Source organism: Azospirillum brasilense (assembly GCF_007827815.1).
GTDB lineage: Bacteria > Pseudomonadota > Alphaproteobacteria > Azospirillales > Azospirillaceae > Azospirillum > Azospirillum brasilense_C.
The window spans coordinates 55257-109903 of record NZ_VITH01000008.1 but is presented as its reverse complement, the minus strand read 5'-3'; the positions used below and the strand labels follow the sequence as shown (position 1 = coordinate 109903).

56 protein-coding genes and 2 tRNA genes (1 of these 58 only partly in view) are annotated in these 54647 nt (G+C 67.6%); 30 read left to right on the top strand and 28 right to left on the bottom strand.

The window, feature by feature from the left end:
* Positions 1 to 21: 21 nt before the first annotated feature.
* Both FBZ83_RS17660 and FBZ83_RS17655 read right to left on the bottom strand, forming a co-directional pair.
* Entirely contained in the window at positions 22 to 249 is a 228-nt protein-coding gene (locus tag FBZ83_RS17660; RefSeq protein WP_145686354.1) for a hypothetical protein, read from the bottom strand.
* 263 nt (positions 250 to 512) lie between these two features.
* The gene (locus FBZ83_RS17655) at positions 513 to 2489 is read right to left on the bottom strand and encodes a lytic transglycosylase domain-containing protein (protein ID WP_145686352.1); all 1977 of its coding nucleotides are present in this window, start codon (positions 2487 to 2489) and stop codon (positions 513 to 515) included.
* Positions 2490 to 2567: 78 nt separating this feature from the next.
* Here FBZ83_RS17655 and dapA point away from each other — a divergent pair, with 78 nt between their 5' ends.
* The 3 genes from dapA to FBZ83_RS17640 all read left to right on the top strand — a co-directional run bounded on the left by dapA (position 2568) and on the right by FBZ83_RS17640 (position 5014).
* Positions 2568 to 3443: a 4-hydroxy-tetrahydrodipicolinate synthase gene (gene dapA, locus FBZ83_RS17650; RefSeq protein WP_145686349.1), complete on the top strand. Its 876-nt coding sequence runs from the start codon at positions 2568 to 2570 to the stop codon at positions 3441 to 3443.
* 66 nt (positions 3444 to 3509) lie between these two features.
* Positions 3510 to 3956: an SsrA-binding protein SmpB gene (gene smpB / locus FBZ83_RS17645; RefSeq protein WP_145686347.1), complete on the top strand. Its 447-nt coding sequence runs from the start codon at positions 3510 to 3512 to the stop codon at positions 3954 to 3956.
* A gap of 29 nt (positions 3957 to 3985) precedes the next feature.
* Positions 3986 to 5014 carry a methyltransferase gene (locus FBZ83_RS17640; protein ID WP_145686344.1) on the top strand — a complete coding sequence of 343 codons (1029 nt, stop codon included), beginning with the start codon at positions 3986 to 3988 and terminating at the stop codon, positions 5012 to 5014.
* A gap of 48 nt (positions 5015 to 5062) precedes the next feature.
* On the opposite strand, the gene hemB is transcribed toward FBZ83_RS17640, so the two are convergent.
* From hemB to FBZ83_RS17625, 3 genes are all read right to left on the bottom strand, one after another.
* Entirely contained in the window at positions 5063 to 6076 is a 1014-nt protein-coding gene (gene hemB, locus FBZ83_RS17635) for a porphobilinogen synthase (protein WP_145686342.1), read from the bottom strand.
* 63 nt (positions 6077 to 6139) lie between these two features.
* Entirely contained in the window at positions 6140 to 6988 is an 849-nt protein-coding gene (locus FBZ83_RS17630) for a metallophosphoesterase family protein (RefSeq protein WP_145686340.1), read from the bottom strand.
* Positions 6989 to 7013: 25 nt separating this feature from the next.
* A complete protein-coding gene (locus tag FBZ83_RS17625; RefSeq protein WP_247888345.1) occupies positions 7014 to 7979 on the bottom strand; it encodes a diacylglycerol/lipid kinase family protein in 966 nt (321 codons plus the stop codon).
* A 170-nt stretch (positions 7980 to 8149) separates the two neighbouring features.
* On the opposite strand from FBZ83_RS17625, the gene FBZ83_RS17620 reads away from it, so the two are divergent.
* The 8 genes from FBZ83_RS17620 to FBZ83_RS17585 all read left to right on the top strand — a co-directional run bounded on the left by FBZ83_RS17620 (position 8150) and on the right by FBZ83_RS17585 (position 15859).
* Entirely contained in the window at positions 8150 to 9226 is a 1077-nt protein-coding gene (locus FBZ83_RS17620) for an enoyl-CoA hydratase/isomerase family protein (protein ID WP_145686336.1), read from the top strand.
* 392 nt (positions 9227 to 9618) lie between these two features.
* On the top strand, positions 9619 to 10092 hold the full coding sequence (locus FBZ83_RS17615; RefSeq protein ID WP_014240398.1) for a MarR family winged helix-turn-helix transcriptional regulator: 474 nt from the start codon (positions 9619 to 9621) through the stop codon (positions 10090 to 10092).
* A 333-nt stretch (positions 10093 to 10425) separates the two neighbouring features.
* Positions 10426 to 11181 (top strand): ABC transporter ATP-binding protein, encoded by a 756-nt coding sequence (locus FBZ83_RS17610; RefSeq protein WP_145686334.1) that lies wholly within the window; start codon positions 10426 to 10428, stop codon positions 11179 to 11181.
* Complete coding sequence (locus FBZ83_RS17605; protein WP_145686332.1) at positions 11174 to 11896, top strand: ABC transporter ATP-binding protein; 723 nt, start codon at positions 11174 to 11176, stop codon at positions 11894 to 11896. The genes FBZ83_RS17610 and FBZ83_RS17605 overlap by 8 nt, the downstream gene beginning before the upstream one ends.
* 43 nt (positions 11897 to 11939) lie before the next feature.
* A complete protein-coding gene (locus tag FBZ83_RS17600; RefSeq protein WP_145686330.1) occupies positions 11940 to 13154 on the top strand; it encodes an ABC transporter substrate-binding protein in 1215 nt (404 codons plus the stop codon).
* Positions 13155 to 13260: 106 nt separating this feature from the next.
* Positions 13261 to 14148: a branched-chain amino acid ABC transporter permease gene (locus FBZ83_RS17595; RefSeq protein ID WP_038527753.1), complete on the top strand. Its 888-nt coding sequence runs from the start codon at positions 13261 to 13263 to the stop codon at positions 14146 to 14148.
* A gap of 3 nt (positions 14149 to 14151) precedes the next feature.
* Positions 14152 to 15135, top strand: coding sequence for a branched-chain amino acid ABC transporter permease (locus tag FBZ83_RS17590; protein ID WP_145686328.1), 984 nt, complete (start codon positions 14152 to 14154; stop codon positions 15133 to 15135).
* A 46-nt stretch (positions 15136 to 15181) separates the two neighbouring features.
* A complete protein-coding gene (locus FBZ83_RS17585) occupies positions 15182 to 15859 on the top strand; it encodes an L-2-amino-thiazoline-4-carboxylic acid hydrolase (RefSeq protein ID WP_145686326.1) in 678 nt (225 codons plus the stop codon).
* Positions 15860 to 15909: 50 nt separating this feature from the next.
* Here the strand turns inward: FBZ83_RS17585 and ald are convergent, their stop codons facing one another.
* Positions 15910 to 17028, bottom strand: a complete 1119-nt coding sequence (gene ald / locus FBZ83_RS17580; protein WP_145686324.1) for an alanine dehydrogenase — start codon at positions 17026 to 17028, stop codon at positions 15910 to 15912.
* 366 nt (positions 17029 to 17394) lie between these two features.
* Here ald and FBZ83_RS17575 point away from each other — a divergent pair, with 366 nt between their 5' ends.
* Entirely contained in the window at positions 17395 to 17961 is a 567-nt protein-coding gene (locus FBZ83_RS17575) for a phasin family protein (protein WP_145676519.1), read from the top strand.
* Between the two features lie 78 nt (positions 17962 to 18039).
* On the opposite strand, the gene FBZ83_RS17570 is transcribed toward FBZ83_RS17575, so the two are convergent.
* A complete protein-coding gene (locus FBZ83_RS17570; protein WP_145686322.1) occupies positions 18040 to 19575 on the bottom strand; it encodes a bifunctional metallophosphatase/5'-nucleotidase in 1536 nt (511 codons plus the stop codon).
* Positions 19576 to 19729: 154 nt separating this feature from the next.
* Here FBZ83_RS17570 and FBZ83_RS17565 point away from each other — a divergent pair, with 154 nt between their 5' ends.
* Positions 19730 to 20443: a type 1 glutamine amidotransferase gene (locus tag FBZ83_RS17565; RefSeq protein WP_145686320.1), complete on the top strand. Its 714-nt coding sequence runs from the start codon at positions 19730 to 19732 to the stop codon at positions 20441 to 20443.
* A gap of 3 nt (positions 20444 to 20446) precedes the next feature.
* Here FBZ83_RS17565 and FBZ83_RS17560 read toward each other — a convergent pair whose 3' ends face one another.
* The 8 genes from FBZ83_RS17560 to FBZ83_RS17525 all read right to left on the bottom strand — a co-directional run bounded on the left by FBZ83_RS17560 (position 20447) and on the right by FBZ83_RS17525 (position 29133).
* On the bottom strand, positions 20447 to 22057 hold the full coding sequence (locus FBZ83_RS17560) for an NTP transferase domain-containing protein (protein ID WP_145686318.1): 1611 nt from the start codon (positions 22055 to 22057) through the stop codon (positions 20447 to 20449).
* 15 nt (positions 22058 to 22072) lie between these two features.
* Positions 22073 to 22792: an XdhC family protein gene (locus tag FBZ83_RS17555; RefSeq protein ID WP_145686316.1), complete on the bottom strand. Its 720-nt coding sequence runs from the start codon at positions 22790 to 22792 to the stop codon at positions 22073 to 22075.
* On the bottom strand, positions 22789 to 23103 hold the full coding sequence (locus FBZ83_RS17550; protein WP_114859690.1) for an XdhC family protein: 315 nt from the start codon (positions 23101 to 23103) through the stop codon (positions 22789 to 22791). The genes FBZ83_RS17555 and FBZ83_RS17550 overlap by 4 nt, the downstream gene beginning before the upstream one ends.
* The gene (locus FBZ83_RS17545; protein ID WP_145686314.1) at positions 23100 to 24299 is read right to left on the bottom strand and encodes a vWA domain-containing protein; all 1200 of its coding nucleotides are present in this window, start codon (positions 24297 to 24299) and stop codon (positions 23100 to 23102) included. The genes FBZ83_RS17550 and FBZ83_RS17545 overlap by 4 nt, the downstream gene beginning before the upstream one ends.
* Positions 24300 to 24305: 6 nt before the next feature.
* Entirely contained in the window at positions 24306 to 25229 is a 924-nt protein-coding gene (locus FBZ83_RS17540; RefSeq protein ID WP_145686312.1) for an AAA family ATPase, read from the bottom strand.
* Positions 25230 to 25397: 168 nt separating this feature from the next.
* Entirely contained in the window at positions 25398 to 26192 is a 795-nt protein-coding gene (locus tag FBZ83_RS17535) for an FAD binding domain-containing protein (protein WP_145686310.1), read from the bottom strand.
* 15 nt (positions 26193 to 26207) lie between these two features.
* Complete coding sequence (locus FBZ83_RS17530) at positions 26208 to 28598, bottom strand: xanthine dehydrogenase family protein molybdopterin-binding subunit (protein WP_145686308.1); 2391 nt, start codon at positions 28596 to 28598, stop codon at positions 26208 to 26210.
* 37 nt (positions 28599 to 28635) lie between these two features.
* A complete protein-coding gene (locus FBZ83_RS17525; RefSeq protein WP_145686306.1) occupies positions 28636 to 29133 on the bottom strand; it encodes a (2Fe-2S)-binding protein in 498 nt (165 codons plus the stop codon).
* Positions 29134 to 29452: 319 nt separating this feature from the next.
* On the opposite strand from FBZ83_RS17525, the gene FBZ83_RS17520 reads away from it, so the two are divergent.
* From FBZ83_RS17520 to FBZ83_RS17505, 4 genes are all read left to right on the top strand, one after another.
* Positions 29453 to 30391 carry a TAXI family TRAP transporter solute-binding subunit gene (locus tag FBZ83_RS17520; RefSeq protein WP_137114513.1) on the top strand — a complete coding sequence of 313 codons (939 nt, stop codon included), beginning with the start codon at positions 29453 to 29455 and terminating at the stop codon, positions 30389 to 30391.
* 31 nt (positions 30392 to 30422) lie between these two features.
* Positions 30423 to 32519, top strand: a complete 2097-nt coding sequence (locus FBZ83_RS17515) for a TRAP transporter permease (RefSeq protein WP_145686305.1) — start codon at positions 30423 to 30425, stop codon at positions 32517 to 32519.
* Positions 32520 to 32529: 10 nt separating this feature from the next.
* The gene (locus FBZ83_RS17510; protein WP_145686303.1) at positions 32530 to 32910 is read left to right on the top strand and encodes a DUF1850 domain-containing protein; all 381 of its coding nucleotides are present in this window, start codon (positions 32530 to 32532) and stop codon (positions 32908 to 32910) included.
* Between the two features lie 114 nt (positions 32911 to 33024).
* Complete coding sequence (locus FBZ83_RS17505) at positions 33025 to 34488, top strand: sodium:proton antiporter (RefSeq protein ID WP_145686297.1); 1464 nt, start codon at positions 33025 to 33027, stop codon at positions 34486 to 34488.
* A 54-nt stretch (positions 34489 to 34542) separates the two neighbouring features.
* Here the strand turns inward: FBZ83_RS17505 and FBZ83_RS17500 are convergent, their stop codons facing one another.
* Positions 34543 to 35367 carry a universal stress protein gene (locus FBZ83_RS17500; protein ID WP_145686292.1) on the bottom strand — a complete coding sequence of 275 codons (825 nt, stop codon included), beginning with the start codon at positions 35365 to 35367 and terminating at the stop codon, positions 34543 to 34545.
* A gap of 93 nt (positions 35368 to 35460) precedes the next feature.
* Positions 35461 to 36219 carry a DUF1194 domain-containing protein gene (locus FBZ83_RS17495; RefSeq protein WP_145686286.1) on the bottom strand — a complete coding sequence of 253 codons (759 nt, stop codon included), beginning with the start codon at positions 36217 to 36219 and terminating at the stop codon, positions 35461 to 35463.
* Positions 36220 to 36346: 127 nt separating this feature from the next.
* Between FBZ83_RS17495 and FBZ83_RS17490 the strand changes: the two genes are divergently transcribed.
* The 4 genes from FBZ83_RS17490 to FBZ83_RS17475 all read left to right on the top strand — a co-directional run bounded on the left by FBZ83_RS17490 (position 36347) and on the right by FBZ83_RS17475 (position 39347).
* Positions 36347 to 37510 carry an acetoin utilization protein AcuC gene (locus tag FBZ83_RS17490; RefSeq protein WP_145686278.1) on the top strand — a complete coding sequence of 388 codons (1164 nt, stop codon included), beginning with the start codon at positions 36347 to 36349 and terminating at the stop codon, positions 37508 to 37510.
* A 160-nt stretch (positions 37511 to 37670) separates the two neighbouring features.
* Positions 37671 to 38228: a hypothetical protein gene (locus tag FBZ83_RS17485; protein WP_145686272.1), complete on the top strand. Its 558-nt coding sequence runs from the start codon at positions 37671 to 37673 to the stop codon at positions 38226 to 38228.
* Positions 38225 to 38779: a hypothetical protein gene (locus tag FBZ83_RS17480; protein ID WP_145686264.1), complete on the top strand. Its 555-nt coding sequence runs from the start codon at positions 38225 to 38227 to the stop codon at positions 38777 to 38779. The genes FBZ83_RS17485 and FBZ83_RS17480 overlap by 4 nt, the downstream gene beginning before the upstream one ends.
* A gap of 127 nt (positions 38780 to 38906) precedes the next feature.
* Positions 38907 to 39347 (top strand): DUF192 domain-containing protein, encoded by a 441-nt coding sequence (locus FBZ83_RS17475; protein ID WP_247888344.1) that lies wholly within the window; start codon positions 38907 to 38909, stop codon positions 39345 to 39347.
* A gap of 10 nt (positions 39348 to 39357) precedes the next feature.
* Here FBZ83_RS17475 and FBZ83_RS17470 read toward each other — a convergent pair whose 3' ends face one another.
* Positions 39358 to 39873 carry a hypothetical protein gene (locus FBZ83_RS17470; protein ID WP_145686256.1) on the bottom strand — a complete coding sequence of 172 codons (516 nt, stop codon included), beginning with the start codon at positions 39871 to 39873 and terminating at the stop codon, positions 39358 to 39360.
* 116 nt (positions 39874 to 39989) lie between these two features.
* Between FBZ83_RS17470 and FBZ83_RS17465 the strand changes: the two genes are divergently transcribed.
* The 4 genes from FBZ83_RS17465 to FBZ83_RS17450 all read left to right on the top strand — a co-directional run bounded on the left by FBZ83_RS17465 (position 39990) and on the right by FBZ83_RS17450 (position 41188).
* Positions 39990 to 40067 (top strand) — tRNA-Pro (locus FBZ83_RS17465).
* 49 nt (positions 40068 to 40116) lie between these two features.
* Complete coding sequence (locus FBZ83_RS17460) at positions 40117 to 40413, top strand: ETC complex I subunit (protein WP_014240426.1); 297 nt, start codon at positions 40117 to 40119, stop codon at positions 40411 to 40413.
* A 10-nt stretch (positions 40414 to 40423) separates the two neighbouring features.
* Positions 40424 to 40500 (top strand) — tRNA-Arg (locus FBZ83_RS17455).
* Positions 40501 to 40942: 442 nt separating this feature from the next.
* Positions 40943 to 41188 carry a DUF6460 domain-containing protein gene (locus FBZ83_RS17450; RefSeq protein ID WP_145676475.1) on the top strand — a complete coding sequence of 82 codons (246 nt, stop codon included), beginning with the start codon at positions 40943 to 40945 and terminating at the stop codon, positions 41186 to 41188.
* Between the two features lie 346 nt (positions 41189 to 41534).
* Here the strand turns inward: FBZ83_RS17450 and hisI are convergent, their stop codons facing one another.
* Positions 41535 to 41972, bottom strand: a complete 438-nt coding sequence (gene hisI / locus FBZ83_RS17445; RefSeq protein ID WP_145686254.1) for a phosphoribosyl-AMP cyclohydrolase — start codon at positions 41970 to 41972, stop codon at positions 41535 to 41537.
* A 30-nt stretch (positions 41973 to 42002) separates the two neighbouring features.
* Complete coding sequence (gene metC, locus FBZ83_RS17440) at positions 42003 to 43181, bottom strand: cystathionine beta-lyase (RefSeq protein WP_145686252.1); 1179 nt, start codon at positions 43179 to 43181, stop codon at positions 42003 to 42005.
* 241 nt (positions 43182 to 43422) lie between these two features.
* Between metC and FBZ83_RS17435 the strand changes: the two genes are divergently transcribed.
* From FBZ83_RS17435 to FBZ83_RS17415, 5 genes are all read left to right on the top strand, one after another.
* On the top strand, positions 43423 to 44445 hold the full coding sequence (locus tag FBZ83_RS17435; RefSeq protein ID WP_014240430.1) for an amino acid ABC transporter substrate-binding protein: 1023 nt from the start codon (positions 43423 to 43425) through the stop codon (positions 44443 to 44445).
* Between the two features lie 199 nt (positions 44446 to 44644).
* On the top strand, positions 44645 to 45844 hold the full coding sequence (locus FBZ83_RS17430) for an amino acid ABC transporter permease (RefSeq protein WP_145686250.1): 1200 nt from the start codon (positions 44645 to 44647) through the stop codon (positions 45842 to 45844).
* A 5-nt stretch (positions 45845 to 45849) separates the two neighbouring features.
* Positions 45850 to 46968, top strand: a complete 1119-nt coding sequence (locus FBZ83_RS17425) for an amino acid ABC transporter permease (RefSeq protein WP_145686248.1) — start codon at positions 45850 to 45852, stop codon at positions 46966 to 46968.
* A gap of 22 nt (positions 46969 to 46990) precedes the next feature.
* Positions 46991 to 47767 (top strand): amino acid ABC transporter ATP-binding protein, encoded by a 777-nt coding sequence (locus FBZ83_RS17420; RefSeq protein WP_119508431.1) that lies wholly within the window; start codon positions 46991 to 46993, stop codon positions 47765 to 47767.
* Between the two features lie 141 nt (positions 47768 to 47908).
* On the top strand, positions 47909 to 48994 hold the full coding sequence (locus FBZ83_RS17415) for a pyridoxal phosphate-dependent aminotransferase (RefSeq protein ID WP_145686246.1): 1086 nt from the start codon (positions 47909 to 47911) through the stop codon (positions 48992 to 48994).
* Here the strand turns inward: FBZ83_RS17415 and FBZ83_RS17410 are convergent.
* From FBZ83_RS17410 to FBZ83_RS17375, 8 genes are all read right to left on the bottom strand, one after another.
* Positions 48930 to 49883 (bottom strand): EamA family transporter, encoded by a 954-nt coding sequence (locus tag FBZ83_RS17410; RefSeq protein ID WP_145686245.1) that lies wholly within the window; start codon positions 49881 to 49883, stop codon positions 48930 to 48932. The two genes, FBZ83_RS17415 and FBZ83_RS17410, sit on opposite strands and share 65 nt — an antisense overlap.
* 66 nt (positions 49884 to 49949) lie before the next feature.
* Positions 49950 to 50591 (bottom strand): GNAT family N-acetyltransferase, encoded by a 642-nt coding sequence (locus tag FBZ83_RS17405; RefSeq protein WP_145686243.1) that lies wholly within the window; start codon positions 50589 to 50591, stop codon positions 49950 to 49952.
* Positions 50567 to 51001, bottom strand: coding sequence for a GNAT family acetyltransferase (locus FBZ83_RS17400; RefSeq protein ID WP_145686241.1), 435 nt, complete (start codon positions 50999 to 51001; stop codon positions 50567 to 50569). Before FBZ83_RS17400 ends, FBZ83_RS17405 begins: the two co-directional genes overlap by 25 nt.
* Positions 50998 to 51885: a 3-mercaptopyruvate sulfurtransferase gene (gene sseA / locus FBZ83_RS17395; RefSeq protein ID WP_145686240.1), complete on the bottom strand. Its 888-nt coding sequence runs from the start codon at positions 51883 to 51885 to the stop codon at positions 50998 to 51000. The genes FBZ83_RS17400 and sseA overlap by 4 nt, the downstream gene beginning before the upstream one ends.
* A gap of 16 nt (positions 51886 to 51901) precedes the next feature.
* Complete coding sequence (locus tag FBZ83_RS17390; protein WP_145686238.1) at positions 51902 to 52609, bottom strand: alanyl-tRNA editing protein; 708 nt, start codon at positions 52607 to 52609, stop codon at positions 51902 to 51904.
* A gap of 16 nt (positions 52610 to 52625) precedes the next feature.
* Positions 52626 to 53630, bottom strand: coding sequence for a cysteine synthase A (locus tag FBZ83_RS17385; RefSeq protein ID WP_145686236.1), 1005 nt, complete (start codon positions 53628 to 53630; stop codon positions 52626 to 52628).
* Between the two features lie 111 nt (positions 53631 to 53741).
* Positions 53742 to 54350, bottom strand: coding sequence for an NUDIX domain-containing protein (locus tag FBZ83_RS17380; protein WP_145686234.1), 609 nt, complete (start codon positions 54348 to 54350; stop codon positions 53742 to 53744).
* An 86-nt stretch (positions 54351 to 54436) separates the two neighbouring features.
* Positions 54437 to 54647: the end of a S1C family serine protease gene (locus FBZ83_RS17375; protein WP_145686232.1), read on the bottom strand. The gene runs 812 nt beyond the window's last position; only the last 211 of its 1023 coding nucleotides appear in the window; the start codon falls outside the window, past its right edge — the gene reads right to left on this strand; its stop codon occupies positions 54437 to 54439.

The window sequence follows — 54647 nt, the reverse complement described above, 5'->3', positions numbered from 1 at the left end:
GCCTGAACGCAGCGCCGCGGGTCAGGCGGCGTTCGACGCCACCACGTCCAGGGCGACGACACCGCCCAGGGCGCCGTAGCTCTTGCGGGCGGCGCGCATCTTCTCCAGCGATTCCATGAGGCTTTCCTCGGCGAAGCCAGGGGCAAGCTGCGTCAGCTCCTGCTCCGTCAAGGCGATGAAGGCGTCTAAAAGGCGCGCGTGAATGCGGCACGCCTGGCGGACTTCATCGGCGACCATCGGTGCTGGCATGGTAGGCTCCCAATCACGGAATAAAGAGAAACACGGTCCGTCCGTGCATGGGAATTCTCTCGTCTTGTGGTTAATAGAGCATTAAATGCAATTCACCTTCCGGACAGGAAGAAGAGTTACCACTTCAGACAAAAAGAGCGAAAATTGGACGATTTCGATTTTGGTATGTGACAGAGTTAAGCCGGCTTTTGTGACTTTCGAATATTCGTTGTTGAGCGATGCGGCGGTCCCTCGTCCGGTGGAGACGAAGGACCGCCGGGAGATCAGCGACGAATTTCCTTGTCCAGGTTCAGCTCCGCCTTGGCGCCCTGGATGCGCGCCCGGTAGACCAGCATGGCCTCCATGACCCGCTGCACGTAGTTGCGGGTTTCGTAGATCGGGATCAGCTCCAGCCAGTCCACGGCGTCGATGGCTTCGCCGCGCGGGTCGCCGTAGGTGTCGATCCATTGGCGCACACGGGTCGGGCCGGCGTTGTAGGCGGCGATGGCCATGATGTAGGAGCCGTTGAAGCGGTCGATCATGTCCGCCAGATAGGTCGAGCCGAGCCGCACGTTGTAGTCTGGGTCGCTGATCAGCTTGGCGGTGTCGTGCTTGACGCCCAGCTTGCCGGCGACCAGCTGCGCCGTTCCGGGCATCAGCTGCATCAGGCCGCGCGCCCCGGCCGAGGACACCACGCGGGTGTTGAAGGTGCTTTCCTGCCGGATGATGGCGTGCACCAGGGCGATTTCCGGAGCGGCCGGCCGGCTCTCGATCATCGGGTAGCCGGCCTCCACCAGGAACACGTCGTTCTGCGCGGCGTCCTTGGCGGCGGCGACGGCGAGGTCGCGGCGTCCGACCTCGCGGGCCAGCTTGGCGGCCAGCACGTAATCCGCCGGCTCCTTGGCGTCGAGGCTGATGCGGCGCAGGAAGGCGGTCACCCGCTCGTCGGTGTTGCCCTCGATCTCGGCCAGCAGCTTGGTCACGCGCACCACCTCCCGCCGCTCGAAGGCGGTAGCGTCGGCGTTGGACACGCGCGGTTCGGCGGGCAGGGCGATGCGTCCGTTCCCGGCGTGGCGGGCGGCGAGCTGACCATAGAAGGTCGTCCCGTACTGGGCGGCCTTGGCGTACCAGTCCTTGGCCTGCGCCGTCTGGCCCAGCGCCTCCGCCGCGCGCCCGCACCAGTAGGCGCCGCGCGCCTTGCTGATCGGCGCGCCGACCGAGCGGTAGAGCTTGTGGAAGTGGTTGAAGGCGCTCGACGGATCGTCGAGGAAGCGCAGCGCCAGGAAGCCGGCGAGGAACTCCGCCTCCGCGGCACCGCTGCCCTCGGTCTGTCCATGCGCGGTCACCAGACGGTAGGCGAGGTTGTGGTCGCCGTTCACCATGGCGCGGCGGGCCAGGATGTGGCGCTCCGTCCACCAAGCCTGCGGACGGCCCATGTCCTTGGGCGCCTGGGCGATGATCTCCAGCGCCCCTGCGTCGTCGCCCTTGCGGCGGCGGTAGCGGGCGCGGTCGAACAGCAGGCCGGGGTCGGTGCGCAGGGAGGCTGGGACGCGGGCCAACGCGGCGTCGGCGTTCTTGGCGTCGCTGTCCAGCGCGATCCGCGCCTCGATCAGCAGGTCGTAGGCTTCGTCGAAGAAGGGCAGCATGCGGCGCACCGCGGCTTCCTGGCGCTCCCACAGCAGCCGGTCGATGCGCGCCTTGTGCTCCTGCGGACGCAGGTGCGAGCGGTAGCGGACCAGGAACTGCTCCTCGTCCGCGGAGGTGAAGTTCGCCTCCACCCAGCGGTCGCGCACCATCCGCACGGCCCGCTCGGCGTTGCCGGTCGCCAGCAGCGTGTCGGCGTGGCGCATGAAGCCTTCGTTGGACAGGGGCGGGTACTGCTTGAACCAGGCGAGCACCCGGTCCTCGTCCAGGTCGATGGGCATCGCCTTTTCCGCCTGACGGCGGAGCTGCGCCTGGTTGGGCCAGTCGCCGTTCTCGCGGATGAAGGCGGCAATCTCGTCAAAGCTGCCGCCGCCGGGAGTCGCCAGGGCCATCCAGCGGATCACCTTGGCCGGCAGCTTGTTGGACGCCTGGGCGGCGATGCGCAGCGCCTCGTCGTGGCGGTCGTTGTCGGCCGCCTTGAAGGCCTGCCGGTAGACGGCGAGGTCCTGCGCCGTCAGGCTGGCCGCTCCGGCGGGCTGGGACAGCACGATCAGCCCCAGCAGGGCGGCGGCAATGGCGGAACGGGTGGCGGAACGGGTGGCATGTCGGATGATCATCCGGGCGCTCTTGCTCGGGGGAACGGGTGCGGCTAAGGTGCGCGACACTTTTCTTGAAGTCCGTCGGAGGTGGCAGGCATGTTGTACGGTTCCATCGTCGCTCTTTTGACCCCGTTTAAAAACGGGAAAGTGGACGAGGCCGCCTTCCAGTCCTTCGTCGAGTGGCAGGTTGCGCAGGGCACCCACGGTCTCGTTCCGTGCGGCACCACGGGTGAGTCGCCCACCCTCTCCCACGAGGAGCACAACCGGGTCGTCGAGCTGTGCATCGAGGCCGCGGGCGGGAAGGTTCCGGTCGTCGCCGGCACCGGGTCGAACTCCACCGAGGAGGCGATCTCGCTGACCCAGCACGCCAAGAAGGCCGGCGCTACCGCGGCGCTGGTCGTCACGCCCTATTACAACAAGCCGACGCAAGAAGGTCTGTACCAGCATTTCAAAGCGATCCATGACGCGGCGGATTTGCCGATCGTTATCTACAACATTCCCGGCCGCAGTGTCGTGGATATGTCGGTGGCAACGATGGCCCGCCTCGCCAAGCTGCCGAACATCATCGGCGTGAAGGACGCCACGGCGGATCTGGCCCGCCCGGTCCGCCTGCTGCAGGAGGTCGGCCCCGACTTCATCCAGCTCTCGGGCGAGGATGCGACGGCGCTGGCCTTCAACGCGCAGGGCGGCGTCGGCTGCATCTCGGTGACGGGGAACATCGCGCCGGCCCAATGCGCCGCGATGCAGGACGCCTGGCGGAAGGGCGATCTCGCCACCGCCTACAAGTACCGCGACCTGCTGACCCCGCTGCACGATTCCATGTTCGTGGAGACGAGCCCGGCCCCGGTGAAATACGCCGCCAGCCTGCTCGGCAAGTCCTCGGACGAGGTTCGTCTGCCGCTGGTCGCCGCGTCGGAAAGCACGCGGACCACGGTACGCGACGCGATGAAGAAGGCCGGGCTGCTGTCCTAAGGGACGGCAGCACCCCGCCCCAGGGAAGGAGGATCCGTGGCCGCCCGCGAGCCCGAACCAAGGCGCATGGCGGCACAGAACCGCCGCGCACGCTTCGACTATTTCATCGAAGACACCATGGAGGCCGGTCTGATCCTGACCGGCACCGAGGTGAAGTCGTTGCGCGGCGGCCGTGCCAGCATCAATGAGGCGTACGCCGGCCTCAAGAACGGGGAACTGTACCTGTTCAACGCCTACATCCCGGAGTACGGGCAGGCGGGACGCTGGCTTCAGCACGAGACCAAGCGCCCGCGCAAGATGCTGGTGCACCGCCGCGAGCTGAGCAAGCTCATGGGCGCCATCAAGCAGAAGGGGATCACGCTGATCCCGATGACCGTCTACTTCAACGACCGCGGCATCGCCAAGGTCGAGGTCGGTCTCGCCACTGGCAAGAAGAAGCACGACAAGCGCGAGTCCGAGAAGGAACGGTCGTGGCAGCGCGACAAGGCGCGCCTGATGCGCGACAAGGGTTGAGGAACCAGGGGATAAAGGGAAAAGAGCCTGTGAGCCGATTGTCCAACCGCGCGACCGACCGCGATTCCACCGTGGCCGGCGTCGCCGCGGAGGCCCTGGCCGACCGCCGCCCGCAGGGCCGCATCCTGGTGGCCGGCGACACCGACGGCGCCATGGAAGAGGCCCTGACCGAGGGCGGGGCGGAGGTCGTTTCCTGGCACCGCCTGGGGCTGGACGGCAAGCCGGCCACGCCCTGGCCGGCGGACGGCGCCTTCGACGGCGCGGTCCTGCGCCTGCCGCGCGGCTGGGCCGCCTTCGAGATGGCGCTGCACGCCCTGGCCGCACGCCTGCCGGCGGGAGCGCCGCTGTGGATCGCCGGCAGCAACGACGAGGGCATCACCTCCGCGCCGAAGCGATTCGACGGGCTGGCGGAAGGCGTGGAGACGCTGACCATCAAGCGCCGCGCCCGCCTGCTGGAAACCCGCCGGACCAGCGATTCGGCCAAGGGCAATCTGGAGGATTGGCGGGAGACCGTCGCCTTGCCGCTGCCGGGGCGTGACGGGGCGCTCGATCTGGTGTCCTACCCCGGCCTGTTCGCCCATGGCCGTCTCGACACCGGTACGGAATGCCTGCTCCAGGTCCTGCCGGAGATCGCGGCGGGCACCGCCGTCCTGGACTTCGGCTGCGGCGCCGGGGTGATCGCCCGGGCGGTGCGGGAGCGCACGCCGGACGCCCGGCTGACCCTGCTGGACATCGACGCGGTGGCTCTGCACGCCGCCCGCCAGAACGTGCCGGACGCGGAATGCGTGCTCAGCGACGGGCTGGCCGGCCTCGGCGCGCGCGAGCGCTTCGGGCTGATCGTCTCGAACCCGCCGCTCCACCGCGGCAAGGACGAGGATTTCGGGATGCTGGAGGCTCTGGTCGCCGGCACCAAGCAGTATCTGAAGCTGCGCGGCTCGCTGGTCGCGGTGACCCAGCGGACGGCGGGTGTGGGCAAGCTGTTCAAGACGGCCTTCGGCCACGCTGATCTGCTGCTGGAAACGCCGCAGTTCCAGGTGTGGAAGGGCACGCCGAAGTAACGGAAGAGCGAGCGGGGCCGTGCCGCAGCGCGGCCCCGCGGGGAAGGGTCAGCCTTCCTGCAGACGCCGCGCCGCATCCACGGCGCCATAAGTCAAAATCGCGTCGCAGCCGGCGCGCTTGAAGCCGGTCAGGGTCTCCAGCAGCGCCTTGTCGTAATCCAGCCAGCCGTTCTGCGCGGCGGCGCGCAGCATCGCGTATTCGCCGGAGACGTGATAGGCGAAGGTCGGAACGGCGAAGGTGTCCTTCACCCGGCGGATGACGTCCAGATAGGGCAGGCCGGGCTTCACCATCACCATGTCCGCACCCTCCTGGAGGTCGAGGGCGACCTCGTGCAGGGCCTCGTCGGTGTTGGCGGGGTTCATCTGGTAGGTCTTCTTGTCGCCCTTCAGGAAACCGCCGGAATTCACCGCGTCGCGGAAGGGACCGTAGAAGGCCGAGGCGTATTTGGCGGCGTAGGAGCACAGCCGCACCAATTCATGCCCATGATTGTCCAGCCGGTCGCGGATCAGGCCGATGCGCCCGTCCATCATGTCCGACGGGGCGACGATATCCACGCCGGCGTCGGCCTGCGACAGCGCTTGCCGGGCCAGCACCTCGACCGTCTCGTCGTTCTGGATGTAGCCGTCGCGCATCAGCCCGTCGTGGCCGTGGCTGGTGTAGGGGTCGAGCGCCACGTCGCCCAGGATGCCGACATGGGGCACGGCGGCCTTCAGCGCGCGGATGGCGCGGTTCATCAGGTTGTCGGGGCGGTAGGCCTCGGCCGCGTCCTCCGACTTGCCCTCGGCGCCGACGACCGGGAACAGGGCGACGCAGGGGATGCCGAGGTCGCCGGCCGCGGCCACCGCCTCGGTCAGCAGGTCGATGGTCAGACGCTCCACGCCGGGCATGGAGGCCACGGGCACCCGCTGGTTCTGCCCCTCGATGACGAAGACCGGCCAGATCAGGTCGTCCACGGTCAGGCGGTTCTCGGCGACGAGGCGGCGGGTCCAGGCGTCGGCGCGGTTGCGGCGAAGCCGGGTGCGCGGGAAGGACGCCGGGGACCGGAAATGCGAAGCGGACATGCGGGGGACCTGATGTGCTCTTATAACTTGCGGCGCGATCCTACGCCGCATGGCCGCCGCGACTCAAGCCGCACCGCTCACAGGTCTGAATCCCGAGTCCTGCATCTCCATGACCCAGCGGTGGCCGTCCTTGCGCCATTGCGAGACGAGGCCGCCGGTGAAGGCCGCCCCTTCCCACGACCGCACCTCGAAGGTGACGCGCGGCGGTTCGATGGCGATGAGGTTGTAGGCGTTGGCCTCGTTGCGCAGCCGCGTGGAGGTCGCGGTGGAGGCCTGGGCGACCAGGATGGAGCGGGCAACCTGGGTGTGGTGGGTCATGATGTCGCCGGAATAGGCGCGGTGCAGGTGCCCGGCCAACAGAAGGTCCACCCCGCAGCTTTCCAGCGCCGGCAGGGCCAGCTTGTGCCGCCCGACCAGCTTCGTCTTCGGCGCGTCGGGCGGCGGCAGGAAGGGGTGGTGGGTGAACAGCACCTTGAAGACGGTGTCGGGCACCTCGCAGAACACCTCGCGCACGCGCTTGATCTGCGCCTTGTTCATGCGCCCTTCGGAAAAATCCGCGATGACCGAGCGCGCCGTGTTGATCCCCAGCACGGCGATTTCCGAATCGATGTGGAAGGGGCTGAGGTCACTGGTGATGTAGCGCTTGTAATTGCCGAACGGGTCGAGGAAACGGCGCACCACGTTGTAGACCGGAATGTCGTGGTTGCCCGGCACGACCAGATAAGGGAAGGGCAGCTTCTCCAGGAAGGCCCGCGCCTCCAGGAAATGGCGGGCCTTGGCGCGCTGGACCAGATCGCCCGAGATGACGATCAGGTCGGGCCGCGACGCCGTCAGGTCGGCCAGCAGGCCGTCGACCACCAGCGGGTCGATCCGCCCGAAATGCAGGTCCGAGATGTGGGCGAGCTTCTTCACGACACCTCCCCGGCAGTCATTCCCGTCACGCGCCGTCGCCTTCCGGCACCGCCTTGGGCAGCAGGACCTTCAGCGCCTTATGACGGATGCGGTAGTTCAGCGGCGGCTCCATCTGCAGGATTTCGCCGTCGTTGACCATCTTCAGCCGCCGCCGCCGGCTGTGCACCGTCAGTTGCGTGGCCGTCAGCGTTTCCAACTCCTCATCCTGCTGCCAAGTTCCGAGCACGGTTCGCCCCATCAGCCGCAACAGCCCCCACGGGTCGCGCTGCCGCGCCACATAGACGCCGAGCTTGCCGGAATCGAGCGTGTTGCGGCGCAGGAGCATGCTGCCCGCCTCGCCGTCGAAGGGGTTGTTGGACACCACGAGGATCGGTGTGCGCACGCGGCGCGGTCCTTCGCCCCAGTCGATCCGCACGTCAAGAAGAGGCAGGCGACGGAAGGTGCGAACCATGGCCAGCGCCATCGCCGGCCATTTCAGCAGGCGGTGCCGCTTGCGCTTCTCCTCGCGCTCCTGAACCACCTGGGGGTAGAAGCCGAGGACGGAGCTGTTCAGATAGACCTCGCCGTTCACCTCCGCGACGTCGATGCTGCTCACCTCCCCGGCGGCCAGGGCCTCGTACGCCTCGTCGAGGTCGAGCGGGGTCTTCAGGTCGCGCGCCAGCAGGTTCATGGTGCCGAGCGGCAGGATGCCCAGAATCTTGCCGGTGGGCAGGATCATGTTGACCGCGGTGTGGATGGTCCCGTCGCCGCCGCCGACGATGACCAGTTCCGCGTCGGACTCGATGGCCTTGCGGATTTCCGATTCGCAGTCGGCCGGCTCCACCGCGGTCAGCGACACCTCCGCCCCGTGCCGCTCGAAGGCGCTGCGGATCGCCGCCACCGTGTCGTCGATCGGCTGTCCGGCCAGCGTTCCCGCGGACCGGTTGAGGATGATGGCCGTCTTGCGGCCCGCTCCTTCCTGACGTGACGCTTGCGCTGCTGAGGCTGCCATCATGGAACTGTCCCGCTCATGACTGTGGGTGCGGCAACGGCTGAGGCCGGGGCGGTGTTCCGCGACGCTGCGCTGCGAAACCGCGGTTTGACACGCCGCCCGCCGCCCGTATCATCGCTCGAAACCAACAAATCCGCCCCACAAACGAACAAATGGAAACGACCGGAACCATGAGCGAACCCGCCCAGCCCCAGATCGCCGAAATCCTGTTCGAACGCCGCGGCTCCATCGGGCTGGTGACGCTGAACCGCCCGAAGGCGCTGAACGCCCTGACGCTGGGCATGATCCGCCTGTTCGATCCGCAGCTGCGCGCCTGGATCGCCGATCCCGAGGTCAAGGCCATCGTCGTGCAGGGCGCCGGAGAGAAGGCCTTCTGCGCCGGCGGCGACGTGGTGAACCTGTACGAGACGGGCAAGGCCGCCAAGGCGGGGCAGGGCGACGGCGCGTCCATCCGCGCCTTCTTCAGCGAGGAGTACGTCCTCAACCGCCTGATCCACACCTGCCCGAAGCCCTATGTCGCGCTGATCGACGGCATCAGCATGGGCGGCGGCGTCGGCCTGTCGGTGCACGGGTCGCACCGGATCGTGACCGAGCGGACGATGTTCGCGATGCCGGAGACGGGAATCGGCCTCTATCCGGATGTCGGCGGCACCTATTTCCTGCCGCGCCTGCCCGGGCAGGTCGGCGTCTGGCTGGGCCTGACCGGCGACCGGCTGAAGGCGGCCGACATGATCGAGGTCGGCGCCGCCGACGCCTTCGTCCCCAGCGCCAAGCTGGAGTCTCTGATCGCCGAGCTGGCCGACGGCGTGCCCGCCGACGAGGCGGTCGCGCGCCATCGTGAGGAGGCTGGCGAACCGCCGGTCGCCGCCAACCGCGCGGCCATCGACCGCTGCTACGCCCACGACGCGGTGGAGGCCGTCGTCGCCGCCTTGGAGGCCGAGGGCACGGAGTGGGCCACCGGCCAGCTCGCCACGTTGAAGCGGGTGTCGCCGACCAGCCTGAAGGTGACGCTGGAGGCGTTGCGCCGTGGCGCCCGGCTGGACTTCGACGGCTGCATGATCCAGGAGCTTCGCCTCAGCCTCGCCTTCCTCAAGCGCCATGACTTCTACGAAGGCATCCGCGCGGCTCTGGTCGACAAGGACCGGAATCCCCGCTGGTCGCCGGCCACTCTCGCCGATGTGACGGCTGAAGAGGTCGCCGGTTACTTCGCCGAACCCGTTGGCGGGGATTTGCGCTTTACCGAATGAAGAGGTGTGTTCCCCTTTATTGCACCCAGGACGTGCAAGGATGCGGGCACATTCCGTGTGTTTCTGCGTTAGTATCAGGGAAATCCTTGCGGGACTTGTCTCAAACCTGACGGTTGTTATGGAAGGTCGGGTGGGACGGGTCGGCTTGCCGCCCGGTTCGCCGGGCGGGAATGCCGCCGGGATGCCCGGATTCCGGGCACATTCCGGCACGCGACGGGGCTTGGCACGGCAGGACGGGGGAATTCCGCAGGGCCAGGCTGTTCTACAACCCGGGCTGTGCTTTTGGGGCATTATTGAGGTGATTGCCGGACAATGATCGGTTAATCTCCCCTTAAGGACCCCGGAAAGGCCACAGGTCGGCCCATGTCCGGTACGAGCCAAAGGAGACCGCGGTGCGCAAACCCTATTATGAAAGCATCCTCTTGATCGAACGGCTTCACCGCCATTTTCTCGAGGTGCTGAAGACCGAGCTTGACCGGCTCGGTATCCAGGACATCAACAACGTCCAGAGCCTGATCCTGTACAACATCGGCGAGGACGAGATGACCGTCGGCGAGCTGACGGCGCGCGGTTACTATCTCGGCTCCAACGTGTCCTACAACGTCAAGAAGATGGTCGAGAACGGCTATCTCGGGCAGGAGCGTTCGCCGCACGACCGCCGGTCGGTGCGCGTCCGCCTGTCGGAGAAGGGCCTCGATCTCCGCGAGAAGATCAGCCGCATGTTCGAGCGCCACCTGACGGCGCTGGAAAAGGCCGGCTTCAGCGACGAGGAGCTGGTCAAGGCGAACGAGACCCTGCGCAAGCTCGAACGCTTCTGGTCCGCGTCGCTCGACTACAGCGGCTTTCCGCTGACCTCGGCGGCCTGATCCGCGGCTGCCTGAGTCGTATCGGTACCGCGGTTTCCGGCTCCTGCGTCGAAAGAGAAAGGCACGCTTCCGGCCTCGAGTCCGGGGGCGTGCCGCGAGTCGGTGTGCGGCCCTGCGTGGCCGCTTTTTTCATGCCCGCGTTTCGGCCGCCAACTGGGCCCTTTGCCCCTCCGGACTCGCCGTCCGGCAACGCATTGTCGCGCCATAAGTGCTTCCGGATGGACGGGATTAAGTTCTTTCCGTAAGCTGTACGTGTGACAGATTGCTGCTAACCTGAACCAAACAACAGGCGGCCTCGCGGAAGGCTGCTGAAAAACAGGGAATGGGGAGGATATGGCAAGTGACGTCATTCTGGAGACGCGCGGACTGACCAAGGAATTCCGGGGCTTCGTCGCCGTCCGCGACGTCAGCCTGCGGGTGAAGCGGGGGTCCATCCATGCGCTGATCGGTCCCAACGGGGCCGGAAAAACGACCGTTTTCAATCTGCTCACCAAGTTCCTTCAACCCAGCAATGGGAACATCCTGTTCAACGGGCGCGACATCACCGCGGTGAAGCCGGCGGACGTGGCGCGCCTGGGCATCATCCGCTCCTTCCAGATCTCGGCGGTGTTCCCGCATCTGTCGGTTCTGGAGAATGTGCGGGTCGGGCTGCAACGGCCGCTCGGCAACTCCTTCCAGTTCTGGAAATCGGAATCGGTGCTCGACCGGCTGAACGGGCGGGCGATGGAACTGCTGGAGGATGTCGGGCTGGCCGGCTATGCCCACCGGCCGGCGGCGGAGCTTCCCTATGGCCGCAAGCGCGCGCTGGAGATCGCCACGACGCTGGCCCTGGAGCCGGAGATGCTGCTGCTGGACGAGCCGATGGCCGGCATGGGGCACGAGGACATCGACCGCATCGCGGCGCTGATCAAGCGGGTCTCGGCCAACCGCACGATCCTGATGGTGGAGCACAACCTGTCCGTGGTTTCCAACCTGTCGGACTGGATCACCGTGCTGGCCCGCGGCGAGGTCCTGGCCGAGGGGCCCTACGCCGAGGTGTCGCGCCACCCGAAGGTCCGGGAAGCCTACATGGGGAGCGGTCATGCCTGACGGCGCAACGGTGAGGACGGCGATGCTGGAGGTTTCCGATCTCCACGCCTTCTATGGCGAGAGCCACGTCCTGCACGGGGTCAACCTGGAGGTCCGCCAGGGCGAGGTGGTGACCCTGCTGGGCCGCAACGGCGCCGGGAAGACGACCACCATGCGCTCGATCATGGGAATCGTCGGCAAGCGCACCGGCTCCATCCGTTTCCAGGGACAGGAACTGATCGGCATGGCGCCGCACAAGATCCCGCGCCTCGGCATCGGCTATGTGCCGGAGGAGCGCGGGATCTTCGCCTCGCTCAACGTCGATGAGAACCTGACCCTGCCGCCCGTCGTGAAGGACGGTGGCATGACGGTTCAGCAGATTTACGAGCTGTTCCCCAACCTGCAGGGCCGGGGCTCGACACAGGGCACCCGCCTGTCGGGTGGCGAGCAGCAGATGCTGGCCATCGCGCGCATCCTGCGCACCGGCGCCACCATGATCCTTCTCGACGAACCGACGGAAGGGCTGGCCCCCGTCATCATCGAGCAGATCGGGGTGGCGGTGCGCAAGCTGAAGCAGCGCGGCTTCACCGTCCTGCTGGTGGAGCAGAACTTCCGCTTTGCCGCCACCATCGCCGACCGCCATTACATGATGGAGGAAGGTCATGTGGTGGACATGATCCCGAACAACCAGCTCGCCGCCAACATGGAGAAGCTGCACACGTATCTGGGTGTCTGAATCAACAAGCAGAAACGCTCGAATTCGAACCGGGAGGAATGGAATGATTGCACGTCTGCTTGCCGGAGCGGCGCTCGCCGCGCTGGCCGTCGGTTCCGCGCAGGCCCAGCAGGGCAAGATCTCCGGCGACGTCGTGAAGATCGGCGTCCTCAACGACCGCTCCGGCCTCTACGCCGATTTGGGCGGCGAGGGCTCGGCGGTCGCCGTCCGCATGGCGGTCGAGGAGGTGGGCGGCAAGATTCTCGGCAAGCCGATCGAGGTCGTCTCGGCCGACCACCAGAACAAGCCGGACATCGGCTCCAACCTCTCCCGCGAATGGATCGACCGCGACGGGGTGGACGTCATCGTCGACGTGCCGAACTCCGGCGTCGCCCTGGCGGTGCAGGAGGTGACGCGCGAGAAGAAGACGATCTTCCTGATGCAGGGGCCGGCGACCTCGCGCCTGACCGGCGACGCCTGCTCGCCCACCGGCTTCCACTGGGCCTACGACACCCGCGCGCTGGCCGTCGGCACCGGGCAGGCCATCGTGAAGGAGGGCGGCAAGAGCTGGTTCTTCCTGACCGCCGACTACGCCTTCGGCCACCAGCTCGAAACCGACACGGCGGCGCAGGTGAAGAAGGCCGGCGGCACGGTCGTCGGCGCGGTGCGTGCGCCGCTGAACACGGCGGACTTCTCCTCCTTCCTGTTGCAGGCGCAGTCGTCGGGCGCGCAGGTCATCGGCCTCGCGAACGCCGGCGGCGACACCATCACCTCCATCAAGCAGGCGTCGGAGTTCGGCCTGACGCAAAGCGGGCAACAGAAGCTGGCCGGTCTGCTGATCTTCCTGTCGGATGTGCACGCTCTGGGGCTCCAGGTCGCGCAGGACCTCGTCCTGACCACCGGCTTCTACTGGGACATGGACGACGAGAAGCGCGCCTGGTCGGAAAAGTTCAAGGCCAAGACCGGCAAGATGCCGACCATGGTGCAGGCCGGCAGCTACTCCTCGGTGAAGCACTACCTGAAGGCCATCGAGGCGGCGGGGACCGATGACGGGCCGACCGTCGCGGCCAAAATGAAGGAGATGCCGGTCAACGACATGTTCGCCAAAAACGGCAAGATCCTGCCGAACGGCCGCATGGTCCACGACATGTATCTGGCCCGCGTGAAGAAGCCCAGCGAGTCCAAGGGGCCGTGGGATTATTACGAGATCATCCGCACCATCCCCGGCGACGAAGCCTTCGCCACCATGGCGGAAAGCGGCTGCAAGCTGCCGGGCTGACCCCCGCCCGCCCCGGCGTTCCGTCCACCGCCGCGTGCGGGGACGGGCGCCGGGGCGATCACCCGCCGCGCAGAACGGTCGGAGAAGGGCCGGAGGCGAACCGCACATGTCCACCATTTTCGGCATCCCGCCCCAGGCGCTGTTCGGGCAGCTTCTTCTGGGGCTGATCAACGGGTCCTTCTACGCGCTGCTCAGCCTCGGGCTGGCGGTCATCTTCGGCATGCTGAACGTCATCAACTTCGCCCACGGCGCGCTCTACATGCTGGGGGCCTTCGTGGCGTGGCTGCTGCTGACCACGGCGGGGATCGGCTACTGGTGGGCGCTTCTGCTGGCGCCGCTGGTCGTCGGCGCCTTCGGCGTGGTGTTGGAAAAGACGCTGCTCAGCCGCCTCTACAAGCTCGACCATCTCTACGGGCTGTTGCTGACCTTCGGCCTCGCGCTGATCGTGGAGGGGGCGTTCCGGCATTTCTACGGCGTGTCGGGCCAGCCTTACCCGATCCCCGACCTGCTGCGCGGCGGTCAGAATCTCGGCTTCATGTTCCTGCCCAATTACCGCGGCTGGGTCGTCGTCGCCTCGCTGGTCGTCTGCCTCGCCACCTGGTACGCCATCGAGCGGACGAAGCTCGGCGCCTACCTGCGCGCCGCCACCGAGAATCCGGTTCTGGTCCAGGCCTTCGGCATCAATGTGCCGCTGATGATCACGGCCACCTACGGGTTCGGCGTGGCTCTGGCCGGGCTGGCTGGCGTTCTCGCGGCGCCGATCTATCAGGTGTCGCCGCTGATGGGCTCCAACCTGATCATCGTCGTCTTCGCCGTGGTGGTGATCGGCGGCATGGGGTCGATTCTGGGGGCGGTGCTGACCGGATACGGTCTGGGCCTGTTGGAAGGCCTGACGAAGGTGTTCTATCCGGAGGCGTCCAACATCGTCGTCTTCGTCATCATGGCCGTGGTGCTTCTGATCAAGCCCGCCGGCCTGTTCGGGCGGGAGAGGTGACCCATGGCGACCGAGATTCACGCCGTCCGCCGCGAAACCGCAGCCCCCGCCACCGGAAGACCGGCCATGCCGGGCCTGCTGGCCTTGGCCGTGCTGCTGCTGGTCCTTATCGCCGCGCCCTACGTTCTGTACCCCGTCTTCGTGATGAAGGTGCTGTGCTTCGCGCTGTTCGCCTGCGCCTTCAACCTGCTGATCGGCTTCGCCGGTCTGCTCAGCTTCGGCCACGCCGCCTTCTTCGGCGGGGCGGCCTACATCACCGCCCACACGGTGAAGGTCTGGGGGCTGCCGCCGGAACTCGGCATCCTGCTGGGGACGGCCTTCGCCGCGACTCTCGGTCTGGCCTTCGGCGCGCTGGCGATCCGGCGGCAGGGGATCTACTTCGCCATGATCACGCTGGCGCTGTCGCAGATGGTCTTCTTCATGGCCTTGCAGCTCAAGTTCACGGGCGGCGAGGACGGAATCCAGGCGGTGCCGCGCGGCCATCTGTTCGGTGTGATCGACCTCAGCCAGTCGATGTCCATGTACTACACGGTGCTGGCGGTCTTCCTGTTCGGCTTCGCGGTGATCTGGCGCACCGTCCACTCGCCCTTCGGGCAGGTGCTGAAGGCGATCCGCGAGAATGAGCCGCGCGCCATCTCGCTCGGCTACCGCACCGATCACTACAAGCTGATGGCCTTCGTCCTGTCCGCCACGCTGGCCGGTCTGGCGGGGGGCACCAAGGCCATCGTCTTCCAACTCGCCACTCTGACCGATGTGCAGTGGCAGATGTCCGGCGCGGTGGTGCTGATGACCCTGCTGGGCGGCATCGGGACGCTGTTGGGGCCCGTGGTCGGGGCAGCGCTGGTGGTGACGCTGGAGAATTATCTGGCGGCGAGCAACCTGCCGGTGCCGGTGGTGATCGGCGTCATCTTCGTCGCCTGCGTGCTGCTGTTCCGCCGCGGCATCGTCGGGGAGATTGCCGCCCGCTTTGGAAACAAGCGCCCGTGAGCGGGTCGCGCCCGACCGGCCGCCATTGAGTGTGGGGAGATAGCGCATGGCCGGAGTCATTCATTCCTTTTACGAGCACCATCGCGGCGCGATGGAAGCGGCGATGCGGCAGCGCCTCGACCTTGCCGAAGGGATGCTGCGCGCGCACGTCGATCCATCCGGCATCGCGGGAATCAAGCGGAAGGTGATGGACGAGTTCGCCATCGTGCTCACGCAGATGCCCTATGTCGGGGGCGCGGAAAGCCGCATGAGCGACTTCTTCATGCGTCTCCTGGGCTTCATGGCCATCAGCCGGGTGCTCCGGCGGCACGGCGTGCCGTTGTCCGTGATCGGCGACATCGAGCGGGATGCCTACAAGGCCCAACTGCTCACCGTGCCCGAAGCGGACCGCCTCGCCGCGGGCGAACAGTTCCTGTCGCCGGAAAACCAAGCCTTTCTGCGCGAGCAGGCGGAGAAAAGCCGCGAAGAGCGGTTTCCCGAGGATTTCGTCTACGACTTCGTCGAGCCGGGGCCGGGGGATGATTTCACGTTCGGCATCAACTACCGAGCCTGCGGTTTCTGCAAATTCGCGGCCCGCCACGGTGACAAGGAGCTTCTGCCGAACATCTGCGGTCTCGACTTCGATGCCTACGCGACACGCGGCATCCATTTGGAGAGAACGCAAACCCTGGCCGGCGGCGCCAGCCACTGCGATTTCCGATTCTCGCCGCTGCGGTCGGCCTGAGCGCCCGTTCCCGGAGGGGCGATGGCGTCGCCACCCTCCGGGAACGGCATTCAAAGCCGTAGCGCCTCCTCCGCCGGCTGGTAAGCCAGCCCCTGGGCGTCGGCCACCGCCTTGCAGGTGACCGCCCCGGCGTGGATGTTCAGCCCGGCCCGCAGATGCGGGTCGCGGGCCAGCGCCGCGCGGTAGCCCCGGTCGGCGAGCGCCAGCGTGAAGGGCAGGGTGGCGTTGTTCAACGCGAAGGTCGAGGTGCGCGCGACCGCCCCCGGCATGTTGGCGACGCAGTAATGGACCACCCCGTCCACCAGATAGGTCGGATCGGCGTGGGTGGTGGGGTGCGAGGTCTCGAAGCAGCCGCCCTGGTCGATGGCGACGTCCACCACCACGGCGCCCCGCCGCATCCGCTCCACCATCGCCTTGGTCACCAGCTTCGGCGCCTCGGCCCCCGGCACGAGGACCGCGCCGATGACGAGGTCGGCGTCGAGCACATGCTCCTCGATCGTGTCGACCGTCGAATAAAGCGTCTGCAACTTGGCGCCGAATTGCAGGTCCAGCTCCTTCAGGCGGGGCAGGGACTTGTCGATGACGATCACCTTCGCCTCCAGCCCCATGGCCATGCGGGCGGCGTTGGTGCCGACCACGCCGCCGCCCAGCACCACCACCTTGGCCGCCGGCACGCCGGGCACGCCGCCGAGCAGGACGCCACGCCCGCCCTGCGCCTTCTCCAGGCAATGGGCGCCGGCCTGCACCGACATGCGACCGGCCACTTCGCTCATCGGCGCCAGGAGCGGCAGGCCGCCGCGGGAGTCCGTCACCGTCTCATAGGCGATGGCGACGGCGCCGGAGTCCAGCAACAGCCTGGTCTGCTTCGGGTCGGGGGCGAGATGCAGATAGGTGAACAGGACTTGCTCCCGGCGCAGCATCGCGCATTCCTGCGGCTGGGGCTCCTTCACCTTCACCACCATCTCGGAGCGGGCGAAGACGGTTGCGGCGTCCGGCACAATCTCCGCTCCGGCGGCTTCATAGTGCTCGTCGTCCAGCCCGATGGCGGTGCCGGCTCCCGCCTGCACCAGCACGCTGTGCCCGTGATGCGTCAGTTCACGGACCGAGGCCGGGGTCAGCCCGACGCGGTATTCATGGTTTTTGATTTCCGTCGGCACGCCGATGAGCATGGGCATCCTCCGCGGGTGGGCCGGTGTCGGACCAGGACGGGCAACGCACCGGCTCAGGTTTGCTTGCCCTAGAATTTGGGGACTGCTCGGGCCATCCGCATCTCGCCTACAGCGCTGCCTGGCGATTTTCTTTGGATCGACTAAAACACCGCATGAAATTTGACGCAAAATTCTATGCAATAAATCCTGGTGGAGACTTCTTCGTATCCGCAAAAAAGTAGGTAAGGTTAGTTTTTAGAGTTGTGGAACTATTCTTCGCCACCATGGTATATGGATGCTTGTGTCGCACTGCACAAAAAATCGCGGCACCTAAGAAAAATGGGGGAAGCGTCCGATTCGGACGGAACGAAACCAGGAGCAAGGCAGATGGCTTCAGAGAAGGACGCGCAGACCATCGCGCGCGACACCGCCGCCAAGGGCCGGAATGTTGCCGAGGACACGACCCGCCGCATGGCGGAAACCGCCGCGGAGACAACCCAGCGCGGCGCCGACACGGCCAGCGATGTGATGGGGAAGGCGAGTCAGGTCGCTGGCCAAGTCGCCGGTCAGACCTCCGATCAGCTCAAGCGCATGATGGGTCTGTCCGCGGAAGCGCAGGGCGAGGTCGCCCAGCAGGCCCGCGAGAACATGGACGTCATGACGCAGTGCGGATCCGTGCTGATGGATGGCATGCAGTCCATCATGCGCGAATGGATGGGCTTCGCCCAGGAGGCGATGGCCCGCAACGCCGAAGGCATGAACGCGATGATGCGCAGCCGGTCGGTCCAGGACCTCTACGCGGCGCAGAGCAGCATGGTCAAAGACGAGATGGAACTTCTGCTCAACCGCAGCGTCAAGATTTCGGAGCTGTCGGCGAAAACCGCGAACGACGCGGTGCGGCGGCTGAACGCGCGGGCCGAAGGGGCCGCGCGCCACGCCCGTCGCAGCGCCTGACGCTTCACCAACGATCCATCCTGGCCTTGCGCCCCCGGACCGGCCGGTCCAGGGGCGTTCTTTTTTCGCGCGCTCCGATCACTTCGCGACGATGCGGCCTTCCACCTTCGGGGCGACGGTCTTGTTCGCCTCCACATAGTCCATGACCATCGTCGCCATCAGCACGGCGCCGGAGGCGTCCACCACCGTCCGGCCGCGGGACAGCGCCGCGTAGCCGTCGCCGCCCTTCAGCATGTAGTCGTTGGTCGCCACGCGGTAGGTCTTGGCCGGGTCGAGCGGCTGGCCGCCCACCGTCACCCCGGTCACGCGAGTGCCCGACGGCAGCTTCGGATCGTAGGTGAAGGTCAGGCCCGACACCTGCGGGAAGCGCCCGGCCTTGTCCTCCACCTTCGACACGCCATGCTCCAGCGCGGCCAGAATGTCGGCTCCGGACAGCAGCGTCAGCACGGCGACGTTGCCGAAGGGCATCTCCGCGAAGATGTCCTTGCGGGTCAGCGAACTGCCCGCCGGGTGCAACATGTCGGCGCGGATGCCGCCGCCGTTGGTGATGGCAACGTCGGCCTTCAGCCCGTCGCGCAGCGCGTCGGCGATCAGGTTGCCCATCGTCGTTTCCTGCGAGCGGACGACGTCCTTGCGGCTGTCGAGGTCGGTCTCCGTCCGCCCGATCACGCCGGCCAGCGTGGCGTCGAGCTGGTCGGTGTAGCGCTTGACCAGCGCCCCGACCTCGGCGTCCGGGGCCACCCCGGCGGTCGTGACGAAGCGCCAGCCGGAGGGTGTGACGGTGGTCGCCGGCCCCTTGTCCGTGGCTTTGGTGCTGACCGCCAGATCGATGACGCCGAGATAATGGCCGTCCGCCCCGGCCTTCAGGATCAGGGTCGATCCTTCGTAGAAGCTGATCGGGTCGTGGTCATGGCCGCCCAACAACAGGTCGATGCCCTTCACCTTGACCGCCAGATCACGGTCCTCCGTGATGGTCTGGTGGGTCAGCGCGACCACGACGTTCGCCCCCGCGTCGCGCAGCGCCTTCACCGCCAGGGCCGCGGCGGCCTGCACGTTGGTAAAGGTGGCCTCCGCCCCGCCGCTGGACAGATGCGCGGTCTCCGGGGTGAGGACTCCGAGGAAACCGACCTTGACGTCGCCGACCGTCTTCGTCCAGGTGGCGACCGAACCGGGGAGCGGTTGGCCATCCGGTCCGGCGATGTTGGTGCCGACCCAGGGGAACTTCGATTCGGCGATGCGGGCCTTCAGCACCTCCGTGCCGAAGTCGAATTCGTGATTCCCGAAGCCGACGACGTCCACGCCCATGGCGTTGAACAGGTCGGGCATCTGCGCGCCCCGCGTCGTCCCGGAGAGCAGGGAGGGGGACAGGAAATCGCCGCCGACCGTGGTGAGCGCGCCGGCACTGCGCTGCCGCTCCGCCTTCAGCACCGTCATCAGGGGGGCGAAGCCGCCGCGGCCCTTCACCGGCGAAATCTCGTAGATGTCGTTGAAGTGCAGGAAGGTCACCGTCCCGTTCTGGGCGGCCGCCGCGGTTGGGAACAGCAGGGTCGCGGGGAACAGCAGGGCACCGGCAAGGGTGGCGACCCCCGCCAGCGTGCGAATCCGGGTCAGCATCGATCTCGTCTCCCTGGGGAAGTTGAAAGGCTTCCTTCGCGTCCCCGCACTGTACGCCGTCCCGCGGCGTGGCGCATAGCCGCCTTGCATCGCTTGATTTCGCCGCCGTCGCCGCTCATGAACGGGGCATCCGCTTTCACCGACGTGGTCCCCCATGCGCATCCTGGTCGTCCAGAACAACCGAAACGCCCCCGCCGGACTCGTCGGGGACGCGCTGGCCGAGTTCGGCGCGACGCTGGTCACCGTCGCCGCGGACGAGGGGGAGGCGCTGCCCGCCACGCCGGAGGGCTATCACGGGCTGCTGGTCCTCGGCGGACCGCAGGACGCCTGGAACGACGCGCAAGGTCCGCACTTTCCGCAGGTCATGGAGCTGATCCGCGCCTTCGCGGCGGAGGAGCGCCCGGTGATGGGCATCTGCCTGGGCGCGCAGTTGGCCGCCCGTGCCTTCGGCGCCCGTGTCTACCGCCATTCGGTGGCGGAGATCGGCGTCGGCGCGGTCCGGCTGTTCGAGGCCGCTTCGGACGATCCGTTGTTCGGCGGGCTGGCGCCGGAGCTGCACATGGTGCAGTGGCACTACGACACCTTCGAATTTCCCGAGGGCGCCGTGCCGCTGGCCTGGAGCAACGCCTGCATGCGTCAGGCTTTCCGGCTCGGGCGCAACCTCTACGCCTTCCAGTTCCACCCGGAGGCCGACGCCGCCATCGTTCGCGGCTGGGCGGAGAAGTTCGGCGTCGACTCACGGGAGCACAACCGGGCCGTCCTCGACGGGCTGGACGTCGCGCTGGAGCGGCACCTGCCCGCCGCCGGGACGGTCGCCCGGACGATCTCCCGCCGCTGGCTGGATCTGGTGATCGAACGGGCCGCCTGAACCTTACCCGCGAAGCTCCGCCAGCAGGTCCGGCGTGTCCACGTCGTAGAGGATGCCGCCGTCCTCCACCGGCACCTCGACCACCTGATCGGCGTGGGTGGCCAGCAGCGCCTTGGCCCCGGCGTCGCCGGAGAGCTTCGCCATCTCCGCGAAGAAGCCGCGGTCCCACAGGACCGGGTTGCCGCGCTTGCCATGAACGGTCGGGACGCAGACGGTCCGGCCCTCCAGCGGGTTGTGGGCGGCGATCAGCCGGTCGATGGCCTGCGGCGTGACGCGCGGCATGTCGCCGAGACACACCACCACCCCGTCGACGTCCGCTGGCAGGGCGGCCAGCCCGGCGCGCAACGAGGCGCTGAGCCCGTCGGCGAAGGACGGGTTGTGAACGATCGTCAGCGGGCGCCCGGCCAGCGGCGCGGACACCGCCTCCGCCATATGGCCCGTCACCACCACCACCGGCTTGGCCTGCGAGGCCAGCACCGATTCGATCGTGCGGACGACCAGCGGCTCCCCCCCGACATCGGCGAGCAGCTTGTTGCTGCCGCCCATGCGGCTCGACCGTCCGGCGGCCAGAACCAGTGCGGCGATGCGCGGCGCCCGCGGCGGCTCCACCGCGACCGTGCCGGAACGGGGCAGGGGGCGGCTGGGGATCTCGGCCAGCAGGCCGCCCACCCCCATGCGCATGACGTCGGCCCGCGTCACCGGAATCCCCGCGGCGATGCGCTGGAGCACCCAATCGAAGCCGTTCAGCTTTGGCGACCGCGCGCATCCGGGCAGGCCGAGCACCGGCGTCTCCCCGATATGCGCGATCAGCAGCAGATTGCCGGGGTCGACCGGCATGCCGAAATGCTCGATCACGCCGCCCGCCCGCTCGATGCCCGCCGGCAGCACGTCGCGCCGGTCGGTGATGGCCGAGGCTCCGGCGATCAGCAGCAGGTCGACACGCCCCGCCGCCGCGATGGCGTCGGCCAGAGCCGCCTCGCCATGGTAGCAGCGCGAATCGCGGACCAGCCGCCCGCCCATCGCCTCCAGACGTTGCCGCGTCACGGCCACGGTCTTGTCGAGGACGCTGTCCTTCACGCCGGGCAGGCGGGTCTGGATCAGCGCGGCGGTCACGGGGCGGAAGGGGGCGACGCGCAGCGCCGGCATCCCGGCGGACGCCTCGACCTCCGCCCCCTCCACGGCGCCACGGGGGGCGGCGAAGGGGATGATCTTGACCGTGGCGACCATCTGGCCGGGCTCGACCGGCGCGAAGGCGGGCAGGGTGGCGACCGTTACGCTTTCGTCGATGAGGTTCAGCGCGTTGATCCGTTCGACATCCGGAACGAACAGGCCGCGCGATTCGGCGAACAGGTTGACGCGGCCGGTGAAGGCGGCGCCGACGGTGATCTCCTGCCCCTTCAAGGCGGCGGCGATGCGGGCCGCCGCCGCGTCCTCCCCCACATCGTCAGGGCCGGGCTTTGCGGCGGTTACCGTGGTAAGGCCGGCGTCGCGCAGCGCGGTCACGTCCTCGGCGCTGAGGACGCGGCCCTTCTTGAAGCTGACGGAGCCGCGGCGGACCGAATGCGCCAGGATGGCGCCTTCCAGCTCCCGCAGGGGCAGCGGGCCGAAAAACATGCTGATGAACTCCTGTCAGGCCGCGCCGGCCTTGCGCCGCACGGCGGTGATCTGGGCCATGACCGACAGGGCGATTTCCGCCGGGGTCACGGCGCCGATGTCCAACCCGACCGGGGCGTGGATGCGCGCCAGCTCCGCGTCGGTCACGCCTTGCTCCTTCAGCCGCTCCAGCCGCTTGGCGTGGGTGCGCCTGCTGCCGAGCGAGCCGACGTAGAAGGCCGGGGAGCGCAGAGCCACCAGCAGCGCCGGGTCGTCCAGCTTGGGATCGTGGGTCAGGGTCACCACGGCGGTGCGGTTGTCGATCGCCAGAGCGGACAGCGCCTCGTCCGGCCAGGACTCATGCAGGGCGACGCCGGGAAAGCGCGATTCCGTGGCGAAGGAGCCGCGCGGGTCGATCACCGTGACGGCGTAGCCGGTCAGCGCGGCGAGCGGGGCCAGCGCCTGGGCGATGTGCACGGCGCCGACCACCAGCAGCCGCAGCGGCGGGTTGTGGGTCTGGACGAACAGCTGGACGCCGTCCTCATCCTCCTCCTCCAAATCGGCGATGAGGCCGGACCGATCCTGGCGCAGCCGCTCCCGCACCTCCTCCAGAAGATCGTCCTCCAGCCCGAAGCCGCCGTGGATGGCGTCCTCGTAGACCAGCGTCTGCAGGCCGGTACCGAGGTCGGTGACCAGGGCCACGGGACGCCCGGCCTTGCGGGCGGCGAGCAGCCGTTCGGTGATGTCGCGCTTCATTCCACGGCCTCGACATAGACCTGCACCCGGCCGCCGCAGGCCAGCCCGACCTCCCAGGCCATTTCGTTGCTGACCCCGAACGAGATCATCCTCGGCTCACCATCCTCCATGGTCTTGCGCGCCTCGTGCACGACGGCCCCCTCGATGCAGCCGCCGGAGACGGAGCCGATCATCGAACCGGCGTCGTCCACGGCCATCTGGCTGCCCACCGGGCGGGGGGAGGACCCCCAGGTGGCGACCACCGTCGCCAGGGCGACCTTGCGGCCCTCCGCGCGCCAGCCCGCGGCCTGCTCCAGAATATCGTCCCTCATGCGGCCTCCTTCAGCCACTTGCGCAGGCTTTCGGCCCGTCGCGGCCCGTCGCGGTTCAGCGCGTCGGCGAGCCCGGCCAGACTGTTCAGGTTGTGGACCGGGCGGAAGTCGTCCACATGCGGCAACAAGGCCCGGATACCGCTGGATTTTGGTGCGAACCCCTCCCACCGCAAGAGCGGGTTCAGCCAGACCAGTCGGCGGCAGCTCTTGTGCAGCCGTTCGGCCTCCGCCGCAAGACCTTCTCCGGCATCCCGGTCCAGCCCGTCGGTGATGAGCAGAACCACCGCCCCCTGGCCGAGGACCCGGCGCGCCCAGGTCCGGTTGAAGGCGTGCAGCGCCGTCCCGATGCGCGTTCCTCCCGACCAGTCCGCCACCGCCGCCGACACGGCGTCCAGCGCCACGTCGACGTCCTTGTGCCGCAGATGGCGGGTGATGTTGGTCAGGCGGGTGCCGAAGACGAAGCTGTGCACCCGATCGCGGTCGTTGCTGAGCGCGTGCATGAAATGCAGCAGCATCCGCGAATAGCGCGTCATGGAGCCGGAGATGTCGCACAGCACGACCAGCGGCGGCGGGCGCGTGCGGCGGCTGCGCCGCGCCAGATCGGCCAGATCGCCGCCGGAGCGCAGCATCCGCCGCAGCGTCGCCCGCGGGTCCACGCGCGGCCCCCGCGGGTCGGGGCGATGGCGGCGGGTCGTCACCTCGGCCACCGGCAGAGCGATGCGGGCGAGCATCCGCTTGGCCTCGGCCATCTCCGCCGCCGACATCTTCTCGAAATCCTTCTCCTGCAACCGTTCCTGGGCCGAAACGGTGAAGGAGGCGTCCACCTCGATCTCCGACTTCTCCGGCCCCTCCGCCTCCGGCGCGGTGCCGCGCAGCGCGTCGGCGACGCGGCGGGACAGCGGGTCCTGGGTGTCCGGTGACTCCGTGCGGATGGTCGGCAGCATCAGCCCCATCATCCGCTTCAGGATGTCCGGATTGCGCCAGAAGACGTGGAAGGCCTGATCGAAGACCTCGCGCTGGTCGCGCCGGTTCACGAAGACGGCGTGCAGCGCCCAGTAGAAGTCCGCCCGGTTGCCGATCCCCACCGCCTCCACCGCTTCGACGGCCTGGAGCAGCTTGCCCGGTCCGACCGGCAGCCCCGCCGCCCGCAGCGCGCGGGCGAAATGCATCAGGTTGATGGCGAGGCCGCCTTGCATGGCCGCTCACCGCGCCGTGGAGGCGGCGAGTTCCGTCTTGACCTGGGCCAGGATGCGCGCGGCCTCGCTGCCCTGGATGCGGGCGATGTCGTCCTGGTACTTCAGCAGCGTGCCCAGCGTGTCGTTGATGACCGAAGGCTCAAGCTCCAACTGGTTCAGCTCGACCAGCGCCTGCGCCCAGTCCAGCGTCTCGGCCACGCCCGGCGCCTTGTAGAGGTCCATCCCGCGCAGGCTCTGGACGACGCCGACGACCTGGGCGGCCAGCCGTGCGTCGGCTTCCGGCGCCTTCACGGCCAGGATCGCGCGCTCGCGCTCGGCGTTGGGGTAATCGACCCAGTGGTAGAAGCAGCGCCGCTTCAGCGCGTCGTGAATCTCGCGGGTGCGGTTGGAGGTCAGGATGACGATGGGCGGCTCCGGTGCCGTGACGGTTCCGAACTCCGGAATCGAGACTTGGAAGTCGGAGAGGATTTCGAGCAGGTAGGCTTCGAACGGCTCGTCGGTGCGGTCCAGCTCGTCGATCAGCAGGACTGGCGCCCCGGCCGGATCGGGTTCCAGCGCCTGGAGCAGCGGGCGTTTGATCAGGAAGCGTTCGGAGAAGAGATCGGCGCCGAGCGCCTCCCGGTCGCGGTCGCCCGACGCCTCGGCCAGCCGGATCTCCATCATCTGCCGGGCGTAGTTCCACTCGTAGACCGCCGCGGCGACGTCCAGCCCCTCGTAGCATTGCAGCCGCAGCAGGCGCCGGCCCAGCGTGGCGGACAGCACCTTGGCGATCTCGGTCTTGCCGACCCCGGCCTCGCCCTCCAGAAACAGCGGACGCCGCAGCTTCAAGGCGAGGTACAGCGCCGTTGCCAGCGAGCGGTCGGCGACGTAGTTCCCCCGCCGCAGCAGGTCCAGCGTGTCATCGACGGAAGCGGGGAGGGTGTTGGGCATGACAATCCGTCATCCAGCGGGAAAATTCCCTCTCCCGCCCCGGGAGAGGGAAGGGGCCCACGACGTGGGAAGGGTGAGGGTGCCGACAAGCGTACGGCACCGATCCTCGACGGTACCCTCACCCGGCGCTTCGCGCCACCCTCTCCCGGGGCGGGAGAGGGAAGACGGTTACCCACACGCCTCGACCGCGCGCCGCGCCATCACCCGCACCAGATGGGCGCGGTAGTCGGCGCTGGCGTGGATGTCGGCGTTCAGCCCGTCCGCCGACACCGACGCGCCGTTCAGGGCGTCGGCGCGGAAGTCCTGGGCCAGAGTCGCCTCCATGTCGTCCGCCCGGAAGACGGACGGGCCGGCGCCGGTCACCGCCACGCGGACTTCGCTGCCGAACACGGCCACGAAAACGCCGACGATGGCGTAACGGCTGGCCGGGTTGCGGAACTTGGCGTAGGCGGCCTTGTCGGGCGTCTGGAAATGCACAGCGGTGACAATCTCGCCGGGCTCAAGCGCCGTCTCGAACATGCCGGTGAAGAAGTCGTCGCCCGCGATCTCCCGACGGTCGGTCCGCACCGTGGCCTTCAGCGCGACGACCGCGGCCGGGTAGTCGGCCGAGGGGTCGGCGTTGCAGATCGACCCGCCGAGCGTGCCCATGTTGCGCACCTGCCGGTCGCCGATGCCCTCGGCGAGGCTGGCCAGCGCCGGGATGACGCGCTGCACGACGTCGGAATGGGCGACCTGGGCGTGGCGAGTGAAGGCGCCGACGGTCAGGCCGCCGGCCTCCTCCCGGATGCCCTGAAGCTCCGGGATCTGGCCGAGGTCGATCAGATCGCTCGGCCGGGCGAGGCGCTGCTTGAGAGTCGGCAGGAGCGTCTGCCCGCCGCCCAGCAGCTTCGGGTCCTCGAACCGGCCCTGCAGGGCGACGGCGTCGGCGACGCTCTTGGGGCGGTGATAGGTGAAGGCGTACATGATGTCTCCTCCCTCTTACTCGGCCGCCTGGGCGGGGGTGTGGCGCCGGATCGCCTGCCAAACCCGCTCCGGGGTCGCCGGCATGTCGAGATGGGTGACGCCGTACTCGGACAGGGCGTGCACCACCGCGTTCATCACGGCGGCCGACGCACCGATGGTCCCGGCCTCGCCGCAGCCCTTCACGCCCAGCGGGTTGTGGGTGCAGGGCTGGTCCTCGTGGTAGCGCACCGTGAAGGACGGCACGTCGTCCGCCCGCGGCATGCAGTAGTCCATGTAGGACCCGGTGAGGAGCTGCCCCGACTCCTCGTCATAGACGCAGTTCTCGTAGAGCGCCTGCCCGATGCCCTGGACCAGCCCGCCATGGACCTGCCCCTCGACGATCAGCGGGTTGATGACCCGCCCGAAATCGTCCACGGCGGCGAAGCTCGCCACCTGGACCACGCCGGTGTCGGGGTCGATCTCCACCTCGCAGACGTGGCAGCCGTTGGGGTAGGTGAAGTTCTTGGGATCGTAGAAGGCCTGCTCGTCCAGCCCCGGTTCCAGCTCGTCGAGCGGGAAGTTGTGCGGGACGTAGGCCTGCAGGGCGATGTCGCCGATGGTCAGCGCCTTGTCGGTGCCGGCCACCACGAAGCGCCCGTCCTTCACCTCGATGTCGGCCTCGGCGGCCTCCAGCATGTGGGCGGCGATCTTCTTGGCCTTGCGCTCCACCTTGTCCATCGCCTTCACGATGGCCGACCCGCCGACCGCCAAGGAGCGGGAGCCGTAGGTGCCCATGCCGAAGGGGATCTTGCTGGTGTCGCCGTGCACGATCTCCACATTCTCGATCGGCACGCCGAAGCGTTCGGAAACGAGCTGCGCGAAGGTCGTCTCGTGCCCCTGCCCATGGCTGTGGGAGCCGGTGAAGACCGTCACCGAGCCGGTCGGGTGGAAACGCACCTCCGCCGATTCGTAAAGCCCGGCCCGCGCGCCGAGCGCGCCCGCGACGTTGCTCGGCGCGATGCCGCAGGCCTCGATGTAGGTGGCGAAGCCGATTCCGCGCAGCTTGCCACGCCGGGCGGATTCGGCCTTGCGCGCCGCGAAGCCGTCGTAGTCGACCAGGGGCAGGGCGATGTCGAGATTCTTGGCGAAGTCGCCGGTGTCGTATTGCAGCGCCACCGGGGTCTGGTAGGGCATGGCGCTGGCCGGCACGAAGTTGCGGCGGCGCAGCTCCGCCTTGTCGATGCCCGTCTCGGCGGCGGCAACCTCGACCAGCCGCTCGATCAGGTAGCAGGCCTCCGGACGTCCGGCGCCGCGGTAAGCGTCCACCGGCACGGTGTTGGTGAAGACCGCCTTCACCTCGGCGTAGATCGCCGGCGTCTTGTACTGGCCGGCGAGCAGCGTGGCGTAGAGGTAGGTCGGGATCGACGGTGCGAAGGTCGACAGATAGGCGCCCATATTGGCGATGGTCGCGACGCGCAGCGCCAGGAAGTTGCCGTCCTTGTCCATCGCCAGCTCGGCGTGGCTGACATGGTCGCGGCCGTGGGCGTCGGTCAGGAAGCTCTCGGAGCGCTCGGCGGTCCATTTCACCGGGCGCCCGACCTTCTTGGCCGCCCAGGTGACGACGGCCTCCTCCCCGTAATGGAAGATCTTGGAGCCGAAGCCGCCGCCGACGTCGGGGGCGACGACGCGCAGCTTGTGCTCCGGGATGCCCAGCACGAAGGCGCCCATCAGCAGGCGGATGACGTGCGGATTCTGGCTGGTGGTCGTCAGCGTGTGCTCGCCGGTCGCCCGGTCGTACTCGCCGAGCGCCGCCCGCGGCTCCATGGCGTTGGGGACGAGCCGCTGGTTGACGAGGTCGAGCTTCGCCACATGGGCGGCCTGCGCGAAGGCCGCGTCCACCGCCGCCGCGTCGCCGAGATGCCAGTCGAAGCAGAGGTTGCCGCCGATGTCGTCGTGGACCAGCGGCGCGCCGCCCTCCAGCGCCTTCAGCGAGGTCACCGCCGCCGGCAGCTCCTCGTAATCGACCATGACCAGCTCGGCGGCGTCCTTCGCCTGCTCGCGCGTCTCGGCGATGACCACGGCGACGGCGTCGCCGACGTAGCGGGCGCGGTCGCGGGCGATCGGGAAGTGCGGCGGCTCCTTCATCGGGGAGCCGTCCTTGGAATGGATCTGCCAGCCGCAGGGCAGGCTGCCGACCTTGTCGGTCTCCATGTCGGCGCCGGTCAGCACGGCGATCACGCCGGGGGCCTGCATGGCCTCAGCCGCGTCGATGCCGGTGATGCGGGCGTGGGCGTAGGGGGACCGGACGAAGACCGCGTGGGTCTGGCCGGGCCGGTTGATGTCGTCGGTGTAGGTGCCGCGCCCGGTCAGGAAGCGCGCGTCCTCGCGCCGGCGCACGGAAGCGCCGATGCCGGTGGGGTTCGCCATCTTCGTGTTCCTCCCATGTGAGCCTTGCTTCCGCCCGTTATTCGGCGGCGGCCTTCAACGTGCCGCCCTGCATCGCCTCCGCCCCGGCCATCACCGCCTTGACGATGTTGTGGTAGCCGGTGCAGCGACAGATGTTGCCCTCCAGCCCTTCGCGGACCTCATGTTCGCTGGGGGAGGGGTTGGCCGTCACCAGATCGACGGCGCTCATCACCATGCCCGGCGTGCAGAAACCGCATTGCAGGCCGTGATGCTCGCGGAAGGCCGCCTGCATCGGGTGCAGCGTGCCGTCCGCCGCCGCCAGCCCCTCGATGGTGGTGACCGCGGCGCCGTCGGCCTGGGCGGCCAGCATGGTGCAGGACTTCACCGACCGCCCGTCGATGTGGACGACGCAGGCGCCGCACTGGCTGGTGTCGCAGCCGACGTGGGTGCCGGTCAGGCCGAGCTGGTCACGGAGGAAGGTGACCAGCAGGGTCCGCTCCTCCACCTCGCGCGAGACCGCCTTTCCGTTGACGGTCATGGAAACGGTACACGGCATCCGCTGTCCTCCCATTGATTGGTGACGTTCTGTTGCCCCGACCTTCGCGACGCTTCTTTCGACGGTACTTCCAGATCTGCGGGATAAAGTGTGGTGCAGGACCAACCGGAACAAGGATAGGGGCGCGCCGTCCTATCCGGTCAAGACGCCGTTCGGCCTCCTCCGAAGGGAGAGGGCTTGTGCCGAACCGCCGCGCGTCTATCGGTTCCTACGGACTGGCGGACCCACCGACCACAAGTTAGGATAGCCAACAATCCGACGCAAACCAAAGCGTCTTACGAACGATCCGCAACGGACAGCCTTTTGGGAGGGCAGAAGTATGAAACGTTTCCTGGCCGCGGTCGGCGTCTGCATGCTCACCGCGCTGCCGGCCCAGGCCGAGCAGTTCGTCACTGTCCTGACCGGCGGCACCAGCGGCGTCTATTACCCGCTGGGCGTCGCGCTGTCCGGCATCTACGGCAAGGCCATTCCGGGGGCGAAGGTCACGGTCCAGGCCACCAAGGCGTCGGTGGAGAACCTGAACCTCCTCCAGTCGGAGCGCGGCGAGATCGCCTTCTCGCTCGGCGATTCGCTGAGCGGAGCCTGGAAGGGCGACGAGGAGGCCGGCTTCAAGAGCAAGCTGACCAAGCTGCGCACCGTCGCCGCCATCTACCCCAACTACATTCAGATCGTGGCGAGCAAGGATTCCGGCGTTAAGACGCTGGCCGACCTGAAGGGCAAGCGCGTGTCGGTCGGCGCGCCGAAGTCGGGAACGGAGCTGAACGCCCGCGCGATCTTCGCCGCCGCCGGGCTGGGCTACAAGGACTTCGCCAAGACCGAGTATCTGCCCTTTGCCGAATCGGTGGACCTGATCAAGAACCGGCAGCTCGACGCGACCCTGATCTCCGCCGGCCTTGGCGTGGCGGCGATCAAGGATCTGGCGACCTCGCAGGACATCACCATCGTGTCGATCCCGGCCGACGTCATCCAGAAGGTCGGTGATCCCGCCTACATCGCCGAGACCATCCCGGCCAACAGCTACAGCGGCCAGAGCGAGCCGGTGCCGACCGCGGCGGTGCGCAACCTGCTGGTCACCCATTCCGGCGTGTCGGACGACGCGGTCTACGCGATGACCAAGGCGATGTTCGAGAATCTCGACGCGATGGGTGCGGCCCACGCCGCCGCCAAGCAGATCAAGCTGGACGCCACCACCATCCAGTCGCCGGTGCCGCTGCATCCGGGGGCGGAGAAGTTCTACAAGGAAAAGGGCCTGATGTAAGCGCGCCGCGTCGTCCCGGAACCCCCGTGCGATGAGCGCATCCCCCCAAGAGGCGGACAACAAAATCCGCCAAGCCATCGACCGTGAGAACCCCTCCACGGTCGTGGCCTTCGAAGGCGTGGCGGGCAAGGCCGTCTTCGCCATCGCCGTCGCCTTCTCGCTGTTCCAGATCTGGACGGCGGCCTTCAACCCGCTGTCCAGCATGGTCGTGCGGTCGGTCCATGTCGGCTTCCTGCTGCTGATGACCTTCACGCTGTTCGGCTTCCGGCAGGAGGCTGAACGGCGCAGCGTTCCCTGGTACGACTGGCTGCTTGGCCTGGGCGCGTTCGCGCTCGGCCTCTACCATTACGTTTTCGAGGTCGATCTCATCCAGCGGGCCGGCGACCCGAACACCACGGACCTGATCGTCGGCGCGCTGACCATCGCCCTGGTGTTCGAGGCGGCGCGGCGCATCATGGGGTGGGCGTTGCCGATCATGTGCGGCGTCTTCATCCCCTACGCGCTGTTCGGGCGCCATCTGCCCTTCGGGCTGGCCCACCGCGGCTACGACGTCGACCAGGTGATCGACAACCTGTACCTCTCAACGGAGGGCATCTACGGCACGCCCACCTTCGTCTCCGCGACCTTCATCTTCCTGTTCATCCTGTTCGGCGCCTTCCTGGAGCGCGCCGGCATGATCAAGCTGTTCAACGACGTGTCGCTCGGCCTCGTCGGCCATGCCAAGGGCGGGCCGGCGAAGGTGGCGGTCATCTCGTCCGGCTTCATGGGGACGATCAACGGCTCGGGCGTGGCAAACGTGCTGACCACCGGCCAGTTCACGATTCCCCTGATGATGCGCTTCGGCTACCGCCCGGCCTTCGCCGGGGCGGTGGAGGCGACGGCCAGCATGGGCGGGCAGATCATGCCGCCGGTCATGGGGGCGGCCGCCTTCATCATGGCGGAGACCATCGGCGTCCCCTTCAGCGACATCGCCATCGCCGCGGCGATCCCGGCCATCCTCTATTTCGGCAGCGCCTTCTGGATGGTCCATCTGGAGGCCGGCAAGCACAACCTCGTCGGCCTGCCGAAGGACCAATGCCCCAGCGTCCTCGGCGCGCTGAAGGAGAGCTGGTACCTGATCCTGCCCCTGGCGGCGCTGGTCTACCTCCTGTTCTCCGGCTTCACGCCGCTGTTCGCCGGGGTGATCGGCATCGCCCTGACCGTCGCGCTGATCCTCGGCACGCGGATCGTCGGCTTCATCGGCACGACGGTGCTGCGGGTCGGTTTCTGGGTCGTCCTTGGCCTCATCGCCGCAGCGCTGTGGCGGATGGGGCTGCGGACGGAGCATCTGGCCTTCGCCATCGTCGGCCTGCTGGTCCTGCCCTGTCTGGCGCTGAAGGGCGGGCGGGAGACGCTGGCGCTGCTGGTGCAGAGCCTCGCCGACGGCGCCAAGAACGCCGTGGGGGTGGGCGTGGCCTGCGCGCTGGTGGGCGTGCTGATCGGCATCCTGACCCTGACCGGGCTGGCCTCCAGCTTCGCCTCCACCATCATGGACCTGTCGGGCGGCAATCTGCTGATCGCGCTGCTGCTGACCATGCTGGCCTGCATCGTTCTGGGCACCGGCCTGCCGACCACGGCGAACTACATCATCACCGCGGCCATCGCGGCGCCGGCCCTTTTGCAGATGGGCGTGCCGCTGATCGTCTCGCACATGTTCGTCTTCTACTTCGGCATCATGGCGGACCTGACCCCGCCGGTGGCGCTGGCGGCGCTGGCCGCCTCGTCCATCTGCCGGGCCGGGCACATGGAGATCGGCTGGATCGCCACACGCGTCGCCATGGCGGGCTACGTCGTGCCCTTCATGGCGGTGTACGACCCGGCGCTGATGCTCCAGACCGACGACCCGCTGGCCGTGGCCTACGTCCTGTTCAAGGCGCTGATTTCCATCGGCCTGTGGGGCGCGGCGACCATCGGGTATTTCTGGACGCCAATGAACTGGGCGGAGCGGGTGTTCGCGGCGGCGGCGGCTTTCCTGTTTGTCCTGTCCCTGCCCGTGACGGACGAGGCCGGCTTCGTCATGACGGCGGCCTTCCTGCTGTGGCAGCGCCACCGTCTGCGCCGCCTGGGTCGGACCAGCGCCCCGGCATGATGGCGGCGGCATGAGCGTGGCCTTGTGCCTGTCGGCGCTCGGTGGGGCGGTTCTGGCCGCCCTGCCGGGTCCCGCCTTCACCCTGTCCTGGACCCATTCGGTGGAAAAGACCGAATGGCGGGAGGACTGGCGCATCGAGGGTGGACGTCTCGTCCTGACCGAGGCCCGTGTGAAGGGCACCGGTGCCGGGATGGAGCCGCCCGCCGAGTCCCGCTTGGCCGACGGCTGGTGGGTCTGGGTACCGACGGTGCCGCCGCTGGAACGGCTGGTCCTGGCCGCTTCCTCCTTCACACCGGACCACACATTGTGCGCGGGCGGAACGTGCCGCCCGCTTCACGGCTGGATCGGCGGGCCGGGCCCGAGTCCACTCGAACTCAGGCCCTGCGGTTAGAGACACGTTCTTCACGCACGGCCGATAAGGGAATTCTGAAGGGGCGTTCCGGCTTGGCTTAGCCCTTTCGGAGACGCATACTTCGGTAACTGATATTACAGATGAATGCGTGTTATGACCGACGCCCGACCGACCCGACATCGCCTCGCCCGTTCACTTGCCGCTCCCCTGGCCGGTCTCGCCGCCGCCGGACTGCCGGGGCTGGCCCTGGCGGCGGAAGCTGCGGGGGCTCCGCATCTCGACGGGCGCGACCTGAATGTCTTCTGGGTGATTCCCTTCGTCGGGATTCTGCTGTCCATCGCCCTGATGCCGCTGCTGGCGCCATCCTTCTGGCACCATCATTTCGGCAAGGTCGCCGCCGGCTGGGCCATCGCCTTTCTGCTGCCCTTCGCGCTGACCTTCGGGGCCGGTCTCGCCACCTACGAGCTGCTGCACACGCTGCTTCTCGAATACATCCCTTTCATCGTGCTGCTGACCGCCCTGTTCACGGTTGCGGGCGGCGTGCGGATCTGCGGAACGCTGGTGGGCACGCCACTGGCGAACACGCTGGGGCTTGGGCTGGGCACGCTGCTGGCCAGCCTGATGGGGACGACCGGCGCCTCGATGCTGCTGATCCGCCCGCTGATCCGTGCCAACGAGCACCGGCGGCACAAGGTGCACACCGTCGTCTTCTTCATCTTCCTGGTGTCGAACGTTGGCGGCTCCCTGACGCCGCTGGGCGATCCGCCTCTGTTCCTGGGCTTCCTGAAGGGGGTCAGCTTCTTCTGGCCGACCATCCATCTGTTCTGGCCGATGGTTCTGGTGTCGGGCTGCCTGCTGGCGATCTACTTCGTGGTGGACCTCTACCTGCACACCAAGGACCCCGGCAAGCACCCGCTGATCGAGGGCGTGCATGAGCGCGAGCCGGTGCGAATCGAGGGGGCGGTGAACCTGCTCCTGCTCGTCGCCATCGTCGGCGCGGTGCTGCTGAGCGGCGTCTGGCATCCCGGGGTGGGGGTGGAGATCTACCACATTCACGTGCCGCTGGAGACGATCGTCAGCAATCTGCTGCTTCTCGGCATCACCGGCCTGTCGCTGGTGCTGACCAGCGCGCACAGCCGCCGCCTCAACGCCTTCACCTGGGGGCCGATCCTGGAGGTGGCGAAGCTGTTCGCGGCGATCTTCCTGACCATCATCCCGGCCATCGCCATCCTGAAGGCCGGCACCGACGGGGCGCTCGGCGCCATCATCGCGGCGGTGAACCAGGACGGCCAGCCGGTCCCCGCGGCCTATTTCTGGGCGGCCGGCATCCTGTCCAGCTTCCTCGACAACGCGCCGACCTACCTGATCTTCTTCAACACCGCGGGCGGCGATGCGCAGGTGCTGATGACCGACCTCGCCGTGACACTGGCGGCCATTTCGGCGGGCGCGGTGTTCATGGGCGCCAACACCTACATCGGCAACGCGCCGAACTTCATGGTCAAGGCCATCGCCGAGGAGCGCGGCGTGGCGATGCCGAGCTTCTTCGGCTACATGCTGTGGTCCTGCGGCATCCTGGTGCCGCTGTTCGTCCTGGTGACCTGGGTCTTCTTCCTCTAGGTCCCCCTCGATAAGCAGGCGGGCCGTGCCGAAGCACCGCCCGCCTGCCGAATCTCAATGGGCCATCAGGACCGGGGTGGTGAGGTTCGACAGCACCGTACGCGTCGCCCCGCCCAGCACCATCTCGCGCAGACGGGAATGGCCGTAGGCACCCATCACCAGCAGATCGCCGCCCAGGCTGCGGTGGCTGTCCAGAATGATCTCCCCGACGTCACCGCCCTGGAAGATGCTGGCCTGATGCTGGCTGCGAACGCCATGGCGCTCCAGCCAGATCATCAGGTCACGGCCACCATCCAACGCATCGCCCGGCGGGTCGATGGTAACCACCGTGACCCGTCCGGCGGCCGTGAGGAAGGGCAGGGCGTTGCGCACGGCGCGTCCGGCTTCCCGCGTGTTCTTCCAGGCCACCACCACATGGCGGCCAATCTCGGTCCGGGGCGGGAAGTTGTGGGGAAGCACCAGGGTCGGGCAGGAACTGGTCAGCGGAAGGCGGTCCGGCACCTGGAGCATCACCCGATTGCTGAGATCGTCGCCGTGGCTCTGGCTCACGATGGCGAGGTCGGCATAGGCGGCGCGGGCGGCCAGCAACTCCACATGGTCCCCTTCGTCGACCGTCCAGGAGTAGGAACAGTCCTTCAGTGCCGACCGGACCTCCTGTTCGATCTGTCCGGCCTTCTCGTGGGCGATGGCCGTGGCCTCGGCGATGTAGGCGTAGGAGGCGGCGCGTCCGGTCACCGCTGGGGGCATCGACACCGGCGTCGCCACGAACAGCACCTCGACAAAGGCGGAGAAGCGCTTGGCGAGACCGACCGCGACCTCAAGCCGCTGGGTGTGGCGGTCGTCGTTCGACATGTGCAGCAGGATCGTCTTGATCGGCATGGTCTCGCTCGCAGGTTTCGAACCGGATGACCGGCACTCCATAGGTAATGTTTGTTGAGCCAACATGGCAACGGCCCGGCTGACACGGGTTCTCTATCGGCTGGCAAAACCGCTGCGCCCGCCCGCACCTTCGTCGGGAGTGAGCCCGGAGATTTCCAGAAGCAGCTTGCTCAGGATGGCGTCGGCGAAGGCTTCGAAGCTGACGGCGGGCACCAGGAAGGCGCCGGGCCCGCCGATCACATGCTCCTCGTAATAGCCGTCGAGGTTCGTCGGAGCCGCCCCGCCCCAAGGATTGGGCCGGTCGTTGAGGATCGGCAGGCCGTTGATGGTGATCCCAGCGGCGACTGCCTCGTCGCGCGCCCATTGCACGGGACGGCCGCGGTTGTTGACTCCGTCGCCCGACACGTCGATGACCCGCCGCGTCCCTTCGAATCCATTGTCGTTGAACAGGCGGGCACTGAAATCGATGGCCGCGCTGATCGAGGTCCACTGCGCGCTCAGCGTGGGCGATTCGGCGATCGAGGAGGCGAAGGCCTCGACGCTGCCGTGGTCGCTCAGCAGGGTCCAGGGCACGGTGATGCGCTGGAAGCTGTCGCCGGCCCATTCGACGTAGGTGACGGCGATGCGCCCGAACGGACCGCCGCGGATCGCCGCCTGGATCTTCGGGTCGGTGAGGGCGGCGACGTACCCCTCGCGCTGCAGGCGTCCTTCCTCCGCGTCCACGCTGCCGGACACGTCCACGGCCAGCACCAGTTCCAGATCGACCGGCGTGTCGGCCAGGGCCGGCGCCCCCATTCCGCCGGCCAGAAAAACCGCGACGGCCATCCCCGCCAGACGCCACGCACCGTCCATGCCGTGCCTCCCCCGCGGATATTGTCGCCCGTACCCCTCAAGAAAAGAGATCGCTGCGCCGCCGCGACAAGGGGCCCTGTGCACGAGACGTTGACGGACGGGCGTCGCCGCTCCACCTCTCCACCCCATGCCGACCGAATCCCGATCCGAATGTCCGCCTGATTTTCCCGCCCGCCCGCTGTTCCTGGGCAGCGAGATCTACCGGGGCTCCAGCTATGGCGCGAAGCACCCGCTGGCCATCCCGCGGGTCTCGACCGCCATCGACCTCAGCCGCGCCATGGGCTGGCTGCCCGACGCGGTCTACCGCGACAGCCCGTTCGCAACGCCGGAGGAACTGACCCGCTTCCACGCCCCGGACTACATCGCCGCCCTGCACCGCGCCGAGGCCGACCAGCGCGTGGATGCCGCGACGGGGGAGCGCTACAACCTCGGCCGGCTGGAGAATCCCGTCTTTCCTGAGATGTACCGCCGTCCCGCCATCAGCACCGGCGCCGCCATCCTGGCTGGGCGCCTGCTGGCGGAGCAGCCATCCGGCATCGTCTACAGCCCTGCGAGCGGCACGCACCACGCCCGTCCGGGGCGGGCCAGCGGCTTCTGCTACCTCAACGCCCCGGTGCTGGGCATCCTGGCGCTGCTCGATTCCGGGATCGACCGGGTGCTCTACGTGGATCTCGACGCCCACCACGGCGACGGGGTGGAGGACGCCTTTGCCGACGACGACCGCGTGCTGACCCTGTCGGTCCATGAGGACGGACGCTGGCCCTTCACCGGCAAGGCGGAGGACCGCCCCGGCGCCATGGCCGTCAACCTGCCGGTGCCGCCGGGGTTCAACGACACGGAGATGGATTACCTGCTGGAGACGGTGATCCTGCCGCTGGGGCAAGGGTTCCGCCCTCAGGCGCTGGTCATCCAGACGGGGGCCGACGCGCTCGCCGAGGACCCGCTGAGCCGGCTGGAGCTGTCGAACGGCGCGCTGTGGCGGGCGGTGCGGGCGCTGATGGGGTTGGCGCCGCGCCTGATGGTCGTCGGCGGGGGTGGCTACAATCCCTGGTCGGTCGGGCGCTGCTGGGCGGGCATCTGGGCGGTGCTGAACGGCATCGACCCGGCGGTGCCGCCGACGCCCGAGGCGGAAGGCGTCCTGCGGTCGCTGTCCTGGTCGCGCGCCGCCGGGCGCAACCCGCCCGAGCATTGGTTCACCACGCTCGCCGACGCGCCACGCCCCGGCCCGCTGCGCGACGAGGTGCGGCGCGTTGCCGCTGCGGCAATCACGAAAATGGTCCGAACCGGATAATCTTTGGAAAGTTTTTCATTCACATATGTCACGCAGTTGACGTAATGGAACGAATCGGCCAGCCTGATTCGCGCGACTCGCGCTGTCCGCAGGCTGGTTCGACCGGCCACGTCACGCTGGAGACCGGGAGCCGGAGAGACGGAGAGGGGGCAGGCCGACGATGTCCAACACCACCTTGCTCCTGCTGACCATCGCCGCGATGATGCTGGCCGCCGTCCCGGTCGCCATGATGCTGAAGCGCTTCTTGCCCGACTTTCTTCATCGCTCCGCGGGTCTCGACCAGCTTGAGAATCGCATCTATGTCCTGCATTCGGAAATCCATGAGCTTCAGGACCGGGTGAACGGCAAGGTGCAGCGGCGCAACCAGGTGTCCGCCGAGAAGCACCGCGCCGAAACCGAAAACCGCAAGATGGAGCGGGCGATCGCGGAAATCGCCCTTCAGCCCCCGGTGTTCGTGCATGAGGTCGGCGATCCCCAGGCCGGCCTGTCGAAGTTCCTGGTGACCGTCGGCCAGGAGAAGGCGTCGGCCGGCGGTGACAAGTCGCAGGTCAACCCGATCTGGCGCTGCGCCAACGTGGCGGAGGTCTGGGCATCGGGAGCGGAGGAGGCCAAGCAGCTGGTCGAGGTGGCGTTCCCCTTCAAGATGGGTTTCACCAAGTCCTTCCAGAGGACCCAGGGGCGCCCCAACCCCGGCCGGATCAAGGCGCCCGCATCATGATGATCAACTTCCTCATCATTCTCGGCATCATCGCCATCGGGGCGTGGCTGGGCAACGTGCTGCTGGCGGTCGATTCCCAGGTCGCGCAGAGCCGCAGCCGGATGCGGGCCACCAAGGACACGATCGGCAAGCTGGAGGCGACGATCCGCCGGCTCCAGCAGGAGGACGAGCACATCGTCAAGGAGATCGAGGAGTGCATGGCCGGGACCGTCGAGGCGCGGCGCAAGCAGTCGGAGATCCAGCGGCGCCTGTCCGAAGCGCAGACCAAGCAGCGGCCCCAGCTCCTGATCCTGACCGACCGGCGCAATCCGAACGACAAGGAATGGCTGGTGACGGTCGTCAACACGCAGATCGGCGAGATCGACGCCCTGCACCCGCTGGCCGTCGAGTGGGCGCGTGGGCGCGACTATCTCGTCTGGGCCGAGAGCGACCGCGAGGCCGGGGAGCGGGCCATCCGCCGCTTCAGCGCGCGCCCCGGCTATCAGATCAAGCAGATCAAGCCGCTGACCAAGGACATCTACACCACCGCCACCGACCGTACGGCGGCGTGACGCCGTTCACGAGACGCCTCTGGACAGGCGGGCGGCGCGGCGGCATCGTCCAGGCTCTCGAACGTCAAGGGATGGGTTGGTCGCGATGATCGGACGGGCTGCGCGTGTCCTTCTGGGTGGGCTTCTGATGGGAGCCGTGATTCTGCTGTCGGCCTTGCCGGCGGTGGCGCTGGAGAGCTTCGCCCGCTCTTCCCTGACCGTCGAGACGGCGGGAGGCGGCAAGTACCGCTTCGACATCGAACTGGCGGAAACCCCGGCGCAGCAGGCGCAGGGGCTGATGTACCGAGAAAAGATGGCCGCCGACGCCGGTATGCTGTTCACCTACGACCGTCCGCAGCCGGCCAGCTTCTGGATGAAGAACACGCTGATCCCGCTCGACATGATCTTCATCGGCGCCGACGGCCGCATCGTGAACATCCACGCCAACGCCGTGCCGCAGTCGCTGGACGCGGTGAACTCGGCCGGTCCGGTGAAGGGCATCCTGGAGATCAACGGCGGCATGAGCGCGCGGCTGGGCATCCGTCCAGGCGACCGCGTGGTGCACGCGGCGTTCGGCACCGCGAAGTGATGGCGCCGCGTTAACGGCCCCCCTCGGGGAACCCGAAGGCGGTCAGGACGAGCCGGGCCGCCGCCTCGGGGTCCGTCTCGGGATTCGTGACCGCATCGCTCACCACGATGGCGGCGCGCGGGTGCAGCCATCCCCGCAGGACGCGCAGCAACGCTCCACCGGGCGGCAACGCCGTCTCCAGCACCGCCGTCGGCGTGCCCTGCCGCGCCAGCCGGGCGGCGGCCAGGGCGACGAGCCCGGCGTCCGAGCCCACCCCGACCAGTCCGGCCGGCCGGCGCTCCGCGACGATGCGGGAGAGCGCAAGGGCGGAGGTGCCGGTGTGCCGCTTGGCAAGGTCAATCTGACCGATGCCGGGGTGCAGCGCCGCCCGCAACGGCCCGCCCCCCATCGGGGCGATGACGTCGAGCCCGTACCCCCACCTCTGGAAAGCGTTGGCGACGCCCACGGCGGCACGCCCGGCCGGGGAGTCGTCCAGTCCGGAGACGAAGACGGCAAGACGGGGAGGGGGCAGGGAAGGGCTGTTCACGGCGGCTGTTCGACAGGGGCGAAAGGGGCGGCATCATACGGAAGCCCCACCCTGCGGGATAGATGCGGCTGCGTCTTGCCGTTCGCGCGGGGTTCGTGTATTCCACTGCCCGACGTCGGGGCGTAGCGCAGTCTGGTCAGCGCGCCAGTTTTGGGTACTGGAGGCCCCCGGTTCGAATCCGGGCGCCCCGACCAACGAAATTCGAACGATGCACCACGCACGTATCAGAGGAGATGCCGCGTCATGAAGGTCCGGATCTACCAGCCGAGCAAAGCGGCCACTCAGTCCGGGCGTGCCAAGACGCATCGTTGGCTGCTTGAATACGAGATTGAAACCCCGCGCCGTCCGGAGCCGTTGATGGGCTGGATCAGCTCTGGCGACACGCTCAACCAGGTGCGCATCGGTTTCGAGACGTCGGAGGAGGCGGTTGCCTTCGCCCAGCGCAAGGGCTGGGACTACACGGTCCAGGACGCTCCCGTGCGCCGCGTTCGGCCGCGCAACTACGCCGACAACTTCCGCATGGACCGTCCGCGCTTCTGATCCGGACCGGGGCCCCATAGCTCAGTTGGATAGAGCAATCGCCTTCTAAGCGATAGGTCGCAGGTTCGAATCCTGCTGGGGTCGCCATCTCCTTTGCAGTTCCGCTTGCTCATTATCGATTTGGAACGGCCGCTGCTTTTCGTCGGTGGTCGGTCACCTGATTCCAAAATTGGTCAACACAGTTATCCCCATACCCCTTTCGTCGTAGACGAAGGGATAGCGAAGCGTGTGATCGCGGTCAAAGCCTGACGATTCGCAGTGTATCCAATGGTTTCGCACCGCAATGACCATGCTCAATTTAGGGGCATGGCGGTAACCAACCGCCACCCCAACGGGCTTGACGACTCATCCACAAAGTTATCCACAAAAAATGGGGATAACCCGAACGCGCCGGCACGAAGGCGGGCCTGGGCGTTATCATGCGCCACCGCCGTCACCATCTACCGCAGGGAACGGTCTCCATACCGGAGACGTTGCACGGGGCGCGTGTGCAATCCCACGCCGTTCGGCGTCAGCACGAGGTGATGTCTTGGTCGGTTGGATCGTCAGAACGCTTCTTCTGTGCTTCGTGGTCGGGCTGGTTCTGTCCTTTCTGGACATCAACCCGGCGAGCATCCTGACCAACAGTTGGGGCACGATCCAGGACATCGCCCGGTTGGCGGCCGACTTCTTTCATTGGGCGCTGCCCTACATCCTGATCGGGGCGGTGATCGTCGTCCCGCTGTCCGTCATCGGGGCGGTCATGCGCTGGACCCGCACACGGCACCGCCCCTGATTGCGGCGCAATGCCCATCACCCGCACAAGAAAAAACCGGAGATCCAGTGGATCTCCGGCTAAGTGAATACAGGGAGGGTTAGAGACAAGGACTGTTTACTCCCGCGGCTCATCCGCTTCGTTGATCTGCGTCAATCGACGCTAATTTTATCAGCTGCCTGCAACCGGCCCAGATTGTCTTCGGGCAAAAAAATAGCCGAGGGTTCCATTGGAACCCCCGGCATAGGCGAATACAGGGAGGGTTAGAGACAAGAGCGTTCTACCTCCTCCGGACCCCGGCTACTTTGACATAGATCAAACACTTTTCGCATTGCAGCGAAGGTTTAGCGTCTTAATTATTGCCGTCTTATTTGTGCGTGTGTCCGTAGAGAACCGAAGGATCGGTCTCAACATCCTGAATAATTTCGAGTTTTCCATCACGCAGCGCTCGGTAGAAGCAACTGCGGCGTCCGGTGTGGCAGGCGACGCCGTCCTGTTCCACGATGACCAGCAGGGTGTCGCCGTCGCAATCGACGCGGAAATCCTTCAGCCGCTGCATCTGGCCGGAGGTCTCGCCCTTGCGCCACAACCCCTTGCGCGACCGCGACCAGTAGCAGACGCGCCCCGTGCGCAGGGTTTCCAGAACGGCGTCCCGGTTCATCCAGGCCATCATAAGAATCTCGCCGGTGCCTTCCGCCTGGGCGATTGCGGGGACCAGCCCGTCGGCGTTGAAGGCGATGGCCGCGATCACGTCATCGTATGCGGGCTCGGGGTATGCGGGCTCGGGCGCGGTGGCGTCCGTCATGGTGTCCAGTCCTCGTGTTCGTGCCGCGTGTCAGCGGGCCGCCCTCAGGCGGGCGAAGGCGCCGTCCAGGTCGCGGATGAGATCGTCGACGTTCTCCAGCCCGGCGTGCAGCCGCAGCACGGTGCCGGGATCGGTCCAGCGGGTCGCCGTGCGCACGCCCCCGGGCCGCGCCGGCAGGATCAGGCTCTCGAACCCGCCCCAGCTGTAGCCCAGACCGAACAGCTCCAGGGAGTTCAGCATCGCCGACAGGGCCGGCTTCGGCGCCGCGTGCATGACGATGGAGAACAGGCCGGAGGATCGTCCGATGTCGCGCTTCCACAAATCATGGCCCGGGCATTCCGGGAAGGCCGGATGAAGGATGCGGGTGACCTCGGGCTGCTTCGACAGCCAGCCGGCCAGCGCGAGCGCGCTTTCCTCGTGCTGCCGCAGGCGGACGGCCAGGGTGCGCAGGCCGCGCAGCCCCAGATAGAGGTCGTCCGGCCCGGCGCAGGTGCCCGTCCGCGTCGCCGCCTTCTTCACCGCCAGCCAGTGCGCCTCGTCGGCGCAGGAGATCACGCCTAGCATCGCGTCGGCGTGGCCGACGATGTACTTGGTCGCCGAGTGGATCGACACGTCCACCCCATGCTTCAGCGGCTGGAAGAAGAGGGGGGTGGCCCAGGTGTTGTCGATCATCACCGTGGCGCCCACCGTCTTGGCCGCCGCGGCGATGGCCGGAACGTCCTGCACCTCGAAGGTCAGGGAGCCCGGCGATTCGAGGAAGACGACGCGGGTGTTGGGCTTCAGCAGCGCGGTGATGCCGGCGCCGATGGTGGGGTCGAAATACTCGACCTCCACGCCGTAGGGGACCAGCGTGTCGGTGGCGAATCGGCGGGTCGGGGCGTAGGCGCTGTCGGTGATCAGCACATGGTCGCCGGTCTTGGTGAAGGCCAGCAGCGCCGTCGCGATGGCGTTCAGGCCGGACCCGGTGTTGACGGAGCGGTAGGCTCCTTCAAGCTCCGTCACCGCCTGTTCGAAGGCCAGCGTGGTCGGAGTCCCGACGCGTCCGTAGTTGATCGTGTCGAAGGGGGCGCGGTCGCTCGCCTCCAACTCCTCCAGAGTCGGAAAGAGCACGGTCGAACAATGGTAGACCGGCGGATTCACAATTCCGTGATTCTCACGCGGGCTGCGCCCGGCGTGTCCGAGGACCGTATCTTTTCGTGCGTCTTTCATGGGTCTTCCCGCAACAACAGTGACGGTGGTCGTATCCTGACTTTCCAGGATGGACCCGACCGCCAAAGATTTCTTTTCCCCAAGCCTCTGTAAGGGATAACCAAGCCAAATGCACGGCTTAAGGATGATTCGACAAGCCGGTTGCTGTTGGTGCACTCTTGTCACACGCGCGTGTCCGCCATGCGGGGCGCGCAATGCATGAACCTAAGCGTAAAAACGCAAGAACAGGGTGGAGCTTAATATGAAATCGGGAATCCTCGCCGCTGCTGCCGCGGCCGTGGTGTTCGGCGCCGTGACCGGCGCCCAGGCCGGTCCGACGCTGGACGCCGTCAAGGGCCGCGGCTTCGTCCAGTGCGGCGTGAACGCCGGCCTTCCGGGCTTCGGCAACCCCGACAGCTCGGGCAACTGGACCGGTCTCGATGTCGATTACTGCCGCGCGGTCGCGGTTGCGCTGTTCAACGACCCCAACAAGGTCAAGTTCACCCCGCTGTCGGCCCAGCAGCGCTTCCCCGCCATCCAGTCGGGCGAGGTCGATCTGCTGTCGCGCAACACCACCGTCACGCTGACCCGCGACACCTCGGTCGGCCTGAACTTCGCCCCGGTCACCTATTATGACGGCCAGGGCTTCATGGTGAACAAGAAGCTCGGCGTGAAGAGCGCCAAGGAGCTGAACGGCGCCACCGTCTGCGTCCAGGCCGGCACCACGACCGAACTGAACCTGGCGGACTATTTCCGCACCAACAACATGTCCTACAACCCGGTCGTCATCGAGTCGAACGACGAGGTGAACGCCGCCTACTTCGCCGGCCGCTGCGACGTGCTGACGACGGACGCCTCCGGCCTGGCCGGCACCCGCGCCGGCGTGGCCCCGGTTCCGGACGATCACATCATCCTTCCGGAGATCATCTCCAAAGAGCCGCTGGCCCCCGCCGTCCGTCACGGTGACGACCAGTGGTTCGATGTGGTGAAGTGGACCGTCTACGCCACCATCCAGGCCGAAGAGATGGGCATCACGTCCAAGAACGTCGATGAATTCGTGAACAGCAAGAACCCGGAGATCCAGCGCATCCTCGGCACCTCGCCGGGCATGGGCAAGGCGCTGGGCCTGGACGAGAAGTGGGCCTACAACATCATCAAGACCATGGGCAACTATGGTGAGATCTTCGAGCGCAACGTCGGCACGAAGACCCCGCTGAAGCTGGAGCGCGGCCTGAACGCGCTGTGGACCAACGGCGGTCTGCAGTACGCGATGCCGATCCGCTAAGGACGGAAAGGGGGACCGCGGACCACAGGGAGGCCCGCGGTCCTTCCTTTTTTGACGACGGGCAGGGCGGTTGCAGGGCGACAAGAATCAATGCCCGTGCCGCAGGCCCGTTTGGGAGACGATATACGTGGCGCAAGTTGCGGCGGACGTTCGGGAGGCGGCCGACGCCCTTATGCCATGCTGGTGAGGGGAGAGAACCGTGGCCAGCGAGACCCGGGACACCGCGCGCCCAAGCGCGCCTGGCGGTGTTTCATTTTCCCTCAGCGACCCGACGGTCCGTGCCGTGTTCTACCAGGTTCTGGTGGTTGGCATCGTCATCGCGGTCGGCTGGTTCCTTATTCACAACACGCTCGACAACCTGTCGAAGCGGTCCATCGCGACGGGATTCGGATTCCTGGACCGCGAGGCCTCCTTCGGCATCGGTGAGAGCCTGATCGACTACCATCCGCGGGACAGCTACGGCCGGGCCTTCTTGGTCGGCGTGCTGAACACGCTGAAGGTGTCGATCATCGGCGTCGTCCTGGCGACCGTGCTGGGCACGCTGATCGGCGTCGCCCGCCTGTCGAGCAACTGGCTGATCGCCAAGCTGGCCTCCACCTATGTGGAGATCGTCCGAAACATTCCGCCGCTGCTCCAGCTCTTCTTCTGGTATGCGCTGGTCTCGGAAAGCATGCCGCCGGTGCGGCAGGCGCTGAACCCGATTCCCGGCGTGTTCCTGTCGCAGCGTGGCCTGTTCGTGCCGGTGCCCTCCGCCGACCCGGTGTGGGGCACGATGGGCTTCGCGCTCGCCATCGCAGTGATCGGCGTGATCTTCCTGCGGCGCTGGGCCAAGGCCCGGCAGGAGCGGACGGGCCAGCCCTTCCCGATCGGATCGGCGAGCCTGGGTCTGCTGATCGGCCTGCCGCTGATCGCCTACATCGCCGGCGGCGCGCCGACGGCGCTGGACGTTCCGAAGCTGCAGGGCTTCAACTTCGTCGGCGGCGTGGTCCTCACCCCGGAGTTCTTCGCGATTCTGGTCGGGCTGGTCGTCTACACCGCCGCCTTCATCGCCGAGGTGGTGCGCAGCGGCATCCTGGCGGTCAACTGGGGCCAGACGGAAGCCGCAAGGGCGCTCGGCATCGACAGCGGCAAGACGCTGCGGCTCGTCGTCCTGCCGCAGGCGCTGCGGGTGATCGTGCCGCCGCTGACCAGCCAGTATCTGAACCTGACCAAGAACAGCTCCCTGGCGCTCGCCATCGGCTACCCGGATCTGGTGTCGATCGCCAACACGACGCTGAACCAGACCGGTCAGGCGATCGAGGGCGTGGCGATGATCATGGGCACCTATCTGGTCATCAGCCTGGGCATCTCGATCTTCATGAACTGGTACAACAAGCGCATCGCGCTGGTGGAGCGCTGACGGCCATGGCAAACAACGTTCATACCGGCAACGTCCATACCGGAAGCATTCCCGACGAGCGTCCGCCGGCCAACACCGTCGGCCCCGTGGCGTGGCTGCGCAACAACCTGTTCAACACTTGGTACAACGCGCTCCTGACGATCCTGATCGCCTGGCTGCTGTTCAAGGCGATCCCGCCGCTTCTCGACTGGCTGATCTTCAGCGCCAACAGCTTCGGCACGCCGCCCCAGGTGTGCCGGCAGGAGGGCGGCGCCTGCTGGACCTTCGTCAGCGAGAAGCTGCGCTTCGTCATGTTCGGCACCTTCCCATACGACGAGCAGTGGCGGCCGCTGATCACCATCGTGATCATCATCGCGCTGGTGCTGGCGAGCTGCGACCGCCGTTTCTGGAAGCCCTGGCTGGGCCTCGTCTGGATCGCCGGCCTGACCGCGGTGGGCGTGCTGATGTGGGGCGGCGTTCTGGGCCTGACCTATGTCGAGAACACGCTGTGGGGCGGCCTGCCGCTGACGCTGATGCTCTCGGTGGTCGGCCTGTCCGTGGCCTTCCCGGCGTCGGTCCTGCTGGCGCTCGGCCGACGGTCGCAGCTTCCGGCCATCCGCGTCATCTCGGTGACCTACATCGAGCTGATCCGCGGCGTGCCGCTGATCAGCCTGCTGTTCATGGCGTCGGTGATGTTCCCGCTGTTCCTGCCGACCGGCGTGAACTTCGACAAGCTGCTGCGCGCCCAGATCGCCTTCATCATGTTCGCCGCCGCCTACATGGCGGAAGCGATCCGCGGCGGTCTGCAGGCCATTCCAAAAGGCCAGTACGAGGCGGCAGACGCTCTCGGCCTGAACTACTGGCAGGCGATGGGCAAGATCATCCTGCCGCAGGCGCTCGCCATCTCCATCCCGCCGCTGGTGAACACCTTCATCAGCTTCTTCAAGGACACGTCGCTGGTCATCATCATCGGCCTCTACGACCTGCTGGGCACGGCCAAGGCGGCGCTGTCCGACCCGGCCTGGCGCGGCTTCTACCGCGAGGCCTACCTGTTCATCGGCGTGATCTACTGGGTGTTCTGCTTCTCGATGTCCAAATACAGCCAAAAGCTTGAACGCGACCTGCGTCGCGGTCACCGTCGCTGAGGGAGAGGGAAAAGAGATGACCATGACCCAAACCGCCGGCGCCGCGCGCAGCTTCCCCCAGGGGGAGCCGATCATCCAGTGCCAGGGCGTGCACAAATGGTACGGCGAGTTCCACGTCCTGAAGAACATCGACCTGTCGGTCGCCAAGGGAGAGCGGATCGTGATCTGCGGCCCCTCGGGCTCCGGCAAGTCGACCATGATCCGCTGCCTGAACCGGCTTGAGGAGCACCAGAAGGGCTCCATCGTCGTCGACGGCATCGAGCTGACCGGCAACCTGAAGAACATCGAACTGGTCCGCCGCGAAGTCGGCATGGTGTTCCAGCACTTCAACCTGTTCCCGCACCTGACCGTGCTGGAGAATTGCACGCTCGCCCCCATCTGGGTCCGCAAGAAGCCGAAGGCCGAGGCGGAGGAGATGGCGATGCGCTACCTGAAGCGGGTGCGCATCGCCGAGCAGGCGCACAAGTACCCCGGCCAGCTCTCCGGCGGGCAGCAGCAGCGCGTCGCCATTGCCCGCTCGCTGTGCATGAGCCCGAAGGTCATGCTGTTCGACGAGCCGACCTCGGCGCTCGACCCCGAGATGGTCAAGGAGGTGCTGGACGTCATGATCGGTCTGGCCGAGGACGGCATGACCATGCTCTGCGTGACGCACGAGATGGGCTTCGCCAAGTCGGTCGCCGACCGCGTCATCTTCATGGACCGCGGCGAGATCGTCGAGCAGAACACGCCCAACGAGTTCTTCAACCACCCGCAGTCGGACCGGACGAAGCTGTTCCTCAGCCAGATCCTGAACCACTGATGCTCACAACCGCGCCGGAACGGCTTGTTCCGGCGCGGTAAACCAGCGCAACCCGCAAGGAACGCTGGCGGGTTGCCCCGGTTTCGGGTTGAATGCAGTCCGTTCGTGCTGTTTGCCGCTGCGCACAACGGAGCCTGCCTGATGGAGCTGCTGAGTCCCCGTCCCGGAATTGGCCAGATCAAGCCCTACCGTCCCGCAAGACCACCGGAGGACGGCGGCGCCTGGGTCGATCTGTCGCTGACGGTCAATCCGCTGGGACCCGGCAAGAAGGCGCTCACCGCCTACCGCCACATGGCGGCGCAGATCCACCGCTATCCCGACTGGTCGCAGGACCGCCTGCGCCACGCCATTGCCCGGCGCTACGATCTGGACGCCGGACACATCACCTGCGCCAACGGCTCCGACGAGATGATCCATCTCGTCACCCAGGCCTTTGCCGGGCCGGGGGACGAGGTTTTGTGCCACGAGCACGGCTACCGCGGCTTCATGAAGGCGATCCGCGCCGCCGGGGCGACGCCGGTGATCGCGGCGGAGCGCGATCTGGTCGTCGATGTCGAGGCGATGATCGACCGGGCGAACGAGAAGACGAAGCTCTGCTTCCTCGCCAACCCGAACAACCCCACCGGCACCTACATCCCGTCGGAGATGGTCCTGCGGCTGCGCGCCGGCCTGCCATCGCACACGCTGCTGGTGCTCGATTCGGCCTACGCCGACTATTGCCGCCGCGACAACTACAGCGACGGGACGGAGATCGTCGAGAACTCCGACAACGTGCTGATGGTGCGCACCTTTTCCAAGCTGCACGGGCTGGCCGGGCTGCGAGTCGGCTGGGCCTACGGACCGGCGGGGGTGATCGAGGCGGTCAACCAGACGCGCGGCCCCTTCAACGTCGGGATCGCCGCCCAGGCCGCGGCGGAGGCCGCCGTCGGCGACACCGAGCATGAGGAGGCGACCTTCGCCCACAACAGCGCATGGCTGCCCTGGCTGAGCCATGAGCTGGAACAGCTCGGCGTGCGCGTCTATCCCAGCGTCTGCAACTTCATCCTGGCGCGCATCCCGACCGACCCGTCGCTCGGTGTCCAGGCGGTGCTGGACCATCTGGCACGCCGCGGCATCCTGGTGAAGCCAACCCAGGACTACGGGCTGGCCGACTGCCTGCGCATCACGGTCGGGCGGGAGGACGAAAACCGGGCTCTGGTCGCCGCTCTGGGTGAGATTCTGAGCTGACCTCCGGCTCCGCGCCGAGCACCGGTTCGGGGATGGGATCTGGATTCCGGGCGTGCTCGCGGGCGAAGATGAACAGCCCGGAGCCGACCACGATCACGATGCCGACCAGCGACAGCAGGTCCGGCCACTCGTCGAAGAAGATCGCCCCGATGGCCAACGCCCACAGGATCTGGCTGTACTGGGCCGCCCCCACGCGATCGGCCGGGGCGAAGGCGGCGGCCAGGGTGAAGAGGGCCTGGGCGGCGAAGGTCGTGGTGGCGAAGCCCACGGTCAGAATCCATTGCTCGCGCGTCGGCCACTCGAATCCGGGGATCATCAGCAGGCCGGACGCGACGGCGGTGGACAGGAACACCGTCCCGATCAGGGTGAAGCGCTTCTCGGAATGCCCGATCATCCGCCCGGTGATGACCACGACGGCGGAGCTGAAGGCGCAGCCCAGCGCCGCGAAATGGCCGGGCAGCAGCTCGCGGAAGCCGGGGCGGGCGACGATCAGCACACCGATGAAGGCCGCCCCGATGGCCAACCGGCGACGCCAGCGCACCGGCTCCTTCAGCACAACGATCGCCAGCAGCGTCACCAAACTGGGCATCAGGAAGATCATCGCGAAGGCTTCCGCAAAGGGAAGGCTGCGGAACGACATGACGCTGAGCGGGGTAGAGGCCGCCACGAAGACCAGCCGCACCGTCATCAGCCAGGGCCGGTTCCAGCGCAGCAGGTCGCCAAGCCGGTCGCCCCGGGTCATGAAGACCGGGGAGAGCAGCAACGGCAGAATGTATGCGAAGAAGGTGACCTCGAAGGGGTCCAGCCCATGCCCGATCGCCTTCACCAGCGCATCGCCCCAGGCGAAGAAGGCGAAGGCCAGGAACGCGAACAGAATGCCCTTCGTCATGGCGTCGGTGTCCTGGCGTTCGGAACGGCGTGGAGCGAACTCGGGCGAGCGGGCCGGAGCGGCCCGTCACTCGTTGATCGGAATGTGCGGGGCCGAGGTCCGCGGCAGCCAGCCAAGGAGGCGGGGATCGCGGATCTCGCGGGTCACATGCCGGATCGGCACGAACCCCATCGACTGGTAGAGCGGCAGCGCCTTCGGATGGTCGAAGGTGCAGGTGTTGACCAGAAGCCGCGTCGTCCCGCCCTGCCAGGCCAACCGGATCGCCGTGTCGAGCAGCCAGGGGCCGAGCTTCAGGCCGATGAAATCGGGGATCAGCCCGAAATAGGCCAGATCGGTGTCGTCCTCCCGCCGGTCGATCTCGGCGTAGCCGGCGGGCGTGCCGTTCACGTAGAGGACCCAGATCTCGATCCGCGGGTCGGTAACGATGCGTCCCAACTCCGGCATCGGCATGCGCCGCCGCTCGTGCCACAGCCATGGCTCGCCGACCGTGTCGTAGAGATAGCGGTAGTAGGAAGCGGTCGGCGGGTTGGCCCGCACCAGCGCCACGTCACCCGCCGGTCGGGGCAGGGGCGCGTGGGCCGGCGGGGCCGTCATCTCCAGATAGGTGACTATGACGGACAGGCAGCCGGGCGGCACCGGCGCCACGATCTGGGACTGCGACAGGGACGTCCGGGGAGGCGGCGTCAGGGAGAATCGGTCTTCAGCCATTTCTGCATCACGGTAACGGGACCGGTGGCATAGCCCAGCCGCTCATAGAACGCCACCACGGCGTGGTTTGTCGTGCGCACCATGAGTTGCGCCTTGGGCATGCCGGACTCGACAAGCCAGCCCTCCGCCGCCCGGACCATCGCCCGGCCATGGCCGTTTCCGCGGCAGGCGGGATCGACCGCCAGATAGTAGAACCAGCCGCGGTGCCCGTCATGACCGACCATGACGGACGCCACGGTCCGCTCGCCCTCACGGCCGATCAGGATCGTGGCGTTCGGCTTGGACACGGCGAGCGCGATGTCGGCCACCGGGTCGTTCCACGGAACCACGAGGTTGCAGGCGGTCCACAGCGCCACCACGTCGTCGCGGTCCGCCGCCTCGTAGTGGCGGATGCTCAGCGCTTCGGTCACCGATTCACCGGTCCGGTTTCCAGAGGCAGATCGGGGCGCAGGCCCCATTCCGCCCAGGACCCGTCATAGACGGCCACATCCTCCTTGCCGGCTGCGGCCAGCCCGAGCGCGAGCACACAGGCGGTCACGCCGCTGCCGCAGGAGGCGACGATGGGACGTTCCAGATCGAGGCCGGCGCCCGTCGCCCGCTCCGCGATGATTTCGGGCGGCAGCAGGGTCTTGCTGTCCGCGTCGATCAACTCGTTGAAGGGCAGGTTGAGGCTGCCGGGGATGCGCCCGCTGCGGCGGCCCGGCCAGGGCTCGGCGACGGCGCCCTCGTAGCGGTTGGCGGCCCGGGCGTCGACCACCTGATCCACCCGCGAGTCGATGTTGGCGAGCAGATCGTCGGCCCGGCGCAGCAGGCCGGGTCGCAGCGCCGCCGTGAACGCCGCCGGGTTCGGGTCGGCCGGACCGGATTCCAACGGCCGGCCTTCGGCGATCCATTTCGGCAGGCCGCCATCCAGCACGGCGACGCGGCCATGCCCAAACAGGCGGAACATCCACCAGACGCGCGCGGCGGCGGTGGCCATGCCGGCGCTGTCATAGACGATCACCGTATCGCCGCTGCCGACGCCAAGTGCCCCGACCTTGGCCGCGAAGGTCGCCTCGTCCGGCACCATGTGCGGCAGGGGGTGGGTGCCCGGCTGCGCCACATCGTCGATGTCGATGCGCACGGCGCCGGGGATGTGCCGCTCCAGGAACTCGGCACCCGGGTCGCGGTCGGAGCCGGGCATGAACCAGGAGGCGTCGAGGATGCGCAGGCCCGGCTGGCCCAGCCGTTCGGCCAGCCAGCCCGTCGGGACGATCGGGCCGGGGAGGGTGAGCGTAGTGTGCGAATCGGTCATAGGATGTCCTCCCCGTTCAATCGCGCAGCGCGACGATCACACGCCGGTTCTGCTTGCCCTTGTTCTCGATCTTCACGACGTCGAGCCCGCCGATCTCGCCCAGCCGCTTCACATGGGTGCCGCCGCAGGGCTGGCGGTCGACCCCGGCGATGTCCACCAGCCGGACGCGGCCATGACCGCGCGGCGGCTTCACCGTCAGGGTGCGGATCAGCTCGGGGTTGGCGTCCAACTCCGCGTCGGTGATCCACAGCGAGCCGACCGGCGTGTCCGCGGCAACCAGCCGGTTCAGCGCCGCCGCGATGGCCTCCTTGTCGAGCCCCTCGGTCGGCACGTTGAAATCGACGCGGCTGCGCTCCGCCCCGACCTGGGCGCCGGTGATCGAGGCGCCGGGCAGGACCGCGCAGACGAGGTGCAGCGCCGTGTGCATCCGCATGTGACGGTGCCGGCGGTCCCAATCGATCTCGGCTTCCACCGGGGTGCCGGGGGCGGGCAGGGGCGCGCCGGGCTCGGGCACATGGATCACATCGTCCGGCCCGTCGCCCTTCACCGTGTCCACGATGCGCAGCGTGGCGCCGGCGACGCGCAGCAGCCCGGTGTCGCCGGGCTGGCCACCGCCGTTGGGGTAGAAGACCGTCCGGTCCAGCCGGATGCCCCGCTCGTCCGCAGATGTCACGGTGGCGGTGCAGGAGGTGGCGTAGGCGTCCTCGCGGAAGATCAGTTCCATGGAACCTCGGGTGCGTTTACGAATCCAGCCAATCGGGCACAGGCAGATTCTTCTCACGCAGGAACGCCGGATTGAAGAGCTTCGATTGGTAGCGCTGCCCTCCGTCGCAGAGAATCGTCACGATGGTGTGACCCGGCCCCATCTCCCGGGCGATGCGGATGGCCGCCGCGACGTTGATGCCCGACGATCCGCCCAGCACCAGCCCCTGCGACTTGATCAGGTCGAAGATGATCGGCAGGGCCTCCTCGTCGGGGATCTGCAAAGCCTGATCGACCGGGGCGCCCTCCAGGTTGGCGGTGATCCGGCCTTGGCCGATGCCTTCGGTGATCGAGCTGCCCTCCGCCTTCAGCGTGCCATGGGCGTAGTGGTGGTAGAGGGAGGCGCCCATCGGATCGGCCAGCACGATGCGTACGTCCGGGTTGCGCTCCTTCAGAGCGAGCCCGACGCCGGCCAGCGTGCCGCCGCTGCCCACCGCGCAGGTGAATGCGTCGACCCGCCCCTCGGTCTGGGTCCAGATTTCCGGACCGGTGGTCAGGCGGTGGCCCTCGCGGTTCGCCACATTGTCGAACTGGTTGGCCCAGACGGCGCCGTTCGGCTCGGTCTTCGCCAGCTCCTCGGCCAGCCGGCCGGAATAGCGGACGTAATTGTCGGGGTTGGAGTAGGGCACCGCCGGCACCAGACGAAGGTCGGCGCCGACCAGGCGCAGCATGTCCTTCTTCTCCTGGCTCTGCGTCTCCGGCATCACGATGACGGTGCGGTAGCCGAGCGCGTTGCCGACCAGCGCCAACCCGATGCCGGTGTTGCCCGCCGTGCCCTCGACGATGGTGCCGCCGGGGCGCAGAAGGCCCCGGCGTTCGGCGTCGCGGACGATGGCCAGGGCTGCGCGGTCCTTCACCGAGCCTCCGGGGTTGAGGAACTCCGCCTTGCCCAGAATCTCGCATCCCGTGGCCTTCGACGGCCCTTCCAGCCGAATCAGCGGCGTGTTGCCGATGGAGCCGATGAAGCCGGTGCGGATGTCCACGGACTGTCTCCCGAATCGAATGATGAACCGGGCAACACTATCGGATTGCGCACCAGGGAATTCAAGGTCGGCTTGTGAAATGCAGCATTGAACGAAATTTTCCCGTATTTCCTATTTCCCAGTCCACTGGGCACACAGCCGGTCGCGGTTCCGCGCGAACCAGCCCAGCGCGATGATGGCGATGGAGTTGTTGAGCTGGTTCCCGTCGAGCAGCCGGATCGCCTCGTCCGCCGGAACGACCATGATGCGGATGTCCTCGTGCTCGTCCGCGCAGCCGCCGGTTGCGGCGAGGCCCCGGCTGTCCACCCGCCCGCAGAAGACGGTGACATGCTCGTCGTAGGCACCGGGGCTGGGGTAATAGTCGCAGATCGTCTCAATCTCCTGGACGGCGCAGCCGGCCTCCTCCATGGCCTCGCGCCGCGCCACCTGTTCGGGCGTCTCACCTTCGTCCAGCAGGCCGGCGACGATCTCCGTCAGCCAAGCCCGCCCGCCCGCCGAGGCCGAGCCCACCCGGAACTGCTCGATCAGGACCACGCTGTCGCGCTCCGGATCGTAGAGCAGGACGCCCACCGCCTCGCCGCGCACGCAGACCTCGCGCGGCGGCAGGACGCCGCTCCAGGACCCGTCGAACCTCTTGTGGCGCAGGCGGTAGACGTCGACCTTGAGATAGCCGTCGTAGGCTCTCTTCTTCTCTAGGACCTCGATGTCCGGATGATCCACGGGCTGCACTCCTTGGCTTGCTGTGCGGGCACGGTCCAAGGATGTAGCGCATCCGCCCAGCCGGGGCGAGGTGACCGAACAGTCTCTCAGAAGGTCGGGTTCAGCTTCAGCGTGCTGTAGCGGTCGGCGGAGGGAACGGCGACCGGCTCCAGCTTGGGACCGCGCAGCAACTCCAGCGGAACGGTGACGCCGGCGGGGCCGAGACCCCAGACCTTGCGGTAGAAGTCCGCCAGCCCCTTCGGCCTCTGGCCGGCCACCCCGACGATCATGTCGCCCGGCTGGATCCCCACGGTCGCG

What these genes read in the sequence shown, in the direction of transcription:
- FBZ83_RS17660 (WP_145686354.1), bottom strand. Translation starts at nt 249, where the DNA reads ATGCCAGCACCGATGGTCGCCGATGAAGTCCGCCAGGCGTGCCGCATT.
- FBZ83_RS17655 (WP_145686352.1), bottom strand. Translation starts at nt 2,489, where the DNA reads ATGATCATCCGACATGCCACCCGTTCCGCCACCCGTTCCGCCATTGCC.
- dapA (WP_145686349.1), top strand. Translation starts at nt 2,568, where the DNA reads ATGTTGTACGGTTCCATCGTCGCTCTTTTGACCCCGTTTAAAAACGGG.
- smpB (WP_145686347.1), top strand. Translation starts at nt 3,510, where the DNA reads ATGGCGGCACAGAACCGCCGCGCACGCTTCGACTATTTCATCGAAGAC.
- hemB (WP_145686342.1), bottom strand. Translation starts at nt 6,076, where the DNA reads ATGTCCGCTTCGCATTTCCGGTCCCCGGCGTCCTTCCCGCGCACCCGG.
- FBZ83_RS17625 (WP_247888345.1), bottom strand. Translation starts at nt 7,979, where the DNA reads ATGGCAGCCTCAGCAGCGCAAGCGTCACGTCAGGAAGGAGCGGGCCGC.
- FBZ83_RS17620 (WP_145686336.1), top strand. Translation starts at nt 8,150, where the DNA reads ATGAGCGAACCCGCCCAGCCCCAGATCGCCGAAATCCTGTTCGAACGC.
- FBZ83_RS17610 (WP_145686334.1), top strand. Translation starts at nt 10,426, where the DNA reads ATGGCAAGTGACGTCATTCTGGAGACGCGCGGACTGACCAAGGAATTC.
- FBZ83_RS17605 (WP_145686332.1), top strand. Translation starts at nt 11,174, where the DNA reads ATGCCTGACGGCGCAACGGTGAGGACGGCGATGCTGGAGGTTTCCGAT.
- FBZ83_RS17600 (WP_145686330.1), top strand. Translation starts at nt 11,940, where the DNA reads ATGATTGCACGTCTGCTTGCCGGAGCGGCGCTCGCCGCGCTGGCCGTC.
- FBZ83_RS17595 (WP_038527753.1), top strand. Translation starts at nt 13,261, where the DNA reads ATGTCCACCATTTTCGGCATCCCGCCCCAGGCGCTGTTCGGGCAGCTT.
- FBZ83_RS17590 (WP_145686328.1), top strand. Translation starts at nt 14,152, where the DNA reads ATGGCGACCGAGATTCACGCCGTCCGCCGCGAAACCGCAGCCCCCGCC.
- FBZ83_RS17585 (WP_145686326.1), top strand. Translation starts at nt 15,182, where the DNA reads ATGGCCGGAGTCATTCATTCCTTTTACGAGCACCATCGCGGCGCGATG.
- ald (WP_145686324.1), bottom strand. Translation starts at nt 17,028, where the DNA reads ATGCTCATCGGCGTGCCGACGGAAATCAAAAACCATGAATACCGCGTC.
- FBZ83_RS17575 (WP_145676519.1), top strand. Translation starts at nt 17,395, where the DNA reads ATGGCTTCAGAGAAGGACGCGCAGACCATCGCGCGCGACACCGCCGCC.
- FBZ83_RS17570 (WP_145686322.1), bottom strand. Translation starts at nt 19,575, where the DNA reads ATGCTGACCCGGATTCGCACGCTGGCGGGGGTCGCCACCCTTGCCGGT.
- FBZ83_RS17565 (WP_145686320.1), top strand. Translation starts at nt 19,730, where the DNA reads ATGCGCATCCTGGTCGTCCAGAACAACCGAAACGCCCCCGCCGGACTC.
- FBZ83_RS17560 (WP_145686318.1), bottom strand. Translation starts at nt 22,057, where the DNA reads ATGTTTTTCGGCCCGCTGCCCCTGCGGGAGCTGGAAGGCGCCATCCTG.
- FBZ83_RS17555 (WP_145686316.1), bottom strand. Translation starts at nt 22,792, where the DNA reads ATGAAGCGCGACATCACCGAACGGCTGCTCGCCGCCCGCAAGGCCGGG.
- FBZ83_RS17550 (WP_114859690.1), bottom strand. Translation starts at nt 23,103, where the DNA reads ATGAGGGACGATATTCTGGAGCAGGCCGCGGGCTGGCGCGCGGAGGGC.
- FBZ83_RS17545 (WP_145686314.1), bottom strand. Translation starts at nt 24,299, where the DNA reads ATGCAAGGCGGCCTCGCCATCAACCTGATGCATTTCGCCCGCGCGCTG.
- FBZ83_RS17540 (WP_145686312.1), bottom strand. Translation starts at nt 25,229, where the DNA reads ATGCCCAACACCCTCCCCGCTTCCGTCGATGACACGCTGGACCTGCTG.
- FBZ83_RS17535 (WP_145686310.1), bottom strand. Translation starts at nt 26,192, where the DNA reads ATGTACGCCTTCACCTATCACCGCCCCAAGAGCGTCGCCGACGCCGTC.
- FBZ83_RS17530 (WP_145686308.1), bottom strand. Translation starts at nt 28,598, where the DNA reads ATGGCGAACCCCACCGGCATCGGCGCTTCCGTGCGCCGGCGCGAGGAC.
- FBZ83_RS17525 (WP_145686306.1), bottom strand. Translation starts at nt 29,133, where the DNA reads ATGCCGTGTACCGTTTCCATGACCGTCAACGGAAAGGCGGTCTCGCGC.
- FBZ83_RS17520 (WP_137114513.1), top strand. Translation starts at nt 29,453, where the DNA reads ATGAAACGTTTCCTGGCCGCGGTCGGCGTCTGCATGCTCACCGCGCTG.
- FBZ83_RS17515 (WP_145686305.1), top strand. Translation starts at nt 30,423, where the DNA reads ATGAGCGCATCCCCCCAAGAGGCGGACAACAAAATCCGCCAAGCCATC.
- FBZ83_RS17510 (WP_145686303.1), top strand. Translation starts at nt 32,530, where the DNA reads ATGAGCGTGGCCTTGTGCCTGTCGGCGCTCGGTGGGGCGGTTCTGGCC.
- FBZ83_RS17505 (WP_145686297.1), top strand. Translation starts at nt 33,025, where the DNA reads ATGACCGACGCCCGACCGACCCGACATCGCCTCGCCCGTTCACTTGCC.
- FBZ83_RS17500 (WP_145686292.1), bottom strand. Translation starts at nt 35,367, where the DNA reads ATGCCGATCAAGACGATCCTGCTGCACATGTCGAACGACGACCGCCAC.
- FBZ83_RS17495 (WP_145686286.1), bottom strand. Translation starts at nt 36,219, where the DNA reads ATGGACGGTGCGTGGCGTCTGGCGGGGATGGCCGTCGCGGTTTTTCTG.
- FBZ83_RS17490 (WP_145686278.1), top strand. Translation starts at nt 36,347, where the DNA reads ATGCCGACCGAATCCCGATCCGAATGTCCGCCTGATTTTCCCGCCCGC.
- FBZ83_RS17485 (WP_145686272.1), top strand. Translation starts at nt 37,671, where the DNA reads ATGTCCAACACCACCTTGCTCCTGCTGACCATCGCCGCGATGATGCTG.
- FBZ83_RS17480 (WP_145686264.1), top strand. Translation starts at nt 38,225, where the DNA reads ATGATGATCAACTTCCTCATCATTCTCGGCATCATCGCCATCGGGGCG.
- FBZ83_RS17475 (WP_247888344.1), top strand. Translation starts at nt 38,907, where the DNA reads ATGGGAGCCGTGATTCTGCTGTCGGCCTTGCCGGCGGTGGCGCTGGAG.
- FBZ83_RS17460 (WP_014240426.1), top strand. Translation starts at nt 40,117, where the DNA reads ATGAAGGTCCGGATCTACCAGCCGAGCAAAGCGGCCACTCAGTCCGGG.
- hisI (WP_145686254.1), bottom strand. Translation starts at nt 41,972, where the DNA reads ATGACGGACGCCACCGCGCCCGAGCCCGCATACCCCGAGCCCGCATAC.
- metC (WP_145686252.1), bottom strand. Translation starts at nt 43,181, where the DNA reads ATGAAAGACGCACGAAAAGATACGGTCCTCGGACACGCCGGGCGCAGC.
- FBZ83_RS17435 (WP_014240430.1), top strand. Translation starts at nt 43,423, where the DNA reads ATGAAATCGGGAATCCTCGCCGCTGCTGCCGCGGCCGTGGTGTTCGGC.
- FBZ83_RS17425 (WP_145686248.1), top strand. Translation starts at nt 45,850, where the DNA reads ATGGCAAACAACGTTCATACCGGCAACGTCCATACCGGAAGCATTCCC.
- FBZ83_RS17420 (WP_119508431.1), top strand. Translation starts at nt 46,991, where the DNA reads ATGACCCAAACCGCCGGCGCCGCGCGCAGCTTCCCCCAGGGGGAGCCG.
- FBZ83_RS17415 (WP_145686246.1), top strand. Translation starts at nt 47,909, where the DNA reads ATGGAGCTGCTGAGTCCCCGTCCCGGAATTGGCCAGATCAAGCCCTAC.
- FBZ83_RS17410 (WP_145686245.1), bottom strand. Translation starts at nt 49,883, where the DNA reads ATGACGAAGGGCATTCTGTTCGCGTTCCTGGCCTTCGCCTTCTTCGCC.
- FBZ83_RS17405 (WP_145686243.1), bottom strand. Translation starts at nt 50,591, where the DNA reads ATGGCTGAAGACCGATTCTCCCTGACGCCGCCTCCCCGGACGTCCCTG.
- sseA (WP_145686240.1), bottom strand. Translation starts at nt 51,885, where the DNA reads ATGACCGATTCGCACACTACGCTCACCCTCCCCGGCCCGATCGTCCCG.
- FBZ83_RS17390 (WP_145686238.1), bottom strand. Translation starts at nt 52,609, where the DNA reads ATGGAACTGATCTTCCGCGAGGACGCCTACGCCACCTCCTGCACCGCC.